The organism is Enterobacter cloacae complex sp., from assembly GCF_900322725.1.
Classification (GTDB): domain Bacteria; phylum Pseudomonadota; class Gammaproteobacteria; order Enterobacterales; family Enterobacteriaceae; genus Enterobacter; species Enterobacter quasihormaechei.
Map to the genome: position 1 here is coordinate 4625785 of NZ_LT991957.1, position 56512 is coordinate 4682296.

General features: G+C 56.7%; 54 protein-coding genes and 1 pseudogene (1 of these 55 cut by a window edge). 17 read left to right on the top strand and 38 right to left on the bottom strand.

Annotation, left to right across the window (positions count from 1 at the left end; all coding sequences use genetic code 11):
* Positions 1 to 27: 27 nt before the first annotated feature.
* From tssG to DBR02_RS22750, 23 genes are all read right to left on the bottom strand, one after another.
* On the bottom strand, positions 28 to 1071 hold the full coding sequence (gene tssG / locus DBR02_RS22650; protein ID WP_107535522.1) for a type VI secretion system baseplate subunit TssG: 1044 nt from the start codon (positions 1069 to 1071) through the stop codon (positions 28 to 30).
* Entirely contained in the window at positions 1068 to 2939 is a 1872-nt protein-coding gene (tssF, locus tag DBR02_RS22655) for a type VI secretion system baseplate subunit TssF (RefSeq protein ID WP_107535523.1), read from the bottom strand. The genes tssG and tssF overlap by 4 nt, the downstream gene beginning before the upstream one ends.
* Before the next feature lie 2 nt (positions 2940 to 2941).
* Entirely contained in the window at positions 2942 to 3505 is a 564-nt protein-coding gene (gene tssE, locus DBR02_RS22660) for a type VI secretion system baseplate subunit TssE (RefSeq protein ID WP_015570336.1), read from the bottom strand.
* On the bottom strand, positions 3498 to 4310 hold the full coding sequence (locus DBR02_RS22665; protein ID WP_107535524.1) for a type VI secretion system accessory protein TagJ: 813 nt from the start codon (positions 4308 to 4310) through the stop codon (positions 3498 to 3500). Before DBR02_RS22665 ends, tssE begins: the two co-directional genes overlap by 8 nt.
* Before the next feature lie 9 nt (positions 4311 to 4319).
* Entirely contained in the window at positions 4320 to 5306 is a 987-nt protein-coding gene (locus DBR02_RS22670; protein WP_107535525.1) for a hypothetical protein, read from the bottom strand.
* Between the two features lie 16 nt (positions 5307 to 5322).
* Positions 5323 to 6120 carry a PP2C family protein-serine/threonine phosphatase gene (locus DBR02_RS22675; protein WP_063449579.1) on the bottom strand — a complete coding sequence of 266 codons (798 nt, stop codon included), beginning with the start codon at positions 6118 to 6120 and terminating at the stop codon, positions 5323 to 5325.
* Positions 6117 to 7901 carry a type VI secretion system-associated FHA domain protein TagH gene (gene tagH, locus DBR02_RS22680; protein WP_107535526.1) on the bottom strand — a complete coding sequence of 595 codons (1785 nt, stop codon included), beginning with the start codon at positions 7899 to 7901 and terminating at the stop codon, positions 6117 to 6119. Before tagH ends, DBR02_RS22675 begins: the two co-directional genes overlap by 4 nt.
* Positions 7902 to 8011: 110 nt before the next feature.
* Positions 8012 to 8410 carry a hypothetical protein gene (locus DBR02_RS26645; RefSeq protein ID WP_129741713.1) on the bottom strand — a complete coding sequence of 133 codons (399 nt, stop codon included), beginning with the start codon at positions 8408 to 8410 and terminating at the stop codon, positions 8012 to 8014.
* A gap of 86 nt (positions 8411 to 8496) precedes the next feature.
* Complete coding sequence (locus DBR02_RS22685) at positions 8497 to 8919, bottom strand: hypothetical protein (RefSeq protein WP_107535527.1); 423 nt, start codon at positions 8917 to 8919, stop codon at positions 8497 to 8499.
* Between the two features lie 4 nt (positions 8920 to 8923).
* Positions 8924 to 9316, bottom strand: a complete 393-nt coding sequence (locus tag DBR02_RS22690; RefSeq protein WP_107535528.1) for a hypothetical protein — start codon at positions 9314 to 9316, stop codon at positions 8924 to 8926.
* Complete coding sequence (locus DBR02_RS22695) at positions 9317 to 10333, bottom strand: hypothetical protein (protein WP_107535529.1); 1017 nt, start codon at positions 10331 to 10333, stop codon at positions 9317 to 9319. It lies immediately after the preceding gene.
* A gap of 129 nt (positions 10334 to 10462) precedes the next feature.
* Positions 10463 to 10672: a hypothetical protein gene (locus DBR02_RS26650; protein WP_129741712.1), complete on the bottom strand. Its 210-nt coding sequence runs from the start codon at positions 10670 to 10672 to the stop codon at positions 10463 to 10465.
* Positions 10673 to 10932: 260 nt separating this feature from the next.
* Positions 10933 to 11415, bottom strand: a complete 483-nt coding sequence (locus DBR02_RS22700) for an Hcp family type VI secretion system effector (RefSeq protein ID WP_014884229.1) — start codon at positions 11413 to 11415, stop codon at positions 10933 to 10935.
* 177 nt (positions 11416 to 11592) lie between these two features.
* Positions 11593 to 11985, bottom strand: coding sequence for a T6SS amidase immunity protein Tai4 family protein (locus DBR02_RS22705; protein ID WP_369750646.1), 393 nt, complete (start codon positions 11983 to 11985; stop codon positions 11593 to 11595).
* A 368-nt stretch (positions 11986 to 12353) separates the two neighbouring features.
* Positions 12354 to 13853 carry a type VI secretion system contractile sheath large subunit gene (gene tssC, locus DBR02_RS22710; protein WP_063868514.1) on the bottom strand — a complete coding sequence of 500 codons (1500 nt, stop codon included), beginning with the start codon at positions 13851 to 13853 and terminating at the stop codon, positions 12354 to 12356.
* 3 nt (positions 13854 to 13856) lie between these two features.
* The gene (gene tssB / locus DBR02_RS22715; RefSeq protein ID WP_022648413.1) at positions 13857 to 14381 is read right to left on the bottom strand and encodes a type VI secretion system contractile sheath small subunit; all 525 of its coding nucleotides are present in this window, start codon (positions 14379 to 14381) and stop codon (positions 13857 to 13859) included.
* A gap of 75 nt (positions 14382 to 14456) precedes the next feature.
* Positions 14457 to 15473 (bottom strand): type VI secretion system protein TssA, encoded by a 1017-nt coding sequence (gene tssA, locus DBR02_RS22720; RefSeq protein ID WP_107535531.1) that lies wholly within the window; start codon positions 15471 to 15473, stop codon positions 14457 to 14459.
* Positions 15474 to 15484: 11 nt separating this feature from the next.
* Positions 15485 to 16201, bottom strand: coding sequence for a type VI secretion system-associated protein TagF (gene tagF, locus DBR02_RS22725; RefSeq protein ID WP_063868513.1), 717 nt, complete (start codon positions 16199 to 16201; stop codon positions 15485 to 15487).
* 16 nt (positions 16202 to 16217) lie between these two features.
* Positions 16218 to 19838: a type VI secretion system membrane subunit TssM gene (gene tssM, locus DBR02_RS22730; RefSeq protein WP_107535532.1), complete on the bottom strand. Its 3621-nt coding sequence runs from the start codon at positions 19836 to 19838 to the stop codon at positions 16218 to 16220.
* Between the two features lie 2 nt (positions 19839 to 19840).
* The gene (locus tag DBR02_RS22735; protein ID WP_107535533.1) at positions 19841 to 21079 is read right to left on the bottom strand and encodes a DotU family type VI secretion system protein; all 1239 of its coding nucleotides are present in this window, start codon (positions 21077 to 21079) and stop codon (positions 19841 to 19843) included.
* Between the two features lie 17 nt (positions 21080 to 21096).
* Entirely contained in the window at positions 21097 to 22440 is a 1344-nt protein-coding gene (gene tssK / locus DBR02_RS22740; RefSeq protein ID WP_107535534.1) for a type VI secretion system baseplate subunit TssK, read from the bottom strand.
* 28 nt (positions 22441 to 22468) lie between these two features.
* Positions 22469 to 22972, bottom strand: coding sequence for a type VI secretion system lipoprotein TssJ (gene tssJ, locus DBR02_RS22745; protein WP_063868509.1), 504 nt, complete (start codon positions 22970 to 22972; stop codon positions 22469 to 22471).
* Between the two features lie 23 nt (positions 22973 to 22995).
* Positions 22996 to 23490 (bottom strand): hypothetical protein, encoded by a 495-nt coding sequence (locus DBR02_RS22750; RefSeq protein WP_107535535.1) that lies wholly within the window; start codon positions 23488 to 23490, stop codon positions 22996 to 22998.
* A 798-nt stretch (positions 23491 to 24288) separates the two neighbouring features.
* Here DBR02_RS22750 and DBR02_RS22755 point away from each other — a divergent pair.
* The 3 genes from DBR02_RS22755 to DBR02_RS22765 all read left to right on the top strand — a co-directional run bounded on the left by DBR02_RS22755 (position 24289) and on the right by DBR02_RS22765 (position 28273).
* Positions 24289 to 25269 (top strand): GlxA family transcriptional regulator, encoded by a 981-nt coding sequence (locus DBR02_RS22755; RefSeq protein ID WP_063868507.1) that lies wholly within the window; start codon positions 24289 to 24291, stop codon positions 25267 to 25269.
* Positions 25270 to 25347: 78 nt separating this feature from the next.
* Positions 25348 to 26358 carry a type I glyceraldehyde-3-phosphate dehydrogenase gene (gene gap, locus DBR02_RS22760; RefSeq protein ID WP_107535536.1) on the top strand — a complete coding sequence of 337 codons (1011 nt, stop codon included), beginning with the start codon at positions 25348 to 25350 and terminating at the stop codon, positions 26356 to 26358.
* Between the two features lie 232 nt (positions 26359 to 26590).
* Positions 26591 to 28273, top strand: a complete 1683-nt coding sequence (locus tag DBR02_RS22765) for an alpha,alpha-trehalase (protein WP_107535537.1) — start codon at positions 26591 to 26593, stop codon at positions 28271 to 28273.
* A gap of 84 nt (positions 28274 to 28357) precedes the next feature.
* On the opposite strand, the gene DBR02_RS22770 is transcribed toward DBR02_RS22765, so the two are convergent.
* Positions 28358 to 30460 carry a TonB-dependent siderophore receptor gene (locus DBR02_RS22770; protein ID WP_107535538.1) on the bottom strand — a complete coding sequence of 701 codons (2103 nt, stop codon included), beginning with the start codon at positions 30458 to 30460 and terminating at the stop codon, positions 28358 to 28360.
* 159 nt (positions 30461 to 30619) lie between these two features.
* Between DBR02_RS22770 and ycgR the strand changes: the two genes are divergently transcribed.
* A complete protein-coding gene (gene ycgR, locus DBR02_RS22775; protein WP_063868503.1) occupies positions 30620 to 31351 on the top strand; it encodes a flagellar brake protein YcgR in 732 nt (243 codons plus the stop codon).
* A 37-nt stretch (positions 31352 to 31388) separates the two neighbouring features.
* Here ycgR and emtA read toward each other — a convergent pair whose 3' ends face one another.
* On the bottom strand, positions 31389 to 32000 hold the full coding sequence (emtA, locus tag DBR02_RS22780) for a membrane-bound lytic murein transglycosylase EmtA (RefSeq protein ID WP_063449596.1): 612 nt from the start codon (positions 31998 to 32000) through the stop codon (positions 31389 to 31391).
* 107 nt (positions 32001 to 32107) lie between these two features.
* Between emtA and ldcA the strand changes: the two genes are divergently transcribed.
* Together ldcA and DBR02_RS22790 are read left to right on the top strand one after the other, a co-directional pair.
* On the top strand, positions 32108 to 33022 hold the full coding sequence (ldcA, locus tag DBR02_RS22785) for a muramoyltetrapeptide carboxypeptidase (RefSeq protein WP_107535539.1): 915 nt from the start codon (positions 32108 to 32110) through the stop codon (positions 33020 to 33022).
* Positions 33023 to 33119: 97 nt separating this feature from the next.
* Positions 33120 to 34853: a potassium/proton antiporter gene (locus DBR02_RS22790; protein WP_107535540.1), complete on the top strand. Its 1734-nt coding sequence runs from the start codon at positions 33120 to 33122 to the stop codon at positions 34851 to 34853.
* On the opposite strand, the pseudogene DBR02_RS27265 reads toward DBR02_RS22790, so the two are convergent.
* From DBR02_RS27265 to DBR02_RS22800, 3 genes and pseudogenes are all read right to left on the bottom strand, one after another.
* Positions 34788 to 34940 (bottom strand): annotated as a pseudogene (locus tag DBR02_RS27265) (hypothetical protein); the annotation flags it as partial. The gene DBR02_RS22790 and the pseudogene DBR02_RS27265 overlap by 66 nt on opposite strands.
* Before the next feature lie 9 nt (positions 34941 to 34949).
* The gene (gene dadX, locus DBR02_RS22795; RefSeq protein WP_063449599.1) at positions 34950 to 36020 is read right to left on the bottom strand and encodes a catabolic alanine racemase DadX; all 1071 of its coding nucleotides are present in this window, start codon (positions 36018 to 36020) and stop codon (positions 34950 to 34952) included.
* 9 nt (positions 36021 to 36029) lie between these two features.
* The gene (locus tag DBR02_RS22800) at positions 36030 to 37328 is read right to left on the bottom strand and encodes a D-amino acid dehydrogenase (RefSeq protein ID WP_107535541.1); all 1299 of its coding nucleotides are present in this window, start codon (positions 37326 to 37328) and stop codon (positions 36030 to 36032) included.
* Between the two features lie 321 nt (positions 37329 to 37649).
* Between DBR02_RS22800 and DBR02_RS22805 the strand changes: the two genes are divergently transcribed.
* Both DBR02_RS22805 and DBR02_RS22810 read left to right on the top strand, forming a co-directional pair.
* Positions 37650 to 39182 (top strand): SpoVR family protein, encoded by a 1533-nt coding sequence (locus tag DBR02_RS22805; RefSeq protein WP_063449601.1) that lies wholly within the window; start codon positions 37650 to 37652, stop codon positions 39180 to 39182.
* 108 nt (positions 39183 to 39290) lie between these two features.
* The gene (locus DBR02_RS22810; protein WP_107533827.1) at positions 39291 to 40448 is read left to right on the top strand and encodes a DDE-type integrase/transposase/recombinase; all 1158 of its coding nucleotides are present in this window, start codon (positions 39291 to 39293) and stop codon (positions 40446 to 40448) included.
* A gap of 146 nt (positions 40449 to 40594) precedes the next feature.
* On the opposite strand, the gene fadR is transcribed toward DBR02_RS22810, so the two are convergent.
* Positions 40595 to 41314 (bottom strand): fatty acid metabolism transcriptional regulator FadR, encoded by a 720-nt coding sequence (fadR, locus tag DBR02_RS22820; RefSeq protein ID WP_003859951.1) that lies wholly within the window; start codon positions 41312 to 41314, stop codon positions 40595 to 40597.
* A gap of 202 nt (positions 41315 to 41516) precedes the next feature.
* Between fadR and nhaB the strand changes: the two genes are divergently transcribed.
* Complete coding sequence (nhaB, locus tag DBR02_RS22825) at positions 41517 to 43055, top strand: Na(+)/H(+) antiporter NhaB (RefSeq protein ID WP_107535542.1); 1539 nt, start codon at positions 41517 to 41519, stop codon at positions 43053 to 43055.
* A gap of 46 nt (positions 43056 to 43101) precedes the next feature.
* Positions 43102 to 43632 (top strand): disulfide bond formation protein DsbB, encoded by a 531-nt coding sequence (gene dsbB / locus DBR02_RS22830; RefSeq protein WP_063868496.1) that lies wholly within the window; start codon positions 43102 to 43104, stop codon positions 43630 to 43632.
* A gap of 115 nt (positions 43633 to 43747) precedes the next feature.
* On the opposite strand, the gene DBR02_RS22835 is transcribed toward dsbB, so the two are convergent.
* The 3 genes from DBR02_RS22835 to DBR02_RS22845 form a co-directional block, all read right to left on the bottom strand.
* Positions 43748 to 44188, bottom strand: coding sequence for a YcgN family cysteine cluster protein (locus DBR02_RS22835; protein ID WP_063449604.1), 441 nt, complete (start codon positions 44186 to 44188; stop codon positions 43748 to 43750).
* 93 nt (positions 44189 to 44281) lie between these two features.
* Positions 44282 to 44941, bottom strand: coding sequence for a fumarylacetoacetate hydrolase family protein (locus DBR02_RS22840; protein WP_063449605.1), 660 nt, complete (start codon positions 44939 to 44941; stop codon positions 44282 to 44284).
* Positions 44942 to 44988: 47 nt separating this feature from the next.
* Positions 44989 to 45264, bottom strand: a complete 276-nt coding sequence (locus DBR02_RS22845) for a YcgL domain-containing protein (protein ID WP_063449606.1) — start codon at positions 45262 to 45264, stop codon at positions 44989 to 44991.
* A 123-nt stretch (positions 45265 to 45387) separates the two neighbouring features.
* Between DBR02_RS22845 and minC the strand changes: the two genes are divergently transcribed.
* From minC to minE, 3 genes are read left to right on the top strand one after another with little or no spacing between them, the layout of a single operon-like run.
* Positions 45388 to 46095, top strand: a complete 708-nt coding sequence (gene minC, locus DBR02_RS22850; RefSeq protein WP_063868495.1) for a septum site-determining protein MinC — start codon at positions 45388 to 45390, stop codon at positions 46093 to 46095.
* Between the two features lie 22 nt (positions 46096 to 46117).
* Positions 46118 to 46930, top strand: coding sequence for a septum site-determining protein MinD (gene minD / locus DBR02_RS22855; protein WP_063449608.1), 813 nt, complete (start codon positions 46118 to 46120; stop codon positions 46928 to 46930).
* 3 nt (positions 46931 to 46933) lie between these two features.
* Positions 46934 to 47200, top strand: a complete 267-nt coding sequence (minE, locus tag DBR02_RS22860) for a cell division topological specificity factor MinE (RefSeq protein WP_003859937.1) — start codon at positions 46934 to 46936, stop codon at positions 47198 to 47200.
* Between the two features lie 93 nt (positions 47201 to 47293).
* Here minE and rnd read toward each other — a convergent pair whose 3' ends face one another.
* The 5 genes from rnd to DBR02_RS22885 form a co-directional block, all read right to left on the bottom strand.
* Positions 47294 to 48409, bottom strand: a complete 1116-nt coding sequence (rnd, locus tag DBR02_RS22865; RefSeq protein ID WP_129741660.1) for a ribonuclease D — start codon at positions 48407 to 48409, stop codon at positions 47294 to 47296.
* 83 nt (positions 48410 to 48492) lie between these two features.
* Positions 48493 to 50178, bottom strand: a complete 1686-nt coding sequence (gene fadD / locus DBR02_RS22870) for a long-chain-fatty-acid--CoA ligase FadD (RefSeq protein WP_129741659.1) — start codon at positions 50176 to 50178, stop codon at positions 48493 to 48495.
* A gap of 203 nt (positions 50179 to 50381) precedes the next feature.
* Complete coding sequence (locus DBR02_RS22875) at positions 50382 to 50963, bottom strand: Slp family lipoprotein (RefSeq protein WP_063449611.1); 582 nt, start codon at positions 50961 to 50963, stop codon at positions 50382 to 50384.
* Between the two features lie 37 nt (positions 50964 to 51000).
* Positions 51001 to 51696 (bottom strand): tRNA (adenosine(37)-N6)-threonylcarbamoyltransferase complex dimerization subunit type 1 TsaB, encoded by a 696-nt coding sequence (tsaB, locus tag DBR02_RS22880; RefSeq protein ID WP_107535544.1) that lies wholly within the window; start codon positions 51694 to 51696, stop codon positions 51001 to 51003.
* Between the two features lie 66 nt (positions 51697 to 51762).
* Entirely contained in the window at positions 51763 to 53673 is a 1911-nt protein-coding gene (locus tag DBR02_RS22885; protein ID WP_023303884.1) for an ATP-dependent DNA helicase, read from the bottom strand.
* Between the two features lie 133 nt (positions 53674 to 53806).
* On the opposite strand from DBR02_RS22885, the gene DBR02_RS22890 reads away from it, so the two are divergent.
* Positions 53807 to 54151, top strand: a complete 345-nt coding sequence (locus DBR02_RS22890) for a RidA family protein (protein ID WP_003859927.1) — start codon at positions 53807 to 53809, stop codon at positions 54149 to 54151.
* Positions 54152 to 54156: 5 nt separating this feature from the next.
* On the opposite strand, the gene DBR02_RS22895 is transcribed toward DBR02_RS22890, so the two are convergent.
* Complete coding sequence (locus DBR02_RS22895; RefSeq protein WP_003859925.1) at positions 54157 to 54339, bottom strand: YoaH family protein; 183 nt, start codon at positions 54337 to 54339, stop codon at positions 54157 to 54159.
* A gap of 61 nt (positions 54340 to 54400) precedes the next feature.
* On the opposite strand from DBR02_RS22895, the gene pabB reads away from it, so the two are divergent.
* The 3 genes from pabB to sdaA all read left to right on the top strand — a co-directional run.
* Positions 54401 to 55735: an aminodeoxychorismate synthase component 1 gene (pabB, locus tag DBR02_RS22900; RefSeq protein WP_107535545.1), complete on the top strand. Its 1335-nt coding sequence runs from the start codon at positions 54401 to 54403 to the stop codon at positions 55733 to 55735.
* Positions 55732 to 56310 (top strand): CoA pyrophosphatase, encoded by a 579-nt coding sequence (locus DBR02_RS22905; RefSeq protein WP_063868489.1) that lies wholly within the window; start codon positions 55732 to 55734, stop codon positions 56308 to 56310. Before pabB ends, DBR02_RS22905 begins: the two co-directional genes overlap by 4 nt.
* Before the next feature lie 184 nt (positions 56311 to 56494).
* Positions 56495 to 56512, top strand: partial view of an L-serine ammonia-lyase gene (gene sdaA, locus DBR02_RS22910; RefSeq protein WP_047354210.1) — the 5' end (the start) only. 1347 nt of this gene lie beyond the right edge of the window; only the first 18 of its 1365 coding nucleotides appear in the window; its start codon is at positions 56495 to 56497; its stop codon lies beyond the right edge, outside the window.

The following is a 56512-nucleotide window of genomic DNA, read 5'->3' on the forward strand; positions in this document are numbered from 1 at the left end:
TTAACAATGATTCGGTATACGGAAGGATTATCGCTCTGCGCGATACACCAGATCGCCACGCGGAACAGGCTGAGGCTGTAGGCCCAGCCAGGTGTTGTACCCTAATCGCCCGGCACTGCCGAGCGTGGCGCCCTGCACCGCATCGGCGCGCAGGATCACCCGTGTTTCCCATTCAAATTCCACCCCGGCATACTGTCGCACCCAGTCGCGCAGCTCGGTGACCCACCCTTCGCCCGGCAGAAAATGGTTGTACTCGTCTGCGCTTAAGGGGCCAATCTCCAGCCGAAACTTATGCTGCACGTCGCGTACCGCAATGCCGAGGAAGGCGGATTCCCCCATGCGCGGCAGGCGCCGCCCCTCACCCAGCTGTGCCTGCTCCCGCGTTGAGAGCGGCATCCACTGCGGGACGTTGGCCACCAGCCTGACCGGAACGTTGAAATAGTTGCGCAGGATCTTCTCCAGCCCTTCCGGATCACGCCCGTGGCGGGTCAGGTGCCCGGCGTGGGTAAAGCGGGCATGCGCGCTCAGGCTGCCTTTCGACATCTGACCGGGCTGGCCCATGCCAATCAGCGACGCCAGATACCCTTCGAAGCGCTTGTTGTCGTCGCGATCCAGTGAAACGGCAGGCTGCGCGTCCGCCCAGGCGCGGTAGAACAGCAGCGTCAGGCGGTGGTGAAAGAGGTCGGCAAACGCGCTGAGGCTGTGATCCTGATGATGATGAATACGCTCGCGGGCATACTCGGTCATGTGTACCGGCAGCGGGCCATTAGGACCAAACAGGCCGAAGCTCAGAATAGAAACCTCATGCAGCCCGTTCTCTTCCCGCTGCCGCACCTCGGCAACCGTTGACGGCGCAAAGCCCATCGAAGGCTGCTGACCAATACGCAGCAGCTCAAATTTCGGCAGCGGCGCGCGTCCCAGCGGATAACGTTCACCGCCCTGGGCATCAATGCGTCTTAACAGCTGGAACAGATCGTAGCGCCACGGCGTCTCGCGCACCCCGCGCCAGAAAGCATCGGGCAGCGGCGTCAGGCGATGCACGCGCAGCGTTGCAGGGGCAACCTCGCTCATACCAGCGCCCTTTTACCCATGCGCGGCGCCCAGTAGCCGATTTCGCCGCGCTGCTGGCTCTTGAGCGTGAATTCCGTAAAACTGTTTATGGAGACCAGGCGGGCAAAAAGGCGCTCCAGCACGCTGCCGAATAGCCACGGGCTGGCGCCGGAAAAGGCGCGTTCATCCACGGTCAGGGTGATGCCGATCCCGCGGGCGAACACCACCGGGCCCGGCTCCGGCACGCGGCGGTGAACCGGCTCCAGCACGCAGTGGCGAACGCCATCCACCTGACGGGCAACCGGCGTCTCTGCCAGGTTGGCATACAGGCCTAACAGCTGACGCAGCGCGGCGGCGCCCTCTTCGTTTTCACTGTCCATCAGGCTGAGGTAATTCATTTGCAGCTGGCTGATGAGTCGCCAGGTGCTGAACCCTTCCGCCAGCGCCGGACGCGGCGGCGTCGGGCCTTTGCGCAGGGTTAACGCCTTCACCGGCATGGAGTCGGCCATAATAAACTGCCCGAGCTCCTGCTGGAGCATCAGCGGCAGGTCGCGGCTGGTGCACAGCACCTCGGCGGAAATGTAGCGCAGGTTCTCCTGCCACGGCGCGTGCTGCGCATCCACCAGCGAGACAAAGACCTCCGAGCCGATATAGCCCGTGCGGGTGCCATAGCGCAGCGCGTGTTCCGAGAGAACGCGCTGCTCGCGGCGCAGGGAAAAGTAGGCGCCGTAGTTACCCGCGTCGCCGCTCCAGGTACTCCAGAACGGTCGAAACGTCTGGTCGTCCCGCTGCCCGTCGGCGCTGGCGTAGATTTTTTTCACGGCATAAATTTCATAATCCAGCGGTCGGATGTTATCCACCACCAGATGGTATTCATGCTGGCCTTCGTTCAGCTTCTGTCGTGCAGCCACTTTCGGGAACAGGTTGATCACCGGCGTGCAGTGCAGCGCCAGGTGGCTGGCGTCCACTACGCGTTCCAGCTGATCGTCGCTCTTGTCGAGCAGAATAAAGATATCAAACGCCTTTTCGTCTTCGCAGCGCTGGATCAGCTTGCCCAGCCCGCTCAGGCTGATGAAGCGAAAGCGTGCCGGGAACGCAAAGTACTCCTGCAACAGGCGATAGCCGTCAAAGTTGCGCAGATCGTCCGGGAGCAGCGCCTGGTCCGCATCAAAGCCCTCCTGACGCAGGGCGTCAGACGACAATAGCTGGCGCTGGGGCTGCTTGCTGACCGTCTGGCAGACAATGCCCGCGTGGTGCTCCATGACCAGCTCCAGCAGCTTCAGCGCCTCGATGTCCGGGCCGCTTAAGAAGAACTCCAGGCGGTCGAAATCCAGGTGTCCAAGGTGCTGCGGGCCATCGCAGGCAATGCGGATCCGCAAGGCGCTGCTGATCCCCCGCTGGCTCAGGCCGAGCTGGGCCAGCGGCAGATCGGCGGGCACGCCGCCGAGCTCGATTCTGTCGATTTTTAGCGGCAGCAGGTTCACCTCGTGCGCCGTGGTATAGCTGCACGTGACGCCGGTTTTTTTCAGCGCCAGGCTGTCCATCATGGTGCCGCGCGGCACAATGAAGCCTTTGCTCAGGTCGCCGCGGCTGCTGTCGGGCTGAATTTCAGCGATCGCCATCGACGGCGTGGGCGCCAGATAATTCGGCGCAATCATCTCCAGCATGCGCTGTGAAAAGCGCGGGAACTCGGCGTCCATCTTCATCTGCACGCGGGAGGTCAGAAAGGCAAAACCTTCAATCAGCCGTTCGATGTACGGGTCCGCCACTTCGATGCCGCGCATGCCAAGCCGCCCCGCCACCTTCGGGTAGCGTTCGGCGAACTCCGCGCCCATCTCGCGCAGATAGGCCAGTTCACGGTTGTAATATTCGAGCAGTTTGCTTTCCATAATTACCCCGCATCCTTCAGTTCAAAATGGCCGTTTTCAAGGTCGACGTCGGTGCGAAAGAGAAACTCCAGCGGATACGGCACGCACCACAGGCGACCTTTGATTTCGATAGACAGCACGTTGTGCAGATCTAACGACGAGGTATCGGACACGCAGCGAACCTGAAGCCCCTGCGGGAGGATCCGCGGTTCAAAGTTAATAATCGCTTCGGTGAGCTTACGCTGAATGTCGTGCCATTCGATATCGGACATTCTTTTCCCCGCCAGCGGCGCAACGCCAAAGTTGACGACGGAACGGCTCACCTGCGTCAGCCCGCTTAAGTCGCTGGAGGCATCGTGGTTGATGGTATTAAACAACCACTGTAAATCCCGCAGAACGTTGCGACGCAGCGCGGCGTGGGTGATCAGATTGCTGTTGGCGGACTCGCGTTTTTTTTCCGGATCGTTATCCGTCAGGCGATCCAGCAGCGAGGGCTGCATCTTGTCGCGTGCCCCCACTTTCTCCTGCCTGCTGCGGGCCTGCCAGCCGCTGCGCAGCAGATCGCCTTCGCCAGCGGGATTACTCATCCGCACCATCCGCAGCAAACGTCACCAGGCTCAGGGTGAGCAGCGGGCTTTCGCTTTGCTCGCTCAGCCAGGCTTTCTGCCCCATGCCTTCATACAGGACACCGTCGTCGTCGAGCGGGAGCCACTCGGTAGTGCGCCCCAGCTTAACGCTATCGGAAGCGCCGTCAGCAAACGGATAACGCGCCGGGATCTGACAGACCTGCTCGGTACCGTCCGTGAGGCGGACCAGCGCATGACGCCATACCAGATCGGTCACGCTGGCCGGAGCCTGGAAACGGATCGTGTCGATGGCGCAGAACGGCACCCAGAAATAGCGGCCATTGACCAGAGTTTCACACACTGGACCCAGACGGGCATCGCCGTCCATCAGCCATTCGAAGGGCTGGTTTTCTTCATTCTCCAGCGTGACCTGTCCACGGCTTGCCGGGGCTTGTTCGAGTGCCGCCAGACGCAGCGTTTGCGCATGCTCGCTGCTTTCCGTCAGCGCCTGGGCTAACGTCGTCAGCCACGGCCACTGCGCCTCGGGCATCGCCGGACGCGCCTCTCCTGCAAACACGCGGGCCCGCTGCTGTTCGCCCTGAATGGCCTGCTCCAGCAGCGTCACGGTCGGTTTTGCCTGCGGCTTCAGCGCCAGCCAGCTTTTCAGCTGGGTCAGGGCGCGCGCCCAGTTGCCGCTGAGGACCAGAAACTGCACAAACGCGGCGCGCAGATCGGCATCCGCCGGGCGGGCTTTTATATCGGCTTCCAGGCGAAGCAGCGCGTCGTTAATCGACTCACCCGCCAGGCGTTGATAAAGCGTATTCATGGCCACTCCTTAATTCGCCGCGCGCCAGGCGCCTATTGCCGGATCGCGCAGCTGCGGGCGCAGCGTGTCGATCAGAACAACGTTCAGCTCAGCGCCCGGTGCAACCCATGCGCTCCAGATCTTCTTGACCTCGGCGATACGCGCCTGAAGTCGGGCGTCGTCGCTGGCGATCTCGCGCGTGATTTCCACCGCCACCGTGCCGTTGCTCTTCCAGCCGTTCAGGGTGCTGTCGTACGGCAGGATCATCCAGCTCTGGTCGCTGTTCTGGGTGCTGAAGACCATGCGCTCTTTGTTGACGGAGGTGATCAGCGCGTTTTCAGGATCGACCGCGTTGTTCAGCCCCATCACCGGGAAGCCGTGAATGTAGGTGACCGGAATCGCTTTCTGCGTCCCGTTACGGTTTTGCGTCACCACCGTGTGGCCGCTGAGCCAGCTGCCGTTACCGCAGCGGGTGGTGTCGGAGTCAGGAATAAACAGCGCCGGCGCGGAGGAACCGCCCTCCCAGAAGGTGCGCAGGTGGCAGCCGTCCTGAAGGGTAAACTCCTGCCATGGGGTACGGTCTGCCGCTACGGTGTGCGTCTCCGGATTCTGGTCAGGCGGCAGCAGCGCGCCCGGGGTGGTGGTTGCTGCCACCGCCGTTTCCTGCTGCTTTACCACCAGCGTCCAGTCCTGCGCTTTAGCCGCCGTGCCACGGGCAAGCGTCGTCCCCTGCGGATCGTTCAGCGTCCAGTTGAGGGTATTCAGCTTGCTGCACTGATGCTCCAGCAGCGAGCCAAGGCGCGGCACGAAGTTTTCCAGCACCGAAACCTCTTTCTTACCGTTCGCCACGATGCGCAGCGCCACGTCCGACTTACACCAGCTTTGCGGCGTATTGTCTTTAATGTTGTCGATCCAGATATCCAGCTTCTGCGCAGGAGACTGCACGATGCGGAAGTTTTCAGCCTGTGCGGTGGTCGCCACCGTCAGAAGAGCCAAACCCGATAGCCAAAGTTTCATATCAATCCTTGTGTGTCTAATCAGTTCCGCAGGGAAGAAATTGTGCTGCGTCAGAGAGCGTATGCAGCAAAGTGGTGTCCTGAGGGTTGCCCATCCACACCGCCACGGCGGTGTAGTTATCCTGAGCATTGCCCTCCTGTTCGCCATTCTTTTGAATGATTTGGTTCATTAGGGTCAGCCACTCCTGTGGCGTATTGACCATGTGCAGCGACTGCTTCATCTGCTCTTCGCTGACGCCGTGCCAGAAACCGTCGGTGCAGAGTAAAAATGCATCGCCGTCTTCAACCTGCACCACATCGCTGTAGCTCGCTTCCGGTCCGCCATTCTCAATACCCAGCGCCAGATACAGCAGGTTGCTGTTGAGGTCATCGGTCTGATGTCCGGCATCCTTCATCTGCTGGACGAGGCTGTGATCGGTGGTGACGTGCCACAGCCAGCCGCGACGAAACAGGTACAGGCGGCTGTCACCGGCGTGCGCCCAGTAGGCCAGACGGTAATCCCTGTCGATAAACAGGCTGACCAGCGTGGTGCCCATCCGGCGATAGTCCTGCACCGCCTGTTGTTCGCTGAGGATGGTACGGTTCGCCGTTTGGACGTAGTCACGAATATGCTGCGCATTCAGGTGCTTGTCGCCATCAAAGCGGGAAATAATGCTGTTGCGGGCCAGCTCAGCGGCCACCTCGCCGCCCGGCAGGCCCGCGATGCCGTCGCAGACGACAAAGCAGGCTGAACGTTCCCCGATGGTTTCTCCCGTCTGATCCTGGTTGCTGGCGCGCGTCCCCTGGCGGGAGAGAGAAGCCGTTGCGATATTCATTTTTCTTCGGATCCGCTTTGTGAGTCTTTGTACTGATTGACCTCCATGTCATAGGCATGGAGGAAGGCTTCGCCAAACAGGGTATGGAAGTCGTCCTCGATCTCGCCCGCCGTCTCGCCATAGCTGCGAACGAAATAATCCCACAGCGCGGCTTTACGGCTGCCCGGCAGCGCCAGGCGCGACGTCATCCCGTTCTGCTTCGCCTGCTCTTCCAGCTGTTCCGGGTTAAAGGATTGCAGCATAGCGGCGATAATGGCGCGGATACCGGAGATCATCCCCAGCTGGTGCGCCTGAAGATCGATCAGTGCATCACGTACCGATTTGGTCGGCGGCATAAAGCCCGGCATCGGCGTGCCGAACATCTGTATCAGGACCGTTTTACCGGTCGGCAGCAGCTTGAACGGGTTGTTGGCATCGTCGAGCACCATGGTCATATCGGCCTTCACCCCGCGCTTGAGGATGGACCGCGAGGAGAGCAGCGCCACGGTCCCCTGCGAGAACATGCCCAGGATCAGGCCCAGCTGACGCATGTTTTCGCGGTCAAACTGCGGCACCGGCTGCATTTCGCTCAGGCCCATGCCTTCCAGCAGCGCCTCCAGCAGTTCGCCCTGAAGCACCTCGCCCCGCTCGCCGGTCTGTGCAGCAGCCGCGGGGGATGCGGCGTTTTTAACCGGGTCGATGCGCAGGCGGCCCTTAGGCGCCTGGGCGTGACTGCGCGCTACGGCCTGCGGCGTTGGCATGGTGAAGCCGGCGTAATCGGGACGCGCGGGCTCTTCTTCTTCCGCGCGCGGCGCGTCCTGCGGTTCAGTCGGTTCCGGATCGAACAGCGGCGAACCGGCAAGCGCATCCTCTTCCGGTGCGGGCTGAGGTTCAGGCTTTGGCTCCGGCTTATCAGCCGCGATTTCATCCGGATGGGTTAACGGCGCGCCGCCCATCAGGCCGAGCGGGTCGTCGTGACGCGCGGCAGGCGCACTGGCCGTCCCGCCAAACAGGGCTAACGGATCGAGTTCATCCGCGGCCTCTTCCTTTGGCTGGGCAGGTTTGCTTTCGTCCGGCTGCACCAGCGTTGAAGGGGTGACATCGTCAAAGATGCTCTCCTGTTTGAACAACGCGTCATCGCTGAACAGCGAGTCCGGATCCACGTTTTTACGTTCAAGTGCCGGATCGGTGTCGTTGAACATCGCCAGCGGATCTTCGGCATTCCTCTCCGGAGCCGCGGGCTGGGAGAACGGGTCGTGGGACGCGGCGGGCTGTGGTTTCGCCCGGTTGCTGGAGATGCTGTCGGAGATGGAGAACTCCTGCATCAGGCTGTCCCAGATTTCCGACGGCACGGCCGTAGGTTCAGCTTTTCCGCGAGGCGCGGCGCTGGCCGGTTTTGGTTGCGGCGCCACTGCCGGTGCAGGTGTTGCCGCTGGACGCGCCTGCTGCATGCTGGCCGCCATGCGGCTCACGGGCTGGGTATCGTGAATAAGTTCGCTGACTTCGATGCGATAATCATCAATACCGAGAATATCCCCATCCTGAAGCTCAACCTGACGCCCACGCTCCAGCGGAATATCATTCAATACCACGCGGGTGACGCTGCCACGGTTCGTGACGCGACATTCGCCGCTGGCGTCGACGTGAACGATAGCCTGCAAACGCGAGATAGTGCGATCGTTGTCCGGCAGCACCAGATTGTTATCCGTACCGCGCCCAATGGTGCCGCCCGGGGCATAAAAATCACAGCTACTTTGCGGCGGCTGATGACCGGGTTTCGTAGAAATAATCGTGAATCGCATGGCGTATTCCTGCTGGTATGATTAGCGCTCAAACGCTGCCGCTCTCGGGGGTGAGAACGGCGGGGTTTGGGGGTTAAGCCTACAAAATCAATCATAGAGACAATGAAAAATTATATCTCATTAATACTCGCCAAAATTAAAAGCAGTATAAAAATAGCCATCGTGAATTTAATTTTTTTGTCATATGAATAAACCCAGGTTAGTTCAAAGCCAGACAAAACATCATGACATGCATGAGACTGAAGCCTTCGAGAATCAGTTAACTTAACGCTCTTCCCCCGTAATAACCTTGATAAAATTGTGACGCGGAAACCGAAGCCCCAGACCCCCAACTTTTCCCAAACTTGATAATCTCCCTCTCTTAATAAACCTGCTTGCGTTAATGAATTATATATTCCCGAAACTTCACTTGAGTGCTTTCGATAATCAATATAAAAACTAACCGTCAGGATTAAGAACAAGGCAAAAAGAAAAAATACAAAAATGGAGAAAACATTATTAACAATCACATTACTCTCTATTGAGTAAAATCAGCGTTCAAATGCTGACACTCTCGCATCGATACCAACATTTGGTTACAAAAGGTTGATAAAAGCTATTTAATGGCATACTGAAAAATAATACCTACAACAAGCCACATCGTAAAAACCGTTGCCTGAATGATATAAAGTCGGTGCAGTTTTAACATCCAGCCAATTCGCTCCCCCGGTAAAGACTGAACAAATTGATAGGCTTCACCCTTAACTTTTCTGCCCTTGGTGAACTTTATCTTCACGCCTTTGCGAAGTCGAACAAACCAGATTATTTTTTGATAATTTGCCAGTGAACCAAAAAACGATGCATAATTTGTCATCAGGTCGATATCATAGCCTTTTTGGCGATATTCAGAGAGAAGCTGCTTATAATCTGACTCGTGTTTTTTAAAAAACCGAGAACTGTAAACATCCATGATTACAACGTTAATAAATAAAAGCACAAGAAACAATAACGTTATATTTGCCAGGCATAAAGATGACATGCTTTTAGTGTCCTGTAGCAATCAATAAGAACAATAGAAGCATTAAAAAGACAACAAAAAGTGTCATCCTGTAAAACATTTTTATCCATGAGAAATCGTATATTGATGATACTAATGCTTCTGCCTCCGGAGGAAGATTTTTTTTGCTATTTTGCCTTGTGGCTTTTCCAGCCAAAATCCTTTTCATAAGGAACACACGATGCGCAAATCCGGGAAGACCAAGTTGTTCATAAAAAAGATAATCGTTTACATCTAAATATTGCTTGTCACTCAAAATATGAAATGATTTTGATAGCTCACGGGAATATTTACGATAAAAATAAAAATAAAAACACAAAGAGGCAAACAGTCCTAAAAAAACTAATAAAAGAAGTATTAAACGCAAATCTCCATACATTTATTCGTCCCCAGAAAAAATCAAGTTACTAATCCCTTCACCCAATTCAGCCCCTCCTTTAGTACCCATCCAGGCTCCCGCAGAAGTAGCGCCTAGTCCTACAACAATTCCACACACAAGGGCACCAGTACCCATCGTAGGTATTCCCATTGCACCGCAAAGAGCGCCAGTTCCTAAAGACGCAGCCCAGGCTCCTCCCGCAGCACCAAGCGTACCTCCACCAAACTTACTATATTCAGTAACAGCAACTTTTCCACATTCATCTTCACGATCGACAGTACAGGCTTTATAAACATCATTAGAAGTATTTAAAAAAGAGAACCCTAATGAGATCCAGCCCCCTGCTTTCATAATACTAGCCGCGCGAGAAGAGCGTACAATATAATCTGAATATCCAGGGATCGCGCCGACACCAACTGTACTCCATTCATGAACGATAGAGCGGCTTGATAAGTTCAATGCTTTTTTAATATTTTCGTAGGTTTGTATCTTAAGTGTTAGCTTGCTTAGGTTATTTAATAAAGGTTTTAGCTGAGAGAATAACGCCCTTCTTTCCATATAAAACTGCTGACCAATTAAAGAACCTTGGGATATAAACTGATTCTGATAAGTCCTCTCAATCTTAATGAGTATATTTTCAATTTGCCTGAAATATTTCTCACCTAAATCACCAGCATTCCCAGCTAGTTTATCACCTAAGGAAGTCAATGCAGAAATATTGTCATAATTAGCGTGGAGATACTCTGCAACCGAAGTGTTTAATGATGCCAGCGCATGGTTAATTTTCTGTTTTGCTCTGGAAAGAATACTCAGTTGCGATGACTGATTCGTGTTGTCTGGGTCAGCCACGATGAGTAACTGCCCTGGTTTCAACCAAGGTGTGTCATTATTTATTTGCATAAAGTATCTAGCGGCTTCGCTATTGATATTATTAAACAATAATCGGGCTTGATAATCCAAAGTTCCAGGATGTTGGACCACACAGTAGCCCGGGCTAACGGTTGAACGATGTGTCATATTTAAACCCTTTAATCAACGCACATAGTTGTCCAGAGTTTGCAGTGGTGAATTGTTTAATTATTTCATAATTAAATAAACATTCAAACGCCGATGTACCCTCGAAATCACCGAGGTTTGAAAATAATATCATTCACTTGCCGTTAAAAGTAACTCGCTACTTATACCTTTCTTTAATATTAACTGTGCAGCATATCGAATAGCAGTTTTTTCATTGACAATCTTCAATACAATATCATACTCACTTTTGCGCCAGTCAACCTCATTCAGACGAATACACTCCTCTGTAATCATGATACGCATTGTTGGATGTTGGTCAGGAGAATTAATAACTTCCATTGATTACCAACGCGTTTCATTACAGATGGTGCGTAAACTTATAAAGGCCCATTAAAATTTGTATCCTGCCTGATATCAAAACAAGGGATTTTGTTTTTTTAACGTAACAGAAAGTTTCTTATACTGTGCAGGTGGTAAAATGCAAGCACTACAGGCTAATGCGATTGATATTACGCTTAACTCTCTAATCATCATTCACCTGCAACATATTTGGAATCAATCATCATGACCGGGGAGGTTCCCCGGTCATGGATGAACAATTACGCTTCTTTGTTTTCTTTGATGTTCCAGCCAGCGCTGCTTTCAGCACCTTTACCACCGGCAGTGGTCTGCTCCCAGTACTGCTGTTTCACTTTCGCAGCCTGGAATGCATAGGTCACGCCAACGGTATCGCCATTGTCTGCACCGGTGTACTGAACGGAAGTCACGAGAACGTCTTCCAGGGTGATGCGGGTGTATTCAACCTGCTGACCACCCGCTTTGCAGACCGACAGTTCAACTTTGGTCAGGTGCTTACCGCTTGCGCAGTGTTTCAGGATTGCTGTAGTGGATTTGTCGATCAGAGCGTTAACGTGCAGATCGTTAAAGTTAACCTTACCGGCACCACCGCCACCACCCACACTCATATTACCTGGCTGGGACGCGCCCCAGGAGAAGGAGGTAATGTCAGTCCAGCCGGTGTGGTTAGAATCTTTAGATTCGCCCGTAACACCCTCGACCTTTAGAAACATATCAATAGCCATAATATCTACTCTTCGTGGATGAACAATATTGCTTTCGAAAAAGCCCTTATATGGCAAACAGGAAAGCATGGGGCTGAATAAAACCGTCCATATTTTACCTCTGCCTCATATCAAACGACACATGTCATTTGACAGTCTTACATTCCCCCTGAATGAAAGGAAAGAATGTGAAGTCTTTTACTCTTGTGGATTATCCTGAATCCAGGTGCGGTCAGGATTTCCGATGATTAACTGAGGAGCAAGTTCGTTAAGTTCGTCGCTGTGATAAAGTCGTAAACAGTTTAAGGTTACGCCTTTGATATCGGGTTTTCGCTCTGAATGAAATCCGTTAATTTGATTTATATATTTCCCAATGAGGACATTCACTTTATCCGTGCCATTTTCGGCATCAAAAGGAATCCATTCAATGAATGCACTCGCACTGCGAGCCGCATCAGCAGAAAACTTACTGCCTTTATCTGCCACCTGCGCAAGGCAGCGCGCCAGAACTAAATCTTTTAAAACCTGCCGGTATGTTTGCTGATGATAAAAATCAGGATAGCTATTTCCGGCATTTACATAAGAAGTCATAAACACGAGGAGATAACCCAAATATTTCATCTGATATCCTTTTCTATATAATCAGTTACACACTGACCAGCATGAAGAACTAATATTTCTCTTTCCGCTTCTCTGCAACAACGTATATACCTATCGCTAATACATTAAGCCCAGCACATAAAGATCCATGCATTGCGATTTGCCGGACATCGTCCGGCCAGTTAAATATAAACAGATAGTAGCCAGATACTGTCACAAATAGCATGAATGAAATAATGAGCAACGTATAACTGATTAAATAGTTGATGAATTTTCTTGTTATCGTTTTTAAAGGTAAATTCATTAGCTATCTCGAATTAACAGTAAAGCTGCCGGCCCTTGCGGGCCGGCAATCGTCATTACGCATCTTTCGTCTTCAGCGACGGCAGTTTGGATACCAGACGCAGGGAAACGGTCAGACCTTCCAGCTGGTAGTGCGGGCGCAGGAAGAACTTCGCGGCGTAGTAGCCCGGGTTGTCTTCGATTTCCTGCACCTGCACTTCCGCAGCCGCCAGCGGTTTACGGGACTTGGTCTCCTGGGAGGAGTTCGCCGGGTCGCCGTCGACGTAGTTCATTACCCAGTCGTTTAGCCAGCGCTCCATCTCTTCGCGCTCGCGGAATGAGCCGATTTTGTCGCGCACGATGCACTTCAGGTAGTGGGCAAAGCGGCAGCAGGCAAACAGGTAAGGCAGACGGGAGGCCAGACGCGCGTTCGCGGTGGCGTCCGGATCGTGGTACTCGGCTGGTTTTTGCAGGGACTGCGCCCCGATGAAGGCGGCAAAGTCGGAGTTTTTACGATGCACCAGCGGCATAAAGCCGTTTTTCGCCAGCTCGGCTTCGCGACGGTCGCTGATGGCGATCTCGGTCGGACACTTCATGTCCACGCCGCCGTCATCGCTCGGGAAGGTATGGCACGGCAGGTTTTCCACCGCCCCGCCGGACTCCACGCCGCGAATCGAGGTACACCAGCCGTACTCTTTGAAGGAGCGGTTGATGTTGGCGGCCATCGCATAGGCCGCGTTCGCCCACGAATAGCTGTTGTGGTTCGCGCCGTCGGTCTGCTCTTCAAAATCGAAGCTGTCCACCGGGTTGGTGCGAATGCCGTACGGCAGACGCGACAGGAAGCGCGGCATCACCAGCCCCAGATAGCGGGCATCTTCGGATTCACGCAGGGAACGCCAGGCGGCGTACTCGGTGTTCTGGAAGATCTTGGTCAGATCGCGCGGGTTAGCCAGCTCCTGCCAGGATTCCATCTGCATCACGCCCGGCGCGGTGCCGGTGATGAACGGACAGTGGGCCGCAGAGCCGATGCGCGCCATCTCGCCCAGCAGCTCAACGTCCTGCGGGCTGTGGTCGAAGTAGTAGTCCCCGACGATGCAGCCAAACGGCTCGCCGCCAAACTGGCCGTACTCCTGCTCGTAGATTTTTTTGAAAATCGGGCTCTGGTCCCAGCCCACGCCCTTGTAGCGCTTCAGGGTGCGGCCCAGCTCCTGCTTGGAGATGCTCATAAAGCGGATCTTCAGCATCTCGTCGGTTTCGGTGTTGTTGACCAGGTAGCTCAGGCCGCGCCAGGCGCTTTCCAGCTTCTGGAACTCATCGTGGTGAATGATCTGGTTCACCTGCTGCGAGAGCTGCTCGTCGATACCGGCAATCAGGTTCTGAATGGTGCGGTAGGTGTCGTTAGAGAAGGTGACGGTATTTTCCAGCGCCTGCTGCGCCAGGGTTTTTACCGCGCTTTCGACGGCGGAGCGCGCCTGGTCGGTTTTCGGACGAAACTCTTTGTTCAGCAGCGCGCTGAACTCGTCCTGGCTGAACGCCTGACCCGCCTGCTGATCGTGTTGTTGAGTCTGGTTGCTCATCGATTATTCCTCGCTACCTTTCGCACTTTCGTCATTTTTTGGCATCTGGCTCAGGGATTTGAGCAGCGTCGGATCCTGAAGGATTTTTGCAATCAGCTCTTCCGCGCCGTTTTTGCCGTCCATGTAGGTCAGCAGGTTAGAGAGCTGCGTGCGCGCCTCCAGCAGCTTGTTCAGCGGCTCAACTTTGCGGGCCACCGCGTCCGGCAGGAAGTCGTCCATGCTGTCGAAGGTCAGATCGACGTTGAGCTTACCTTCGCCGGTCAGGGTGTTATCTACCTGGAACGCCACGCGCGGCTTCAGCGCCTTCATGCGTTCGTCGAAGTTATCGATGTCGATTTCCAGGAATTTACGCTCGTCGACGGCTGGCAGGTTTTCCACCGGCTTGCCAACCAGATCGGCCATAACGCCCATCACAAACGGCAGCTGAATTTTGCGTTCTGCACCGTAGATCTCTACGTCGTACTCGATCTGCACGCGGGGAGCACGGTTGCGTGCGATGAATTTCTGTCCACTGTTACTCATTGCCATGATGTTCTCCATCAAAGATGCGCGGTGAAGGTGAAACGGCAGACTCCATGCCTGTCGTCATAATGCCAGGACGCGTCATTCGCGGCGTCCAAAGATGTTTTCCAGTTGGTTAACGCCGTCCGGCGCCAGGTCGCGAATAATGTCCATAAAGTTGAGTTCAGACAGCCGCTGCACCCGTTCAATCATCAGCGGTGCGGGATGGCTTGGTTCGTACTGAGAAAAATACTGCTTCGCTTTTTCCAGCATCAGCTGCGCGTCGGCGCGGCTGGTCACCTGCACGCTGCGCCAGTCCGTCACCTGCTGGACGGGCTGGGCGGCCACCTGCTGTGGCTCGGCGTGCGGTTCAGCCTGCGCGTCACGGTTTGGCAGCAGCTTGCTGATATCGGTCACCTGACAGGCGCTGGAAACCAGCCCGACGGTTTTCAGCAGCTGTTCCATCTCCGGCACGCCGCTTTCACCGAGATAGCCGGTAAGCAGTTCGCGGATAGCCAGCAGGCGCTCGTTGATCACGATAACCGCCGCGGTGCCGGGCTGGTCGCCGCGCGCCAGCTCGTCAATCAGCCTCGGGCGACCGCCGGGGTAGTCCGGGCATTCGGTTTTGCTGCCGTCGAGCAGCGCCTGCGCATCACGCAGCGAAATTTCATCGCCGTTTGAGCGCAGCAGCGAGGCGTTGCGCACCGCGACGGTGAGCTCGGATTTATCGCTCAGCCCTGCCAGAGCGTTAATGCGATAGAACGGGTCGGTTTCGCCATACTCTTCCAGCAGCGGATAGAGCGGCTCCCAGTAGCGCGCGATCGCCTCCTGCACCAGCAACAGCCCGTCCGCGTAGCCCGCAAGACCGCGACGGCGGGTCCAGGCGTGGGTTAACGCCAGCATCACGCGAAGATCTTTGGTGCGGGTCAGCAGGCCGGTGGCGAGCTTTTCAACGGTGTTCCAGTCTGCGGGCTCTGCCGGGATGATGGTGTCGCCAAACTGCTGCTCGGCTTTGCCCTGGCTTGCCTGGTTCATCGCCTGGAAATCGGCGTCGTACTCCAGGTTTTCACCGCAGGGGTTGTCGGGGCTTATCGGCGCGAGAAATTCATCGATATTCATAAGGTCCCTGCTTACTCAAACATAGGCGGGTAAAGCCCGTGACGACCCGGTCGGGCGCCGCCTGCCGGATCGAACAGCAGCGTAAAGAGCTGCCCGGTAAAGTTTCCGCTGTGCACGTGGGTGTAGAGCGGGTAGCCGTCGCAGCGGTTCGTCCACCAGTAGCTGGTCTGGCGCAGCGGATCGAAACACTCCGCCGCTTGCGGCCAGCCCAGGGTGTTCTGACCATCGTCGTCATAGCCAATCACGTCGAGAATGTCGGAACGCTTTTGCGGCTCTACCGGCTGCGGCGCCGGGATGGTCATCAGCATGTCATCCAGCTGGGAAGCAGAATAGCTGTTACGCACCGCGTGCAGTCCCAGACGCCCCAGCTGCTGGTACCAGCTTTCGGCCTGCCCGAGCAGGCGGGACGACCACTCGGCCGGCGTAAAGCTTAGCTGAATACAGACCGGATAGTGGCGGCCCACGCTGTCACGGCCCGGCAGCAAGCAGCCCATCTGAATCATCTGGCTGCCGAGCATCGGCGGGACGACAAAATTCCACACCGGGGCTTTAGAAAACGGGCGCTCGCCGCTGCGCTGCTCTTCCTGCTGCCAGGCCAGCAGGCCGACCTGGAACCAGTGCGACCACTGGCGTTGCAGGGTATCCGGAAAGCGACGCTGCAAAAAATCTCCGGCGCTGGGTAATTTGCCATACCAGCTGTAGCGGTTCATCGCAGGGGTATTCGTCATACGGCTGTCCTTGCGGTTATGGGCATGAAAAACGGGGAAGCTGGAACGGGTTGCGGATGCTGTTCGGCGCAAACTCCAGCGTGACCTGATGTCCGTCGACGTTGAAGGTGGCCTGACGGCTCAGGCTACCCGCGCCAGGGCTGGTGCGCGCCTTGTCGAAAAAGCGGTTGAGCGCCCATGAACCGTTGGTCACCAGCGTTGCGGTGCTGCCGTTTGCCAGACCGAGCTGCATACGCACCTGGTTCGTCCCGCCCGGCCCCGGCCAGTTCATGATTTGCACCGCCTGCGGACCGTGGCTGTAGCGCAGCAGCTGACCGTCCACGTCCAGCGTGAGGTTCAGAATAGTATTATCCATCCGCACGGTGCGCACCGTGACCTTAAAGGATGGCGTGGTAGCGCCGTTGGCAAAGAAAGCATCGCGGATGGACTGCGCCTGCTGGAACGGACGCAGCAGCCCTTCGCTGCCCGGCAGCGTTTTGCCGTCGATGCCCGGCATAAAACGCCAGTTCGCCTGGGTGGTGTCCACCTTGTTGGTCAGGTTGTCGCGAAAGAAGGTGTCCATCAGCCCGGTGCCCGGCGCGAACATGCGGGCAAGATCGTCCGGCGTCACTTCGGTGCTGGCGCTACGCACCAGCGGGTAACGCCCGGCAATAGCCTGACGGCAGAACCCGCCCACTTCCACGTTGATGCGCTTACGCACGTTCTCCAGATCGCGACGCTGGGTATCGCTGCTGGCGCCCACGGCCATATTGCTGAACATGGTTTGCAGCCCGCCCGGCAGACGGCCCGCGCTGGCTTGCAGGCGGCTGATGGCATCGCCGCCCGGCGCGGGCATACCGCTGTTTGCTGCATCCTGAACGGCAGTCAGGTAGCGATAAAGCTCGTCAACCTGTTTGAGAAAATCATCAAAGACGATGGTTTTGCCGCCCTTCTCCAGCGGCTGCGCCAGCTCAATCATCGGCGCATAGTGGTCGGTCACCAGTTGCTCGGGCGCCTGCGTTACGACCGCGCCCTGCGTTGGAGCGTTGTCACCGTTGCTGAACAGCGCTTCCAGCGTACGGGTGGCGCGGTTGCTTTGCTCTTCCGCTTTCTGCGCATCCTCCGGCGCAGGCGCAGTGCGCGACAGCGTCAGCACCTTGCTCAGGTTGAGCACCAGGCGGCGCAGCGGCGAGTTGGTGCCTGAAAGCAGGCGCGCGGTGTTGATGCGCTGGGAAAGATCGGCGCTGTTATTGAGCTGAATGTCCGCGAGAAAGCGATCCCAGTTGACGATGAAGTCGCGCATGTAGAGCTGACGCACGGCGTTGTCGATCTGCTGTTTATCTTCCTGAGCGGTGGTCGCCCCCAGAACCCAGGCATCATCTTCGTGCAGGGCGGTGGTCACGCTGTCGATCTGGTCGTTAAAACTTTTCCAGTAGCCGTCCGGCGTATAGAGCCCCGGCACGCCCTCACTCACCGGCTTGCCGCTTTTACGCGAAAACACCAGCTCGCTCTGCGGGCCGCCGAGATCTGAAAGCGAAACCGGCTTCAGGTTTTCATCATGCTCCAGCAGACGCTTCAGGCGTCCGTACACGCGGGTGGAGAGCGGCTGCTGGTTGATAAGCGCCCTCTCGCGGGCCACCAGATCCTCATCCTGGGCATACGGTGAAGCCTGAATTTTAGGTTCCAGCAGCTGCGTCAGGTGCCACTCCAGCTCCTGAAGCTCCGCCTGCGTCACGTTCTGCGGCAGGTTGCGTTGCAGGTTGAGCATCACCCACGAGTGCAGGAATTTGCCGTCGTAATGCTTCGGCTGGTAAAGCATCTGATAGGCCTTCAGCGCCTCATAGCTGTACTCCACGTCGCTGCCGTTGTCGTTGCGCAGCCAGGTGGTTATGTGCATCGCCACGGCGGGCAGCAGCATCTGATCCAGCGCTTTCTGATACAGCGATTGCGAGGCATCGCTGACGTCATCTCCGCGATAAAGCCCCATGCGACGTGAAACCGGCGGATCGTTAACGTCAAAGGCCTCGCTTTTCGGCAGATCCACCAGGCTGTTAAGCAGCGGCAGAAGCGCAAACAGATCGCGCTGAGGCTGGTTTTGCAGCGCCTTGCTCTGCTGCTCCAGCCCCGGGACTTTTGCATCCACCTCTTCCAGATAGGCTTTATTTTTGGCGTAGCTGGTCAGCCACAGGGCACCCAGGATCACCAGCAGGGCCAGCAGCGCCGCATAGCCGGACCACATCACGGCGCGGTTGCGCAGTTCCCACCAGCGGTTTTCGCCGGCGATGCCCGCCTCCTGGAAAATGACGTTTTGCAGCAGGTTCTTAATGAAGAAACTCTGACCTTTCGCCCCCGGGATCGGCGCTTCTTTACTCACCGAGTCCCAGCGGTCGCTTTCGCCCCCTTCTGGTAGCGAGAGCGCGCGGTTCAGCTCGCCCATCACGCGGTCAAACGGCATGCCTTCCTGGGTGCCGCTGGCGAAGTAGATACCGCGCGGAGAAAATTCAGTTTCGAAATTTGAGCGCGCAAAGACCGTGCTCAGGTAGTCCGCCAGCAGCGGGCGCAGCGCGGCGAACTCCTGCGGGAAGAGATAAGCTTCCGCACGGGCTTTTGCATCGTGCTCTTTCAGCATGGTTTCCGGCAGGCCGGCATCCAGACGCTGTTGCAGCAGGGAAAACTCCTGCTGGAAGTTGCCCATCAGGTCGTAATCGGCGTGTTTGGTCTGCTCCCACGGCAGGGTAAAGCCCCAGATCTGATCGCGCTGGGCTTTGTCGTAATCCGCAAACCAGGCGCGGAAGCCTTTAAGCAGGTCCGCCTTGGTGACCATCACGTACACCGGGAAGCGAATGCCCAGCTGTTCGTGCAGCTCGGAGAGACGCTGGCGCAGGTTCACCGCCTGCTGGCGGGAGGCCTCCGCGGACTGCGAAAGCAGGTCGGAAATGCTGATGGTGATAATCACGCCGTTGATGGGCTGGCGGCGGCGGTATTTACGCAGCAGGTTGATAAATTCCAGCCACTCGCCGGCATCCTGAACCTGCTCGCTCTCCTGAGTGGTGTAACGCCCCGCAGTATCCAGCAGCACCGCCTCATTGGTGAACCACCAGTCGCAGTTGCGCGTGCCGCCAATGCCGCGCAGCGCGGTTTTACCGAAGCGGTCCGCCAGCGGGAATTGCAGCCCGGAGTTGGCCAGCGCGGTGGTTTTACCGGAACCCGGTGCGCCAATAATGACGTACCACGGCAGTTGATAGAGGTACTGGGTGCTGAAGCGCTGCGTCCACTGCGCGCCGTGCCCCGCTTTGCTGAAGTGGGCTTTTTTCAGCATCTGGGCGGCTTCGTCGAAACGCCCGGCAAGGATCTGCTCCTCGCTGTTCAGACGTTTCTGCGGATCGGCCGCTTCCGGGCTGGTGGTATTTTCGTTAAGCTTGTCCATCAGCTTGCGGTTCAGCCAGGCGTTATACAGCCGGGGCAGAATGTGGCTCTGGGCCCAAATCAGGTAGACCACCGCAATGCTGATGACGCGGTTCTGCTCGGATTCAAGAGGCCGGGTATCCACGATGGACAACAGCGGGCCAATCATCCAGATCACCGCCGCGAGCGCCGTTACGCCCAGGAAGCTCCACAGAATGCGATTGGTCAGTATAGAAAGTAGAGTAGTCAGCATCCTTAGTTTCCTTGCGGCAATCCGTTCAGCTCGGCCTGGGTATTGTCAGGCGACACCAGCAGCGTAATCTCCACGCGGCGGTTACGGGCGCGATTCTCAGGCGTCGTGTTAGGCGCTACCGGGTTGATCTCGCCCCGCCCTTCGGCTTTGACGCGCTCAGGCTGGGACAGGCTGCCCTGTAGCTGTTTTTGCACCGAGCGGGCGCGCTCAAGCGAGAGTTCATAGTTGGAGGCGAAGCGGGCGCTGCGGATCGGCACGTTGTCGCTGTACCCCACCACCAGAATTTTGCCGCTGACGTTATTCATCGCCTGGGCGATGCGGTCAATAACCGGCTCATAGCGATCGCGCACCACGGTTGAGGCCGAGGCAAACAGTCCGTCCCCTTTCAGGATCACCACGCTGCGATCCGCCTCATCCTTCACGGCCACCAGACCGGCCTCAATTTCCGGTTTCAGGAAACCGCGCAGGTTCAGCACCGCCGGCATCTGACGCGCAGGCTGCTGGATAGTGCTTTCCGGCAGCTGGGACTGGTAAATCTTCGCCAGCACCGGGCTGGTGTTATCGCCCAGGCGCCAGTTGAGGACGATATAGAACAAGCAGGCGATAAAGCCCACCAGCGCCACGCACGCCCAGAGAGGAATCATTGGCCGCCAGAGCTTACGCAGCACGGGGCGATCTTCCGGATGCGGGGAAAGCGGCGGCGGGTAGCTGCCGCGCACGCCGCGGATCATTTGCCACAGACGCTGTTTGATGGTTTCAAGCTGGGTGCGGCCATTGTCCAGCACGCGGTAGCGCCCTTCAAAGCCGAGCAGCAGACAGTAGTTGATCATCTCCAGCAGCAGAATGTGTTCACGCGGATTCTGAGACAGACGCGCCAGCAGCTGGAAAAACTTCTCGCCGCCCCAGGTTTCGTTATGAAACGTCACCAGCAGGCCGTTGCTTGACCAGACGCCGCTGCTTCCCCAGGGGGTCAGGGCGGCGGCTTCGTCCAGCGCCGTGCAGAGGCAGTAGCGCGCGCCGACAATCACTTCATACGGTAAGCCCGCCTGCTGGCACCGCACTTCGAATCGGCGAATTTCGTCGATCAGGCGCTGGCGCAGCCCGACCTGATCGTCGTGGGAAACCGAATGACGGATTTGCGGAATCGCATTGAGCAGCGGATTGGCGGCCGCCACCAGCTGATTATTCCCACTGGCTCCGGTAAACACGGCATCGCTGCCGGTATCCTGTCGTTCCTGCATATTAAGCGCTCGCTTTATTATTCTGTCGGGCTACGGATGGCCCAGAACTCCATATCGAGACCCGGGAATTCCCCTGCGAGATGCAGCGCGAATGCCCCGGACTTGTCCATCTCGTGCCACAGCTCGCTGCCCCTCTCGAGCTCGAAATAGCTGTAGCCCGCATGCCACGGGATCTGCGGCGGTGCGACGGGCATGGCCCGCAGCATGATGCCCGGCAGCTGAAGCTGAACCAGATCGCGAATTTTTGAGACAGGCGCAACCTTCATCTGGGCAGGGAAATGGGTTTGCAGGTGTTCGCCCGGGACGTTGGCTTTTACCGCCAGCACGAAGCCAAACTCGCGAACCATGCTGGTCTCCGGCACGGTGGCGATGTTCAGTCCGTGAGAGCGTTCGTGCAGCGGCAGCTGAATGGCATGATCTTCCATGACCAGCGACAGCCCCTGACGCAGCATCAGCATCAGTTTGCTGAAGCAAGCGGCGAGATCGTCATGGTCGTATACCGGCAGAATGCTCTCTGCGGTACGCTGCGGCGTCCAGGTGGCGAGTTCCGTGGCAAACGGCAGCCAGCTGCGCCAGAGCGCTTCCGGGTGAAGCAGCGGCAGCGTTTTTAAATGCGAGACGTCGCCCAGGTGGCGGTTGATCAGCGAGAGAAGCGTGAACTCGACCATCTCGGACGTATTGAAACGCCCCGGCTGGCGCAGACGGCCACCAATCTGCTGGCTACGCTGCACCAGCAAGCCGTGCAGATCGTTGATCATGCCGTACAGCTGCGGGCTGTTATTGGCGTTCAGCATGGGCGGGATGTAACTGTTATCCAGCCGCACGTGGTTGTCGTTGCGCTTTTCGGTGACGAACGCCACGCCGATTGCGGTCCACTCTGCCGTCAGATCTTTCTCCAGCATCAAGGTCAGACGAAGGCGACCAAACTGGACCGTGGCCTCCCCGACCGACATGGCGTTATCGTCTTCCACCTCTTGCTCAAAGGTAATAAAACGCGCCAGAGAAGCGTGCTCTTCGCTGAAAATCACCTCTTCACGGCCACCGCGACGAACCGGCAGCGCAAGCACCACTTTTTCATTGGTGAGGTTATCAGGGATTTTTAGCGGGGCCGGACCGTTGCGATCGCTGCGAACCTGGAAAAACGTGCCGTCAGGCAGCAAACCGCTACAGTAGCTCAGGGCAATGCAGCCCTGGCGAAGCATCGCTTCGTCCAGCTCAAGGTCGAGAAAGCCCCAGAGGTACGATCGCTGCAATGCTCCCCATTCCCGAACGTGGTTGAGGAGGTAACGTTCTGTCCGCTGAAAATGGTGGGGACGCAGGAACATGCCCTCTGTCCAGACGACCTTTTCTGCTTTCGTCATGATGATCTCTTTCCTGTTATGAAGGGCGTTACTGGCTGATGACCCGGATACCGTTTACGTCAAGGAAGACGCTGGCCTGGAGTTCATCTGCGGACCATTTCCAGAACTGGTAAATCGCGTTTTCGCCGGGAACAGGCAAAGGGAGTGAGACACGCCATTTTTTGCCGTCCAGCGCCTGGTATTCCGCCATCACGCCGATATAGCGCGCGTCCGGCGAGCTTTGACCGCTCAGGGTTTTCGAAAGCTGGCCCGGCATCAGGAAGAACACATCGCTGTTCAGCAGATTCGCGCCAAGCGTGGCTGACGCGTTGTTCTGTAAGGAGTAGAAATCGCTGGACATGAAATCCGCATCGGATTTCAGCAGCATCACTCTGACCTTAAGCGGCGCAGAATCATTGATTTGAGGATGAGCCTGAAACTGTAGATTGTAGCGGGAGGGGTCGCTGTGTGAAGACGACGTACAACCACCGATCAGCGCGAAAATCAACGCAAAAAATGGGAACCACATCCGATGAAAATTTTTATTATTCATAAAAATATGCTCGTGAAACCCGTTTAGTTCAGGATCCAGGTACCGTTCGCGCTGTCTTTGCAGGCTTTGCTGTTGCCATCGACATCGACGCAGGTGGTTTTCTTGCGCGCTTTAGGGCGCTGCGCCTGTTTACGCACGGTGGCTTCGTACTGGTCAGCCTTGATCACGGCACGCATCGGCACGTAACCAATCAGCTGTTCACTCCCTTCATCGGCCAGCGCCATCCAGAAATGTTCAACCTGCCCCAGCACAACGTAAGTTTTACCGGTCTCAAGCGTGCGGATCACCTTTCCGCCGTAGTCAGGGCGGCTCATCAGGGATGCCGGGTACATGGCACGATACGGTTCATTCACCTGAGTGAACTCCGCCGGCGGGGTAACAGCGTGACGGTGCGTCAGCGTGACGCCATTAACCTGGCTCGTCACGATCGTATCATCGGTGATCGCTGGTTTCTGCGGCGCCTTACAGCCCGCCACCGCCATAACAAACAGAAGTGATAACAATACGCGCAGTTTCATATGCTTTTCCGTAGCGATATTTAGAGGATGAAGAGAGGGGATAAAATTTGACTTAGGTGCTATTGTTAAAATAGTCAGGATATTTTCAGCATGTAACTATTTTAGGGCATAGCTACCGCACGAGCCCTACAGAAATAGGCTCAGCGTGTTCCTGACATATTTTGACAAACGGTAGACAAGTTTACATGAGCTTGCCATCAATTCAATATTTCCCGTCTGCTTAATGGCGTATAACGATCCGCCCAATGCATTATAGGATTAATCTCATTAAAAATGCGCACTTAGCTTAAATCTGCTTTTTCTTAGGCAGGGAATGCGCATATCTTATTGAAAATTAATAATTAAATACCCAAAAGAGAACCACTATCATTAACGTAAGCCACCTATTATCGCCACTACCATAATTAGTAGAATTTCATTTTTTCTGTGCGCTGTGGGATATATTTAGGATATTTACATTGTTGCATTTCAAAGATAAGTTTTATTCTTAACGAGTGCCCGCATTAACTAAGGCAGAGGGAAATAACGCCAGTATATTAATTTCGCGTGCCGAAATAACTTTTGAGAATTTAGCCTTCGGGGTTATTTTTTGTGCCTTAATAATTAAGTCTGGCTACATCTTTTTGTTCTTTTAATGTTCAACAGGAAGCATTTAACCCCACAATCAGGGGTATTGACGGTAAACCTAGCGCTAAAAGTTTTACCATTGCTACATATTTTTTTTACTTCCTGCCAACATCCTCCTGGCCATTCATCCCGCCGCTTGACTTATTTTGTGATAAAGGTACTTTTCAGGACATGAAGAAGATCCTGATTATCGTTCCTGACGGCGGCATGCTGTTTGAAGCCGCCGGTATCGCCGACATTCTGATGCAGGCCAACCGGCTGCACCCGGACGGCCTTGCGCAGCCCCGCTACCGCATCATTATTGCCACCACCCAGCCTCATCTGGTGATCCACGGCCAGTCCGGTTTAAACCTGCTGGCGGACTATCGCCTGCCGGAGCTGGATCCGCGCGAGCCGCTGGACACTATCATCATTACCGGGCGCGGCATAAATGAGCAGGAGAGCACCGCCGTGGTGGACTGGCTGCACCTTGCCGCGCCGCATGCGCGACGCGTTGCCTCTGTTTGCGGCGGAGCGCTGCTGCTGGCACAGGCCGGACTGCTTGATGGGCGCCGGGCAACGACCCACTGGCGGCTGCTGGAGACGCTGAAAACGCTCTATCCTGCGGTCAACGTTGAGGGTGGCCCGCTCTATGTTCAGGATGGTCCCGTCTGGACGTCCGGCGGCGTCAGCTCCGGGTTTGACTTGACGCTGGCGCTGGTGGAGGACGATTACGGCTTCACCCTCGCCCGCAACGTGGCGCAGGATATGGTGATGTACCTGCGTCGGCCCGGCGGCCAGCTACAGTTCAGCCGCTATAATCTGGAGCAGTCCGGCGCGACCGGACCCGTAAGCGAGCTGCAAAGCTGGATCCTGCAAAACCTTACCGCAGATTTGTGCGTCGAAAAGCTGGCTGAACGGGTCGCGATGAGCCCGCGCAATTTTACCCGCGTGTTCACGCGCGATGTCGGTGTACCACCGGCGCGTTATGTCACTGAAGCGCGCCTGGCCGCCGCCCGCCAGCTTCTGGAGCAGACCCAGCATCCGCTTGAGGTCATTGCCGAAAAAAGCGGGTTTGGTTCCAGCATTAACCTGCGTCGGGTGTTTGAAAAGCAGCTTCATCTCACGCCGGGCGAATACCGCCAGCGCTTCCACTGCCGCAAAATGGCGTAATCTGATCCTTTTTTGTCATTTACGCCATCCGACCTGACGCCTACAGTCAATTCAGACAACACAGATAAGGAGTGCATCATGGTTAAGGTCGGTATTAACGGTTTCGGCCGTATCGGACGTAATGTTCTGCGCGCGGCGCTGGGCAACCCGGATCTCCAGATTGTGGCCATAAACGATCTGACGGACAGCAAAACCCTCGCCCATCTGCTGAAATATGACTCTCTGCTCGGCACGCTGCCGGTGCCTGTTGAAGCGGCGGACGGCGCGCTACAGGTTGACGGGCAACGCATCACCGTATTCAGTGAACGCGACCCGGCAAGTATTCCCTGGAAAGACGCTGGCGTTGAGGTGGTAATAGAAGCGACCGGGTTCTTTACCGAACGTGAAAAAGCGGCGGTGCATATCACGAGCGGCGGCGCAAAACGCGTCATTATTTCCGCGCCGGCTAAAAATGACGACCTCACGGTGGTGATGGGCGTGAACCACACGCTGTACGATCCGGCTCAGCATTTCGTGGTCAGTAACGGGAGCTGCACCACTAACGGGCTGGCGCCGGCGGCGCAGGTGCTGCACCAGCAGTTCGGCATTGAGCACGGGCTGATGAACACCACCCATGCGTACACCAACAGCCAGGCGCTGCATGACCAGCCGGAAAAAGATCTGCGCGGCGCGCGCGCGGCAGCATTATCGATTGTGCCTTACTCCAGCGGCGCGGCAAAAGCGCTCGGGAAAGTGATCCCCGAGCTGGACGGCAAGCTTACCGGGTATTCCCTGCGCGTGCCGGTTCCGGTGGTGTCGATTGTCGACCTGACGGTAACGCTGAGCCGCAATGTGACCGCCGAAGAGGTGAATGACGCCTTTCGTCAGGCTGCCGCCAGCGGGCCGCTGAAAGACATTCTGGGCTACAGCGATGAACCGCTGGTCTCCAGTGATTATCAGGGCGACCCGCGCTCATCCATTATCGACGGGCTATCAACGCTGGTGATTGGCGGGAATATGGTGAAGATCCTGTCGTGGTACGACAACGAATGGGGCTTCTCGAACCGTCTGGTGGATCTGGCGGTGCTGATGGATAAGAAAGGGTTGTAAGGCTTAAGCCGGGTGGCCTGAAGCCTACCCGGCTTGTCAGTCACCGTTTCATTTCGTTAATGCTCAAAGCCTCAGGAATCGATCTGATCCCGGTGCGGTGAAAGCGCGCCCGAATTGTCTGGTTATGCGAAAAATGGGATATTCAACACGCTAAGTTAACGATATTCGTCTAAGGTTTTCAGGTAATTGACAACAGCGGTCACGCTGCTCAGTGAAGACAGGAGACGAACTGATGATAAGACCTCGCGCACGACGCCCCGCTTTTTTGCCCCTTGCGCTGGCAGGCGCACTACTCGGTGTTACCGCATTTGGTTATGCTGAAGACCAGCCAACGAGCCAGCAACGCTCACCGGATATTCTCCTTGGCCCTCTCTTTAATGACGTACAGAGCGCCAAACTGTTCCCGGATCAGAAAACCTTCGCGGATGCCGTACCCAAAAGCGACCCGCTGATGATCCTGGCGGATTACCGGATGCAGCATACCCAGTCCGGTTTTGACCTGCGCCACTTCGTGGAGATGAACTTTATCCTGCCGAAGGAAGGTGAGAAATACGTTCCTCCGGAAGGTCAAAGCCTGCGCGAACACATCGACGGTCTGTGGCCTGTACTGACCCGCACCACAGACAAAGCGAACAAATGGGACTCCCTCCTGCCCCTGGCAAAACCCTATGTCGTGCCGGGAGGACGCTTCCGCGAAGTCTATTACTGGGACAGCTATTTCACCATGCTGGGGCTGGCCGAGAGCGGGCACTGGGACAAAATCAGCGACATGGTGGACAATTTCGCTTACGAGCTTGATACCTGGGGCCATATCCCTAACGGCAACCGCAGCTACTACCTGAGCCGCTCTCAGCCGCCGTTCTTCTCGCTGATGGTGGAACTGCTCGCCACGCATGACAGCGACGCGTTAAAGAAATACCGTCCGCAGATGGAGAAAGAGTATGCCTACTGGATGGAGGGGGCAGAGGGACTTCAGCCCGGCCAGGCGAACAAACGCGTGGTGAAGCTGGACGATGGCGCCCTTCTCAACCGCTACTGGGACGATCGGGACACGCCGCGACCTGAATCCTGGCTGGATGACGTGACGACCGCCAAAAACAACCCTAACCGTCCGGCCACGGAGATTTACCGCGATCTGCGCTCTGCCGCCGCCTCGGGCTGGGATTTCAGCTCCCGCTGGATGGACGACCCGCAGAAGCTGGATACCATCCGCACCACCAGCATCGTGCCGGTGGATCTGAATGCGCTGATGTTTAAGATGGAGAAACTGCTGGCCCGCGCCAGCCAGGAAGACGGCGATAGCGCCAGCGCAAGCAAATACGACGCGCTGGCCTCCGCGCGCCAGAAAGCCATGGAAAGCCACCTGTGGAACGATAAAGAGGGCTGGTACGCGGATTACGATCTGAAAACGAAGAAAGTCCGTAATCAGCTTACGGCTGCGGCCCTCTTCCCGCTTTACGTGAAGGCCGCGTCACAGGAACGCGCCAATAAGGTGGCCGCAGCCGCGTCGTCGCGCCTGTTGAAACCGGGCGGTATCTCTACCACCACCATCAACAGCGGGCAGCAGTGGGATGCGCCGAACGGCTGGGCGCCGTTGCAGTGGGTAGCGGTGGAAGGGTTACAAAACTACGGTCAGCAAAAAGTGGCGATGGACGTAACCTGGCGTTTCCTGAAAAACGTTCAGCATACCTACGATCGCGAGAAGAAGCTGGTTGAGAAGTATGACGTCTCTTCGACCGGTACCGGCGGTGGCGGCGGCGAGTATCCGTTGCAGGACGGTTTCGGCTGGAGTAACGGCGTGACGCTCAGAATGCTGGACATGGTCTGCCCGAAAGAGAAGCCGTGCGACAGCGTACCGGAGAATCAGCCTGCGGCGAACGATGATGTCGCGCCTGCAAAACAGGCGGCGCAGTAGCGCCCCTCACCCTAACCCTCTCCCCAAAGGGGCGAGGGGAAGGTCCGTGCAATAAAGTGGCCCGGTAGCGTTACCGGGCTTTTTTCAGAAGCTGTAGCTTGCCCCAACCTGGAAGGTCCGGTCGCGGCCTATCCAGCAATTGGTCGCGTCATAGCAGGTGAGCGTTTCTTTGTTTGTGACGTTCTGCGCGCTCGCCTTCAGCGTGAGTCCCTCCAGCGCTGGCGCCAGTTCGCCCATGCGGTAAGAAGCCGCCAGATCGTACTGCGTAGTCCCGCCCAGCTTGCCTGCGTCGTTGCCCGGCGAGATTTCCATCGGCCCGGTGTAGCGCGCGCCGGCCCCCAGCGTTACCCCTCTCAGCGGCGTGCTGTCAAAGGTGTAATCCCCCCAAAGGTTTAAGGCGTTCTCAGGGACCTGCGTTGGCCGTTTGCCCTGATATTTGTCATCTTCGGTGTTAATGGCGTGGGTGTAGGCGTAGTTGGCAATCAGCGTCAGGTTATCCGTTGGACGACTGATGGCTGAGATCTCCGCGCCCTTAGATTCCACTTCCCCGGTCTGGCGGTAGTTCAGGAAGCCCGGATCGCTGGTCACCACATTTTTCTGACGAATGTTAAACACCGAGGCGGTGAAGGTGGTTGCGTATTCCGCCAGCAGGTATTTCACCCCACCCTCCACCTGCTTGCTGGTGGTGGGCTTAACGTCTTTCGCGGTCAGCGTACCCTGCGGCGATACCGGGGCGAACCCTTCCGAGTAGCTGATAAACGGCGAGAGCCCGTTATCGAAGGCATAAAGCGCGCCCAGTCGTTTGGTGAGGCGATCCTGCGATACCCAGGCTTTGTCACCGTTTTGCAGATAGTTGGTGGTGACCGAACGGTAGTCATCATAGCGCAGGCTGGCCAGCAGGTTCAGCCCGCCGAACTCCACCTGATCCTGCACGTAATAGCCGTTCTGCTGATAGCTCAGCCGGTTTTTCTGCGCGGTATAAAGCCCCAGCGCACCGCTATCGATCTGCCCGCGATCTGGATTGCGCATATCAATACCCGGCGTGGACGAGGCGTAACGGTAGTGGAAGTGAGAGTTCAGCTTCTGATAGTCAAAGCCCGCCAGCAGATGATGCTTCCAGTCTCCCAGCGCGACGGTGCGGGTGACCTGGTTATCAATGTTGAAGCTCCGCAAATCTTCATCCGTGGTGTAGGCAAAGCGGTTAAGCTGGTAGACCTCACTGCCCGTCCCGGTGGAATAGACGCTGCGCTGGTGGGTGTCCACATCAAAATAGCGCGCTTTCTGGTTAAAGCCCCAGCCGCTGTCAAACTCATGTTCAAAGCTGTAGCCCAGCATCCACTGGCGTTGCTTAAAGCCGCTCCACTCATCGCCGGCGTAATCACGACGATCGGCGTATTTCGAACGCAGATAGCTTAGCGGCATCGGGTCAGACGGGGTCAGGCTCGGCGTATTTTGCGCCAGCGCGTCAATGGTCAGGCGCGTTTTGCTGTCCGGCTGCCAGGTCACGGAGGGGGCAACCAGATAGTTTTCATAGCGCGTGGTATGCGCCTGTTCGTCACTTTCCGTCGCTTTGCCCAGCAGGCGATAGTGCCAGTCGCTGGTCGCGATCTGCCCCGTGGAGTCCAGATACCCCTCTTTCAGACTGCGGTTGCCGGTATTAAAGCCCAGCTCCGTTTTCGCCGCTTTCTGCGGCTTTTTACTCTGGATATTGACCAGCCCGCCCGGGGAGCCGCCGCCATAAAGCACGGATGATGGCCCTTTCAGGATATCGACGCTCTCAATCAACAGCGGATCGATTCGCGCTTTGGTGTTACCCGTGACGTTATAAGGAAGTTGCAGGCCGTTGTAGAACTCCTGCTCAACGTTGAACCCGCGAATTTTATATTCGCTCATGTAAGAGGTGCTGCCTCGCACCTCCGTGGAAACACCCGGCGCATAGCGCAGGATCTCGTTTACCGAACCGGCGTGCCGCTGCTCGATCTCTTTAGCGGCGATGGTGTTGATCACCTGCGGCGTTTTACTTTCCGCAACGGCTGATTTCGTGGCGCTGTTGGTCCAGCCGGGAAGCGCATCGCCCTGCTCTGTTCCTGTCACCACGATGGTGGATTCTTCTGCGAAAGCCTGTGTCTGCAATGCCAGCGTAACGGCGCCTGCCAACGCGCATAACGCCAAACGTGAAGTATGCATAGTGTCGTCTTGTTATTAGATGATATTGGGAACGCCAATTATTATCATTTCCATTAGCAAAGCAATATGCGCGGAGAAAACAGATCGTTTGTCTTAAGTTTCATGCGAGCGTGCCGATAACCCAGAGACAGTCTGTCATCTATCGAGGAGCCATCTGGCGTGAGTAGCTACAGTGAGCAGTTCCTGAAACAAAATCCGCTGGCTGTATTAGGGGTGTTACGCGACCTGAAAAAAGGTGAGGTGCCGCTGCGCATCAACTGGACAACCCGTCAGTTTATCAGCAAGATCCTGGACGTGACGGCAGAGCACCTGATTGTGGATCTGGGTAGCCAGAGCGATGAAAACCGTGCCGCGCTACAGGCAGAAAATCTTTCGGTAATGGCCGAAACGCACGGAGCAAAAGTTGAGTTTGTGCTGCCTCGCCTCACCGCGATCGCCTACCAGGGTTTGCCAGCGTTTATCGCGCCGTTGCCTGAAAATCTCTGGTTCGTGCAGCGCCGTGAGTTTTTTCGCATCAGCGCCCCGCTTCACCCGGCCTACTTCTGTAAGGCAAAAATGCCGGACAAAAAAGAGATCCGCTTTCGCCTGTTCGATTTATCGCTGGGCGGCATGGGTGCGTTAATGGATACGCCGAAGCCGGAAGGGCTGGTGGAAGGTATGCGTTTTAGCCAGATCGAGCTGGATATGGGCGGATGGGGACGCTTCTGGTTTGATGCTCAGCTGATTGCCATCAGCGAGCGCAAGGTGGTGGACGGCAAAAACGAGACCATTACGACGCCACGCCTGAGCTTTCGTTTCCTGAATGTCGGGCCAGGCGCCGAGCGCGAACTCCAGCGCATCATCTTTTCACTGGAGCGTGAAGCGCGTGAACGCGCGAATAAAGTGCTCTGAAAGGCGTCGGGCAGCGTGCCGCCGCCCGACAAAGGGATTACATAGCGTCCATCGCTTTCTGTACTTTCCAGATATAGCGTGGCGCCTGTGCTGACGGATGGTTCTTCACAACGTGTTCGAAGAATTCATCTTTATCCATATCGTTAATCTCTTCTATCGCTTCTTTGCGATCGGAGGAGAAGGTTCTCAGCAGCGCGCCGGCCCCGTTAACGTACGACACCACCAGCGCGTATTGCATCACCTCCGGATCCTCAATTCCCTTCAGAATGCCGTGCTCAAGAATGCTCAGGTAGGCGGTTCCCATAGAGATATTACGTTCCGGGTTTTTCAGCTCGCTGGTGGAGGGTTGTCCCTTCCAGCCCATATAGCGATAGACCTCCCTTCCCGCCGTCGAGGCTTTTAGCTGCATCAGCCCCACCGCATTCGATTTACTCACCAGCGTTGGGTTGCCGCCGGATTCCACCGCAATAATTGCCGTGATCAGACGCGGGCTCACGCCCCAGGCCTTCCCGGCTTGTTCGCTGATCGGCATCCACTGCATGGCCCGCTTCACCGGCACGTCAGGGTTCCAGGGGGGATTTTGATAATCATGTTTTGAACTACAGCCAGCGAGCAACACAATCAAAAAAGCAAACCATCTCAATTTCACGTCATCTATCCTTATAGCCGGTCATCGCGGTACGTCGCCCCTTGAAGCAGGCGGCGTTTAAGCGGCATGATATAGACAATTAGTTTCTCATTCAGCAAGGAATTGCCATGCCTCAGTTTCATCTCATCGCACCGTCGGGCTACTGCATCAACCAGGAAGCGGCACAGCGGGGCGTTCAGCGCCTGCTGGAAATGGGCCATCAGGTAGAAAATCAGACAATTATCCCCCGCCGCATGCAGCGTTTTGCCGGTACGGAAGCGCAGAGACTGAGCGATATCAACAGCCTGGCGACGCTGGAAGGCGAAAACAACGTTGTGCTGGCCGTGCGCGGCGGATATGGTGCGAGCCGGCTGCTGGAGAGTATCGACTGGGCCGGGCTGGCAGCACGCCAGCAGCAGGATCCGCTGCTGATCTGCGGCCACAGCGATTTCACGGCGATCCAGCTCGGCCTGCTGGCACTGCATAACGTCATTACCTTTAGCGGCCCGATGCTGGCCGGTAACTTTGGCGCGCCGGAGCTGGATGCTTTTACCGAGGAACATTTCTGGCGCGCCCTGCAAAACCCGACTTTTACCGTTGAGTGGCAAGGCAATGGACCGCACTGGGAATGTGAAGGACAGCTATGGGGCGGAAACCTCGCGATGCTGGTGTCGCTAATTGGCACACCGTGGCTGCCGCAGATTGAGGACGGCATACTGGTGCTGGAAGATATCAACGAACACCCATTCCGCGTCGAACGCATGCTGTTGCAGCTGTATCACGCCGGGATCCTGGATCGGCAGTCGGCCATTGTGCTGGGTAGTTTTAGCGGATCGGCCCCCAACGATTACGATGCGGGCTACTCCCTCGAGACGATGATTGATTTCATTCGTTCCCGGCTGGACGTTCCGGTGATTGCCGGGCTGGACTTCGGCCATGAGCAGCAAACCGTCACGCTGCCGCTGGGCGCCCGGGCGCGCCTGACGCACGATCATTCAGGCAGTCGGTTAACAATCAGCGGTCATCCGGTCTTAAAGGCATAAAAAAGCCGTTATTCCCCCTCAATAAAACGCTGTTATCGTTGTTAATATGTTAGGGTTTTAATAACAGCGTTCACATTGAGGTGGGAGTAAGACGACATTGGGTGCCACAGCGATAATCAGCCTTTTCATTCTCGGTTCCATCCTGGTAACCTTCAGCATTTTATTAAGTTCATTTTCATCGCGCCTTGGCATACCTATTCTTGTCATTTTCCTGGCTATCGGCATGCTGGCGGGAGTCGACGGGATCGGCGGTATCCCCTTCGATAACTACCCTTTCGCCTATATGGTGAGTAACCTCGCGCTGGCGGTGATCCTGCTGGACGGCGGCATGCGCACCCAGGCAAGTTCGTTTCGCGTGGCCTTGGGCCCGGCGCTGTCGCTGGCGACCGTCGGGGTGCTGATCACCTCGGGGCTGACCGGCATGATGGCGGCCTGGCTGTTTAACCTCGATATGATGGAAGGCCTGCTGATTGGCGCGATCGTCGGCTCGACCGATGCGGCAGCGGTTTTCTCCCTGCTCGGCGGCAAAGGGCTGAACGAACGCGTTGGCTCAACGCTTGAGATTGAATCCGGCAGTAACGATCCGATGGCGGTGTTTCTGACCATCACCCTGATTGAGATGATCCAGCAGCACGAAACCGGCCTGAGCTGGATGTTTGCCTGGCACATCCTCCAGCAGTTTGGCCTCGGCATTATCATTGGCCTTGGCGGCGGTTATCTCTTACAGCATACGATCAACCGTATTACGCTCCCCTCCGGCCTTTACCCGCTGCTCGCCCTGAGCGGCGGCATTCTGATTTTTGCCGTCACCACCGCGCTGGACGGCAGCGGTATTCTGGCGGTTTACCTCTGCGGGTTCCTGCTGGGCAACCGGCCGATTCGTAACCGTTATGCGATTCTGCAAAACTTCGACGGGCTGGCCTGGCTGGCGCAGATCGCTATGTTCCTGGTGCTGGGCCTGCTGGTGACGCCTTCCGACCTGCTGCCCATCGTCATACCGGCGCTGCTTTTATCGGCCTGGATGATTTTCATCGCCCGTCCGCTGTCGGTGTTTGCCGGCCTGCTGCCGTTCCGCGGGTTTAACCTGCGCGAGCGGGTGTTTATCAGTTGGGTGGGGCTGCGCGGCGCGGTGCCGATTATTCTGGCGGTATTCCCGATGATGGCCGGGCTGGATAACGCCCGCCTGTTCTTCAACGTCGCCTTTTTCGTAGTGCTGGTGTCGCTGCTGTTCCAGGGGACGTCCCTGGGCTGGGCGGCGAAAAAGGCCAAAGTGGTGGTGCCGCCCGTCGGCTGGCCAGTCTCCCGCGTAGGGCTGGATCTTCACCCTGAGAATCCGTGGGAACAGTTTGTCTATCAACTGAGCGCCGATAAGTGGTGCGTGGGCGCTTCCCTGCGCGATCTGCACATGCCGGCTGAAACGCGCATTGCCGCTCTGTTCAGGGACAACGCCCTGCTCCACCCGACCGGCAGCACGCGGCTGCGTGAGAACGATATCCTCTGCGTGATTGGCCGCGAGCGCGACCTGCCTGCCCTCGGCAAGCTGTTCAGCCAGTCGCCGCCGGTGGCGCTGGATCAGCGTTTCTTTGGCGATTTTATTCTGGAAGCCAGCGCCCGTTTTGCGGACGTGGCGCTGATTTACGGCCTGGAAGATGGCCTTGAGAATCGCGATAACCAGCAAACGCTGGGCGAGATCATTCAGCGACTATTAGGCGCTGCGCCGGTTGTGGGTGACCAGGTGGAGTTTGCCGGGATGATCTGGACGGTGGCCGAAAAAGAAGATAACGCGGTGCGCAAAGTCGGCGTAAGGCCGATGGAGGAGGATGCGGAGTAGCTGTTTTTTGCCGGGTGGCGGCTTCGCCTTACCCGGCCTACAACACCCTCGAACGAAGGCCGGGTAAGCGTTAGCGCCACCCGGCACACGAACACGTTACACCGTCACAACAGGCACTCTTGGCGCCAGCGCGCACATCAGTTCATACCCAACGGTGCCCGCCGCAGCGGCCACGTCGTCAATTTTGACCTCGTTGCCCCACAGCTCTACCGGCGAGCCGATACCCGCCTGGGGACACGGCGTTAAATCAATGGCCAGCATATCCATTGAAACGGTACCTACCGTGCCCGTGCGTACGCCATCGACCCATACCGGCGTGCCGCTCGGGGCGATGCGCGGATAACCGTCTGCATAACCACCTGCTACAATACCAATACGCTGTTCGCCCGACGCCCGGAAGCGGCTGCCATAGCCCACCGTATCGCCCGCTTTCAGCGTCTGCACGCCAATGATTTCACTGCGCAGGGTCATCACCGGCTTCAGGCCGCTGTTGGCGATATCCTGCCACTGGCCGGAAGGCGACGCGCCGTACAGCACGATCCCCGGACGCACCCAGCTGTAGTGCGCCTCAGGATGCCAGAGCGTAGCCGCTGAGTTCGACAGCGAACGCGGGCAGTCCAGCCCTTCTGCCGCCTGCTCAATGCGTACCATGGCATCGGCAATGCCGTCCGGCTTTTCCGCATCGGCGAAGTGCGCCATCAGCGTCATCTCACCGACGTTTTTCAGCGCACGCAGCTGCTGCCAGACCGTGTGAACCCGCTCGGGCTGGAAGCCCAGACGGTTCATGCCGCTGTTCACTTTGAGATAGATATCCAGCGGGGCATGCAGCTTCGCGTCCTGAATGGCCTTGATCTGCCAGTTACTGTGCACGCTGGTCGTCAGTCGGTACTTGTCCAGCAGCGGCAGATCTTCTGCATGGAAGAATCCTTCCAGCAGCAGAATCGGCCCTTTCCAGCCGCGCTCGCGCAGCAGGATGGCCTCTTCCAGGTTGAGCAAGGCAAAACCGTCGGTGGCGCCGAGCGCACTCCAGATACGATCGATACCATGACCGTAGGCGTTAGCCTTCACCACCGACCAGACACGAGAACCCGGCGCAGCACGGCGAACAATTTGCAGGTTATCCTTCAGCGCCTGCAAATCCAGCTGGGCCAGAATTGGACGGGACATGACAACTCCTTAATTATGCGCGCCGTGCAGGTGCTGGGGGCGCGAGGGGGTAAACCCTGATTGATAGCGTGCGGCGCTCAAATCGTCAAACGGTATAGCCGGGGTGCGACCGGAGATCAGGTCGCTCAGCAGCTGGCCCGAACCGCAGGCCATGGTCCAGCCAAGCGTACCGTGTCCGGTGTTGGTCCACAGATTTTTGTACGGCGTACGGCCAACAATCGGCGTGCCGTCTGGGGTCATCGGGCGCAGGCCCGTCCAGAACGTCGCCCGCTCAATAAAGCCACCGCGCGGGAAGAGATCCCCGACGACCATCTCCAGCGTTTCACGACGCGGTTTGAGCAGCTCGGTATTGAAGCCCACGATCTCCGCCATGCCGCCGACGCGGATCCGGTTATCGAAGCGGGTGATGGCGATTTTGTAGGTTTCATCAAGAATGGTAGAGACCGGCGCGCCGCTGTCCTCTTTCACCGGGATAGTCAAAGAGTAGCCTTTCAGCGGATAAACCGGGATATCCAGAATGCCTTTCAGCATCGCGGTAGAGAAGGAGCCAAACGCCATCACGTAGGCATCGGCTTTGATCACCTCTTCCCCACACTTCACGCCGTAAATCTTCTCCCCTTCTGACAGCAGCTTGTCGACAGAGGTGTTGAAGCGGAACGTCACTCCCGCCTGCTCGCACATGCGCGCCAGACGCTGGGTGAACAGCTGGCAGTCGCCGGTTTCATCGTTCGGTAAACGCAGGCCGCCCGTGAGCTTGTGCGCCACCTCGGCAAGCGCCGGCTCCACCTGCGCCAGCTGGCTGGCTTCCAGCAGCTGATACGGTACGCCAGCATCTTCCAGCACGGCGATATCGCGGGTAGCGTTTTCGTACTGTTGCTCGGTGCGGAACAACTGAAGCGTACCGCCCTGGCGCCCTTCATATTCAATGCCCGTCGAGGCGCGCAGCGCCTTCAGGCAGTCGCGGCTGTATTCCGCCAGGCGAACCATGCGCCCTTTGTTTTCCATGTAGTGGCGGGTGTCACAGTTGCGCAGCATCTGCCACATCCACTTCAGCTGGAAGGGCGAACCGTCCAGGCTGATCGCCAGCGGCGCGTGTCGCTGGAACATCCATTTAATCGCCTTCAGCGGCACGCCGGGGGCCGCCCACGGGGCAGCATAGCCCGGGGAAATTTGCCCCGCATTCGCCGCACTGGTTTCCAGAGCCGGACCGGATTCGCGATCGATAACGGTAACCTCATGTCCTGCCTGACTTAAATACCAGGCGCTGGTTACGCCAACGACACCACTTCCCAGTATGACAACACGCATAGCCACTCCATTATGAGCAAAAGAACAATCATCTAATTACAGATTGATAACCTAGTTGAAAATATTATTCAACATATGACTTTTTTATGGTGACTTAACTCACATATCCCGCTGTATCAGGGGATAACGCTTATTTGGGATCTCCTGCTGCGCGTTATTTTTAACCAGTATAAAATTCTGCGACCTCCGTTTTTTTTGCCGTATCGAAAACGGGAAATCGCAAAGAAAAAATTTCTGCGCCCCGCGTATTTGAATGGGGTGATCTATGCTTGAAAGGAGGCTCTCCAGTCAGAGAGAGCGACCGACAACGAGGGCGCGCTAATGGCTACAATAGATTCCATGTCCAGGGACAGTACCCGTCTGAGCGATGGACCCGACTGGACCTTCGAGTTGCTGGATGTCTACCTGGCGGAGATCGACCGGGTTGCCAAACTCTATCGTCTGGATACCTACCCCCATCAGATTGAAGTCATCACCTCTGAACAAATGATGGACGCTTACTCCAGCGTCGGGATGCCGATAAACTATCCGCACTGGTCGTTTGGCAAAAAGTTCATTGAGACAGAGCGGCTGTATAAGCACGGGCAGCAGGGGCTGGCGTATGAAATCGTCATTAACTCTAACCCGTGTATCGCCTATCTGATGGAGGAGAACACCATTACCATGCAGGCGCTGGTGATGGCGCACGCCTGCTACGGTCATAACTCGTTCTTCAAAAATAACTATCTGTTCCGCAGCTGGACGGACGCCAGCTCCATCGTTGATTACCTCATCTTCGCCCGTAACTACATTACCGACTGCGAAGAGCGCTACGGCGTGGACGAAGTGGAGAAGCTACTGGACTCCTGCCACGCGCTGATGAATTACGGCGTTGACCGCTATAAGCGCCCGCAGAAAATCTCCTTGCAGGAGGAGAAAGCCCGGCAGAAGAGCCGCGAGGAGTATCTGCAAAGCCAGGTGAATATGCTGTGGCGTACCCTGCCGAAACGTGAGGAGGAGAAAACCGTCGCCGAGGCGCGTCGCTATCCTTCCGAGCCGCAGGAAAACCTGCTCTACTTTATGGAGAAAAACGCCCCGCTGCTGGAGCCGTGGCAGCGTGAGATCCTGCGCATCGTGCGCAAGGTGAGCCAGTATTTCTATCCGCAGAAGCAGACCCAGGTCATGAACGAAGGCTGGGCGACCTTCTGGCACTACACCATTCTGAACCACCTCTATGACGAGGGAAAAGTCTCTGAACGGTTTATGATGGAGTTTCTGCACAGCCACACCAACGTGGTGTTCCAGCCGGCGTACAACAGCCCGTGGTACAGCGGCATTAACCCTTACGCGCTCGGCTTTGCCATGTTCCAGGATATCAAGCGTATCTGCCAGTCGCCCACCGAAGAGGACAAATACTGGTTCCCGGATATTGCGGGCTCCGACTGGCTGGAAACGCTGCACTTCGCGATGCGTGATTTTAAGGATGAGAGCTTTATCAGCCAGTTCATGTCGCCGAAGATCATGCGTGATTTCCGCTTCTTTACGGTACTGGATGATGACCGCAACAACTACCTGGAGATCTCGGCGATCCATAACGAGGAAGGCTATCGGGAGATCCGCTCGCGTCTGTCGTCCCAGTACAATCTAAGCAACCTTGAACCGAACATTCAGGTGTGGAACGTGGATCTGCGCGGCGACCGCTCTCTGACGCTGCGCTATATCCCGCACAACCGCGCGCCGCTGGATAAAGGGCGTAAGGAAGTGCTGAAGCACGTGCATCGCCTGTGGGGGTTTGACGTATTGCTGGAGCAGCAGAACGAAGACGGCAGCGTGGAACTGCTGGACCGGTGCCCGGCGCGGATGAATACGCTGTAGTGGGGTTTTTTGCCCGGTGGCGCTACGGTATGAACCGGAAACATGGGTAACACTTTAGACCGGATACATGGGTAACAGTTATAACTGGCATAGAAGAGGAGACTCGCTATGCCCTGGACTGAGACCCGACCTATGCAACGCCTTGATTTTATCCGTGCCTGCCATGCAGGTACGGACTCCTTCTCCGCTCTTTGCCGTCTTTTTGGCATCAGCCGTAAAACAGGCTATAAATGGCTTCAGCGGTTTGACCCTTCTGACCTGTCATCTCTCTCTGACCGGTCGCGTGCGCCACGCTCCCACTCCCGGACGGTTCCCGATTATATCGTCGGACACCTGACTGCCCTGCGTCAAAAACACCCTGACTGGGGCCCCAAAAAACTGCGGATGTGGCTCCTCAACCATCATGTCGATTTTACCGTACCTGCTGCCAGCACTGTCGGCGATATCCTCAAGCGTGAAGGCCTGGTTCCGGATAAAAAGCGAAAACGCAGAACCCCGGGCAATCGCCAGCCCCTGACCATCATCAGTGAAAACAATCAGGTCTGGAGCGCTGATTTTAAAGGTAAGTTCAGGCTGCTGAGCAGAGAGTACTGCCATCCCTTCACCCTGACCGACAATCACAGCCGGTATCTTCTGAGCTGCCGGGGAACGGACCGGGAGAGTGAGCCCTTCGTCAGACAGTGCCTGACAGATGCGTTCCTGGAATACGGTCTGCCGGAAGTGCTCAGAACCGATAACGGTCAGCCCTTCGCGGGAACAGGAATAGCCGGATTAAGTCGCCTTGCCGTCTGGCTAATCAAGCTGGGCATCAGGCCGGAGCGTATCAGAAAGGGTCATCCGGAAGAAAATGGCCGCCATGAGCGAATGCACCGTTCCCTGAAAAGTGCAGTGAAACAGGGCAACACCTTCATGACGATGGAAGAACAACAGCGGTGGTTCAGTGATTACCGGGAAGAATTTAACTACGAAAGGCCGCATGAAGCCCTGGCGGGTGCAACGCCCGGAACGGTATGGCATCCCTCGAACCGGCACTGGGATGGCAGTGTTCCTGACTATGCTTATCCGGAAGGAGGTAAGGTCTACAGGGTGAAATCGAGGGGGACACTCTATATGGGGAAAAAGGGGACGGTGTTCCTGAGTGAAGCGCTGACGGATGAGTACATCATGCTGGAAGAACAAGATGATGGCCTTGAGGCCATCATCTTTAACGGAATAACGCTTGCGTACTATGACCGGAAAACCCAGAGTGTGCTCCGGATAGACTAAAATGTGTTACCTATGTTCCCGGTCTGATCTGTCACCTATGTATCCGGTCATACACTACGCTTACCGGGCCTACGGGACCTGTAGGCCGGGTCAGGCGAAGCCGCCACCCGGCGAAAAAAAACCTCTCAATCGAGAGGTTTTTTCTTTTATCGGCCCTGAATCGCCAGATCGCCCGGCAGCGTTTTCTGCATTCGGTGCCAGATTTCACCGGAGTCGTGACCGTAACGACGCACCGTTTCATAAACCTGGTCGTGCAGCCCCTCGGTGCAGAGTTTGCTCAGCTTATGGTAGAAGCCGAGCGCCAGGCTGCGGGCTTCAGGGTTAGCAAAGTAGTGACGACCAATGCGCGTATATAACCCTTTCATCCCATTCAGGATCAGACCGTAAACCGGATTGCCGGAGGCAAACGCCAGACCGCGGAACACGTTGTAGTCCAGGGTTGCAAAGGCATCCGCATGGTCCTCCACCTCATTGGCGGTGGCGAGCACCTTCAGCGCATCTTCAGGGTGCTGACGAAACGCGGTGCGGATGAAAATAGTAGCGATGTTGGTGCGCACCGAAAGCAGATTATCAATCAGCTGCGGTACGCTTTCGTGGTCGAGACGCGCCAGCGTTTCCAGAATATTCAGCCCGGACGTTTCCCAGAAGTTGTTCACTTTAGTGGGTTTGCCATGCTGTATCGTCAACCAGCCATCGCGCGCCAGACGCTGGAGCACTTCTCGCAGCGTGGTACGGGTGACGCCAATCAGTTCAGAGAGTTCGCGTTCAGCAGGTAGAATTGATCCCGCAGGGAAACGATTATTCCAGATGCTTTCAATGATGTACTCTTCCGCGAAACCCGCCGGGCTCTGCGCCTTAATGACCATAGTGAGATTTCCATTACACAGCTTTAGCAAATTGCACTCATCATACCAGAGGCGGACTGAGGCAGATAGCGCAGCCGAGACAGAAAAGAGGGATCGCCGTTTCATTTTTATGAAATTTACAAAATGGCGTTAACGCCCTCACCGACGCCATTTTTGCGTATACTGATGTCTTGTCTTATTTGACGGGGAAAGGACGTCTGTCGTGGAAATTTCGTTTGGGCGCGCGCTGTGGCGCAACTTTTTAGGTCAGTCACCTGACTGGTACAAACTCACTTTACTGGTATTCCTGGTCGTTAATCCCGTTATCTTCTTGCTGAATCCCTTTGTTGCCGGATGGCTGTTGGTCGCCGAGTTTATCTTTACCCTGGCGATGGCGCTGAAGTGTTATCCGCTATTGCCCGGCGGGCTGCTGGCACTGGAGGCCGTGGCCACGGGAATGACCAGCGCGGAGCACGTTAAAAACGAGATTGCGTCGAATCTTGAAGTCCTGCTGCTGCTGATCTTCATGGTGGCCGGGATCTACTTTATGAAGCAGCTCCTGCTGTTTATCTTTACCCGTTTGCTGCTGAGCATTCCGTCGAAAACGCTTCTCTCGCTGGCGTTTTGCCTCGCCGCGGCTTTCCTTTCAGCCTTCCTGGACGCGCTGACGGTGGTGGCGGTAGTGATCAGCGTCGCCGTCGGTTTTTACGGAATTTACCACCGGGTGGCCTCGTCTCGTCCCGGCGATAACTTGCAGGACGACAGCCACGTTGAGGCGCACCACCGCGACGTGCTGGAACAGTTCCGCGCGTTTCTGCGCTGCCTGATGATGCACGCGGGCGTGGGTACGGCGCTGGGCGGCGTGATGACCATGGTCGGGGAGCCGCAAAACCTGATCATCGCTAAAGCGGCCGGGTGGCATTTTGGCGAATTTTTCCTGCGCATGGCGCCGGTCAGCGTGCCCGTGCTGGTCTGTGGATTAGCGACCTGCGTGCTGGTCGAGAAATTTAACCTCTTTGGGTATGGCGCGACGTTGCCCGATCAGGTCCGCCATGAGCTGCAAAAGTTTGACGAGCAGAGCCGCAAACAGCGTACGCGTCAGGAGACGCTGCGCCTGATTGCACAGGGTTTTATTGGCGTGTGGCTTATCGCTGCGCTGGCCTTGCACCTTGCCGAAGTGGGGCTCATTGGCCTGTCGGTGATTATTCTGGCAACCAGCCTGAGCGGCGTAACGGACGAACATGCTATCGGTAAAGCCTTTACCGAAGCGCTGCCGTTTACCGCCCTGCTGGCGGTATTTTTTGCCGTCGTGGCGGTGATTATTGACCAACATCTGTTCGCGCCCATTATCGCTTTTGTGCTTCAGGCTACGCCAGATTCGCAGCTTACGCTGTTCTATTTGTTTAACGGCCTGTTGTCTTCCATCTCCGATAACGTCTTCGTCGGGACGGTATACATTAATGAGGCCAAAGCCGCGATGGAGCAAGGCATTGTCAGCAGTGAACAGTTTGAGCTGCTGGCGGTGGCGATCAACACCGGAACCAACCTGCCCTCGGTGGCAACCCCGAACGGTCAGGCGGCATTCCTCTTCCTGCTGACCTCGGCGCTGGCGCCGCTCATACGGCTTTCTTATGGAAGAATGGTCTGGATGGCGCTGCCGTATACGCTGGTGCTTACCCTGGTTGGTTTGCTGTGCATCAAAATTACTCTCGTTCCCTGTACGCAATGGTTGTTACAAGCAGGTATACTTGCGGCGCATTAAAATTCGTTTACACTGCGCTGTCTAAGCATGTTCCAGGGAAATGATTATGTTGCGATTTTTGAACCAGTGCTCACGCGGTCGCGGAGCGTGGTTGTTGATGGCCCTGACCGCCTTTGCGCTGGAAATGGTCGCGCTGTGGTTTCAGCATGTGATGGGGCTGAAACCTTGCGTACTGTGTATTTATGAGCGTTGTGCGCTGTTCGGCATTATGGGCGCGGGTCTGGTCGGTGCAATTGCACCCAAAACACCGTTACGCTATGCGGCGATTGCCATCTGGCTGTACAGCGCCTGGAAAGGGATTGCGCTTTCCTGGGAGCACACCCAGATGCAGCTTCATCCGTCACCGTTTATGACCTGCGATTTTGCGGCCCGCTTCCCGGGCTGGCTGCCGCTGGATAAGTGGCTGCCGCAGGTGTTCGTTGCCTCCGGTGACTGCTCCGTACGCCAGTGGGAGTTTCTGACGCTGGAGATGCCGCAATGGCTGGTGGGCATTTTCGTCGCCTACTTCGTGGTGGCGCTGCTGGTGCTGATTGCCCAGCCGTTCAGACCGAAAAAACGCGATCTTTTTGGGCGTTAATGTGCCCGGCGGCGCTTCGCTTGCGCGAGCCTACGGTTTAGTAGGTCGGGTAAGCGCAGCGCCACCCGCCACAACAGCGCACAATAAAAAACCCGCCTCGGCGGGTTTTTTATTATCAGCGGTTGGGATGATTCATGATGTGGTCTTCCCAGTCCCGCACCTCTGACTCTTTCACCGCAATATGGCGCACGGAAATACGTTCGCCGTGCATTGCCGCTTTCGACCCCGTCAGCAGGGGATGCCACGCAGGCAAATCCTTTCCTTCCGCCAGCAGGCGATACGCGCAGGTATGCGGTAGCCACTCAAAGGTCGGCAGGTTTTCACGGGTTAACTTGATGCAGTCCGGCTCATATTCGAAACGGCGCTCGTAGTTGCGGCACTGGCAGGTTTTGATGTTTAACTGCTTGCACGCTACGTTGGTGAAATAGATTTCGTCCGAATCTTCATCCATCAGCTTATGCAGGCAGCACTGCCCGCAGCCGTCACACAACGATTCCCACTCCGCGTCGGTCATGTCGTCGAGCGTTTTGCTTTGCCAGAAAGGAATATCGTTCATCGGGATGTCCACACGTCAAAATAGAGCGCACCTTATAACGAGTCTGGCACGTTGATGCAAGTTTTGCCGCCCTTTTCAGGCGGCAAGGTGCTTTTACAGCACGCGGGTTTTTAGCGACAGGCCGTTAAAACTGACGTCCAGCTCGTCGCCAGCGTGCAGCGGGCCCACGCCTTCCGGGGTGCCGGTCAGGATCACATCGCCGGGTTTCAGGGTGAAGAAGCGGCTCATGTAGGCAATTAGCGGAACGATCTTATGGATCATATCGGCGGTCGAGCCCTGCTGGCGGATCTCGCCGTTGACCTTCAGGCTGAGCGGTGTATTCTGCGGATCGTCGGTAAATTCACTCACCGGAACGAAACCGGAAATCGGGCATGAATTATCAAAACCCTTGGCTTTTTCCCACGGCTGCCCCGCTTTCTTCATTTTGCCCTGAACGTCGCGTAGCGTCAGGTCAAGCGCAACACCGTAACCCGCAATCGCTTTCTCTACGTGCTCTTCGGTGGCCTGACGCAGCGTGGCGCCGATCAGCACCGCCAGCTCCACTTCATGATGCACCGAGCCCAGTCCCTGCGGCAGAGCCAGCGGCTGACGAATATCGCATAGTGCAGTTTCTGGCTTAATAAACAGAACCGGCTCTTCCGGCACGGCGCTCCCCATCTCCTGAATGTGTTTTGCATAGTTGCTGCCTACGCAGACCACTTTGCTGACGGGATAATCCAGTAATGCACCTTGCCAGTTATGATGTTGATACATGCTCGACCCCTAATCGGTTGATGGGTTGTTCCCGGCGTGACCCGGGCTTATTTCTTTCCGCTCATCTCAAGATGCTGTTTTAATAAATTCTCCGGCGGTGGCGGAAGCTGTAAATAATAGCCCTGTTCGGTCAACGCCTTTTTGACTTTTTCCAGATCGGCGTTCACCAGCTTCTTGCGGCCGTCCAGCGGCAGCAGCATCGCCAGCTGCGGTCGGCCAAAACTTTTCATTAATTCCTCAGGCACGCGGGAAAAATCGTCTTTCTTTTCGACATAAAGGTAGGTCTGGTCGCGGCTCGTACTTCTGTAGATCACACAAAACATGTTTTTACTCTGAATTAACGGGTGGTTGCTTGCCTCAATATACTCCTGACTATAACATGCCTGATACTCTTCGGAATATCGCGGCGATGTGCTGCGGTTAATAGCAAATTGAGTAAGGCCAGGATGTCAAATACGCCCATCGAGCTTAAAGGCAGTAGCTTCACCTTATCAGTGGTTCATTTGCATGATGCAAAACCCGAGGTTATTCGTCAGGCGTTAGAAGACAAAATCGCGCAGGCTCCCGCTTTTCTTAAGCATGCTCCTGTCGTCGTCAACGTAAGCGACCTTGAGGGTCCGGTTAACTGGAAGCGACTCCAGCAGGCCGTCACCTCTACGGGCTTACGCATCGTGGGTATTAGCGGCTGCAAAGACGCTGAACTGAAAGCCGAAATTGACCGCGCAGGTTTGCCTTTGCTGAACGAAGGCAAAGAAAAGGCCCCACGTGCAGCGCCTGCACCCGTTCCCGCTCCCCCGCCTCCGGCGCAAAATGTAACCCCGGTCACAAAAACGCGATTGATTGATCTGCCGGTTCGTTCCGGTCAGCGCATTTATGCGCCAAACTGTGATCTGATTGTTACAAGCCACGTCAGCGCGGGCGCGGAACTGATTGCGGATGGCAATATTCACGTTTACGGTATGATGCGAGGGCGTGCGCTTGCGGGCGCCAGCGGCGATCGAGAAGCACAAATTTTTTGTACTCACCTGACGGCAGAACTGGTGTCTATCGCAGGTGAATATTGGCTGAGCGACAAAATCCCAGCCGAATTTTATGGCAAAGCGGCCCGTCTGCAACTGGCAGACAACGCTTTGACCGTTCAACCGTTAAATTGATCCCTTTTAACAAGGAATTTCTATGGCACGCATTATTGTTGTGACTTCGGGTAAAGGAGGCGTTGGCAAGACCACCTCCAGCGCGGCCATCGCTACTGGTTTGGCCCAGAAGGGAAAGAAAACCGTCGTAATCGACTTTGATATCGGTCTGCGTAACCTGGACCTGATCATGGGCTGCGAGCGTCGCGTGGTGTATGACTTCGTCAACGTCATTCAGGGCGATGCCACGCTTAACCAGGCGCTGATTAAAGACAAGCGCACCGAGAACCTCTACATCCTCCCGGCCTCCCAGACCCGTGACAAAGACGCGCTGACCCGTGAAGGCGTGGAAAAGGTGCTCGACGAACTGAAAAAGATGGAGTTCGACTTCGTGGTCTGCGACTCCCCTGCCGGTATCGAAACCGGCGCGCTGATGGCGCTCTACTTCGCGGATGAAGCCATCATCACCACCAACCCGGAAGTCTCGTCAGTACGCGACTCCGACCGTATTCTCGGCATTCTGGCGTCGAAATCTCGTCGTGCGGAAAATGGCCAGGAGCCGATCAAAGAGCACCTTCTGCTGACCCGCTACAATCCGGGCCGCGTAAATAAAGGTGACATGCTGAGCATGGAAGACGTGCTGGAAATCCTGCGCATCAAACTGGTTGGCGTGATCCCGGAAGATCAGTCCGTACTGCGCGCCTCTAACCAGGGCGAGCCGGTGATTCTGGATACACAGGCAGACGCGGGTAAAGCGTATGCGGATACCGTTGATCGTCTGCTGGGAGAAGAACGTCCTTTCCGCTTCATTGAAGAAGAGAAGAAAGGTTTCCTCAAACGCCTGTTCGGAGGATAAGTTATGGCATTACTGGACTTTTTTCTCTCGCGGAAAAAAAGCACCGCCAACATCGCAAAAGAACGTCTGCAAATTATCGTTGCGGAGCGTCGTCGTAGCGACGCCGAACCGCACTACCTGCCGCAGTTGCGCAAAGACATTCTGGAAGTGATCTGCAAGTACGTGCAGATTGACCCGGAAATGGTCACCGTTCAGCTGGAGCAAAAAGACGGGGATATTTCGATTCTGGAGCTGAACGTGACGCTTCCGGAAGCGGAAGAGTCGCGTTAAACCGTTTGCGGTTCGTCGTATCGTAGGCCGGGCAAGCATCGCGCCGCCCGGCAATTTCCCCGGTGGCGCTGCGCTTACCGGGGTTATACTTGTTTAGCGCGGATACCCTTCCAGCAAGGTGTTCAGGCGTTCTGCCATCAGTTCCCCCCGCCATCCGGCGACCAGTTCCGGTAAACCATGTTGCGGTTTCAACTTCCAGTGCCAGTTCAGCAGCTGGTTAATCTGACGACGTGAAGCCAGCAGCTCCGCGCTCAGCTTGCTTTCGCTCGCCACCGTCTGCACCAGCGCTTTGATATCTTTGAATGCCTTGCGGTAGCCCGGCATATCCATCAGGTTAAGCAGCGGCTCTGGCAGCGCGTCGTCCGGCACCTGCTGGGCTTTTTCCACCAGCGCCAGCAGCGTTTTACCGTGGAAGCGGATCTCGCTCCCGGAAAGGCCAATGCTGTCCAGCTCGCCAAGGCTGCCCGGCATATAGCGCGCCACCGCCCACAGGTGCTCTTCGCGCACCACAAAGTTAACCGCCAGGTCGCGCTCGCGCGCTTTACGCAGGCGCCAGTCCGCCAGCAGTTGCAGGCAGGCCAGCTGACGCGTGCGCAGCTGCCAGGCGTTGGTGATATCACGCCAGGCGTCTTTCGGGTCGACCACTTCCTGGCGACGCTGCTGCGTCATGCGACACTCGTCCAGCGCGGCAGACAGCCAGCCTGACGCCTCCGCCTCTTTCATCAGCTGGCCGGCAATCGGCAGCAGGTAGAAGACGTCCGCCGCGGCATATTCAAGCTGACGCGCGGTCAGCGGGCGCGCGAGCCAGTCCGTGCGCGATTCGCTCTTATCCAGCGTCAGGCCGGTGTACTCTTCCACCATCGCGGCGAAACCCCAGGAGAGCGGGCGACCGCTGAACGCCGCGAGGATCTGGGTATCAATCAGCGGTTCCGGCATGATGCCAAAGGTATTGAGGAACACTTCCAGATCTTCACTGCCGGCGTGCAGATATTTGGTCACGGCGGTATCGAGCAACAGCGCGCGCATCGGCGCCCAGTCGGTGATGCCAAGGGGGTCAATCAACGACACGTGCTTGCCGTCATACATCTGGATCAGGCCCAGCTGCGGGTAGTACGTGCGGGTGCGGACAAATTCCGTATCCAGGGCGATAGCGGGAAAATCACGCGTCACCTCGCACAGCGAAGCCAGCTCGTCGTTGGTAGTGATCATCTGGTAATTCAAATCGGACTCTCTTTTGTTTGCGCCCATAAAAAACGCCGGCTTAACCGGCGTCTGGGCGATTAACGTGAAGCTCAGGCCTTATTGTCCACTTTGGCACGGGCTTCGTCACGTAATTCTCGTCGTAATATCTTTCCGACGTTGGATTTCGGCAGCTCATCGCGGAATTCCACCAGCTTCGGCACTTTATAGCCCGTCAGCTGCCGGCGACAAAACGTTATCAGCGCTTCCTCGGTAAGAGAAGGATCTTTCCTGACCACAAATATCTTCACCGCTTCCCCGCTGCTGCCGGAGGGAACGCCCACCGCTGCCACTTCCAGCACGCCGCTGTGCTGCATCACCACGTCTTCGATTTCGTTCGGATAGACGTTGAAACCGGAAACGAGGATCATGTCTTTCTTGCGATCGACGATGCGCAGGAAGCCTTCGTCGTCCATCACAGCGATGTCGCCGGTGTACAGCCAGCCGTCTTTGATGATCTCGTCCGTGGCATCCGGGCGTTGCCAGTAGCCCAGCATCACCTGCGGCCCTCTTACGCACAGCTCGCCCGGCTCGCCGTGAGGCACTTCGTTACCCTCATCGTCCACCAGTTTAGCTTCCGTTGACGGCACCGGCAGGCCGATACTGCCGCTGTGGTAGTCGATGTCATGCGGGTTAACGCTGACCAGCGGGGCGCACTCCGTCAGGCCATAGCCTTCCAGCAGATACTGCCCGGTGAGTTTGACCCAACGCTCGGCAACCGCCTGCTGAACCGGCATCCCGCCGCCCGCAGAGAGGTGCAGCGTGGAGAAATCCAGCTGCTGAAACTCTTTATTGTTGAGCAGAGCGTTAAACAGTGTGTTCACGCCGGTCATGGCGGTGAACGGGTATTTCGCCAGCTCTTTGACCAGCCCCGGAATGTCGCGCGGGTTAGTAATCAGAACGTTCTGGCCGCCCAGCTCGATGAACAGCAGGCAGTTCATGGTCAGCGCAAAAATGTGATACAGCGGAAGCGCGGTGATCACCAGTTCTTTGCCCGGGTGCAGCAGCGGCCCGTAAGTGGCGTTAACCTGTTCCAGGTTCGCCAGCATGTTGCGGTGGGTCAGCATCGCCCCTTTCGCCACGCCGGTGGTGCCGCCCGTGTATTGCAGGAAGGCCAGGTCCTCTGAGACCACTTCAGGCTTGACGTACTGCATGCGATAGCCCGCATGCAGCGCGCGGCGGAAGGAGATGGCATCCGGCAGATGGTATTTCGGCACCAGGCGCTTAACGTATTTAACGACAAAGTTGACCAGCGTACCTTTCGCGGTAGAGAGCTGGTCGCCCATGCGCGTCAGAATGACGTGCTTAACCTGGGTTCTTTCAACGACTTTTTCCAGCGTGTGGGCAAAGTTGGAGACAATCACAATCGCCGCCGCACCGCTGTCATTCAGCTGATGTTCCAGCTCGCGCGGGGTATAAAGCGGGTTGACGTTAACAACGATCATCCCTGCCCTGAGGATCCCGAACAGCGCCACCGGATATTGCAGCAGGTTTGGCATCATCAGCGCGACGCGATCCCCTTTCTGCAACCCCAGCCCCTCCTGCAAATAGGCTGCAAACGCCCGGCTGCGCTCCTCCAGCTTACGGAAGGTCATCACTTCGCCCATGTTCACAAATGCGGGCTGGTCGGCGTAGCGCCGTACCGAGTGTTCAAATAATTCAATCAGGGATTGATAACGGTCAGGATTGATCTCCGCAGGGACATCCGCGGGATAACGGTTAAGCCAAACCTTTTTCAATGCATCACCTCTGAAATGAGTATTCGTCGTCATCACAGCCCCGATAATAAACAGTTTGTTAACATTATATTAACTCAGCGTACCAGTTTATTAATTGTTCAGATTACAGGTTGCGAAGCGCGTCACTCTTTTTTTTCGTTTTAAGCGTAAAAAAACAGAGACAGCGGCTGAGCCGCTGTCTCTTTACTATAAATAACAGGAAGTTACTCAGTTACGATGGTTTGTACCTGTGCAGGACCGGGGTTATACCAGCCCCAGCCACCGTAGCCGTAACGGTACGGATGAGGGCCCCACATCCACGGATCGATAGGCTGTGGCGGCATCACCACCTGCTGGGCGATACGCCAGCGCTTGTAGCCGTTAACCTGCATGGTCATGAATTTGTACGGCGTATTGCCGATTTTACCTGCTACCGAACCGGTAATCGGCCCGACGACGGTCACCAGCTGTCCGCGGAAATCAACCGGATCGAGGAAGCCGCTGACGTCAGCGTAGATCCGCCCGCGCGAGGCTTCACCCAGAATCGGCCGCGCGCCGTCGTCCAGCGGAACGGTGGCGATTTCCAGACGGGTTTTACCCTGCTGATTAACGACCTCAACTACCTTGCCGCCAAACCGCGCTTCCTGCCCGACATAGAGCTCCGGGGCGTTCATCACGCGTACCAGATCCTGCTGTGGCGTCGGGCTGGTGCCCTTGATCGCATCAGGAACGGTGACGCAACCGCTCAGTGCTATGGCAACAACGCCTGCCATAAGAAGGCGTACAACTTTAGTCTGAACCGCCATGATGCGACTCCTTTTTCTCAGTTCCTGTTACTGAGATTCATTCGCGGCCTGGAAGTTTCTTCCACGCGACGGTGTTTCGTAAATAAACGGGTTCAGCGTGCTCAACCGCCACGGTTTTACCTGCGTCAAGCAGCTGACGGGCAATCGGCAGCATATCTTCTGCGGCGGGCAGGAGCATGTTGCCGTCCACCAGCGTAATACCGGTTTCCTTCGCCATCTCAGGCCATGCCGGCCAGCCGGTTCCCACCGTCGCCCACTCGCCGGAGAGCTGCTTCAGGCGCTCAGTCACGGCTTCGGGCTTGAGCACCGCCTCGGTCTCTTCGCCGTGCCAGACGCCGTTTTCATCACGGGTATATTCCGCCCAGTACACTTCCCCCATACGGGCGTCGATGGCAGCCAGCACGCGGGTAGCGCCGGTCATACGCCAGGCGCCCTGCGCCATCGTGGCAAGCGTTGAGACGCCGATCATCGGCAGGTCGGCGCCCAGCGCCAGCCCCTGCGCAATGCCAATCCCGATACGCACGCCCGTAAAGCTGCCCGGGCCACGGCCATAGGCCAGCGCGTCGAGGTCGGTCAGGGCGGCGTTGCCCTCGGTCAAAATGGTTTTTACCAGGGGAAGAATACGCTGGGTATGCTCCCGGGGGCACTCTTCGAAATGGGCAAAGGTCTTACCGTCGTTCCACAGGGCAACGGAACACGCCTCTGTTGCGGTATCAATAGCCAGAATTCGCATTGGTCGTCGCGCTCTCGCAAGGGTCAGTCACAAAATGGCGCGCATCTTAACACACTCCGGCGAGAATTACTCCGCCGTTGGGTTCGCCAGGAAGCGGACCGCGCGTTTAATATCCCGCGTGCGCGGCGCGGGCGGAAGGCTGGCGAGGAAGGTCGCGCCGTAGGGGCGCATCACCAGGCGATTATCGCAGATCACCAGCACGCCGCGGTCGGTGACGTCGCGGATCAGTCGCCCTACTCCCTGCTTAAGCGTAATGACCGCATCCGGAAGCTGGACGTCATCGAACGGATCACCCCCGCGCAGACGGCAATCCTCCATGCGCGCTTTCAGGAGCGGATCGTCCGGGGATGTGAACGGCAGCTTATCGATAATCACCAGCGAGAGCGTATCGCCGCGCACGTCCACCCCTTCCCAGAAGCTGCTGGTCGCCACCAGCAGGGCATTACCGGCGCTGACAAACTGCTGGAGCAGCTGGCCTTTACTGGTTTCCCCCTGTAACAGCACCGGCAGCGTCATGGTGGCGCGGAACTGCTCGGCCAAATCGCGCATCATGGCGTGGGATGTACACAGCATGAAACAACGCCCGTTGTTGGCCTCAATCATCGGCTTCAGCATGGCAGCCAGATGGCGCGCGGCCCCCGGCTGGTTAGGCAGCGGCAGATTGCGCGGCACGCACAGCAGCGCCTGTTTTTCGTAGTCGAACGGGCTCGGCAGAAGCAGAGATTCAGCCTGCTCAATGCCAAGGCGCTCGGTAAAGTGATGCAGATCGTCATTCACCGACAGCGTGGCCGAGGTAAAGACCCAGGTGCCGGGCTTTTGCGCCATCACCTCTTTGAATTTATCGGCAACGGTCAGCGGCGTCAGCGCCAGGGTGAAGTGGCGGGAGGTGCATTCGTACCAGTAGCTGTACCCCGGCTGGTTGATCTCTTTCAGCCGTTTCAGCCGCCCGCGATAGAGCGTGGCGCGTTCAAAGGCAGCGTCTAACAGGGCGGAACGGCCCAGTGACAGCTTCGCCACGTCGTAGCAGAGCTCAAGGGCATCATCGAGCAGCAGCAGCGCGCGCTGGATATTTTTGTCTGCCAGCAGTTCACGCAGGTTGCCGCGATAGCCCGGCTCGCCAAGCTGTAAGCGGAAATCCTGCGCGCATTGTGCCAGGCGGTCCGCGCACTTCTGCAACTGCTGGGTATCTTTGAGTTCGGTGCGATAGGCAATGGTGATATCTTTCGCCAGATCCTGAAGCTGACGGCTGGAGAGCGACTGGCCAAAATACTGGCTGGCGATGTCCGGAAGCTGATGGGCTTCATCGAAGATCATCACCTCCGCCTCCGGGATCAGCTCGCCAAATCCACTGTCCTTGACCACCATATCCGCAAGAAACAGGTGATGGTTCACCACCACCACGTCGGCATCCATCGCTGTTTTACGCGCTTTCACCACAAAACAGTCTTTATACAGCGGGCAGTCGCTGCCGAGGCAGTTGTCGTTGGTGCTGGTCACCAGCGGCCAGGCCGGGGAGTCTTCCGGCACGCTCGCGCAGGTGCTGATGTCCCCCTCCTCCGTCTGGTTGGCCCAGGCGCGCAGGACGATCACATCACTCAGGGTTTGTACCGGCAGATCTCCGCCGGCCAGCGCCTGCTGTTCAAGACGCTCCAGGCACAGGTAGTTTGAGCGCCCTTTCAGCAGGGCCAGACGCCCTTTGTATTTCAGCGCTTTCGCCACCGTGGGCAAGTCGCGGCTGTAGAGCTGGTCCTGGAGCGCTTTCGACCCCGTAGAGATGATCACCTTCTTTTTCGCCCGCAGCGCAGGGGCGAGGTAAGCATAGGTTTTCCCCGTACCGGTTCCGGCCTCCACGACCAGCGGCTGCGCTTTGTCGATAGCGTGCGCGACGGCATGCGCCATCTGACGCTGGGGTTCACGCGGTTTAAAACCGGGAATAGCCTGTGCTAACTGACCCTCTGGGGAAAAATCGTCTGCCACGGTGTTCTCTCACTGTATTTTTGCACAGGGATTATGTCAGCCCCTTCTCTCCGGTGCCACCCCAAATAGTGACGACGGCGGAACATTATGGCAGTCTTGCCGCCTGACGACGAAAGATAACGAGGATACGTTTATGACAATTACGCGCATTGATGCCGAAGCCCGCTGGTCTGATGTGGTGATCCATAACCAGACGCTGTACTACACCGGTGTCCCTGCCAATCTGGACGCTGACGCCTTCGAGCAGACGGCGAACACCCTGGCGCAAATTGATGCTGTGCTGGAAAAACAGGGCAGCGATAAATCCCGCATTCTGGATGCGACGATTTTTCTGGCGAATAAAGACGATTTCGCGGCGATGAACAAAGCCTGGGATGCGTGGGTCGTGGCGGGTCACGCGCCTGTACGCTGCACCGTACAGGCCACGCTGATGAAACCGGAATACAAAGTTGAGATCAAGATTATCGCGGCAGTGTAAGCCAGTTATTCTTCATCTTCATCCTCAAAACGCGCCACGATACGCTCACCGGTATGGGTGGCGCGAAGTTCTTCCGCGACCTGGGAAATCGCCTGTCCGCTGCTCATCCCCTGGGACATCAGCTCCTGAATACGTTCAACGGCTTTCTGCTGTTGGTCATGGCTGAGAGAAGGTAAACCTGCAAACATCGTTAACTCCTGCTAAATTATTCGCGCTAATTATTTCACGCTGCCCGGTAGTATGCCATACATGAACATGCGCTTCCCCACTGTTATTACCTTGCCCTGGCGTACGGACGCCGCCGAGTTCTGGTTTGCCCGTCTGAGCCATCTTCCTTTCGCCATGCTGCTGCACTCAGGCCATGCGGATCACCCTTACAGCCGTTTTGATATTCTGGTGGCCGATCCGGTGAAAACGCTGACGACCGATGAGCTGTCGCCAACGGACGATCCGCTGCTGCGGCTTCAGCAGGAGATAAACGCGCTGGGCTTATCCGCCACGCCGAACCCGGACCTTCCTTTCCAGGGAGGCGCGCTGGGGCTGTTTGGTTACGATCTGGGTCGTCGATTCGAAAAGCTGCCCGAGTTAGCGCAGGCGGATATTGCCCTGCCGGATATGGCGGTGGGGCTGTATGACTGGGCGCTGATCGTGGATCACCGTAAACAGACGGTCTCCCTGCTGAGCCACCGTGACGTGCAGGCGCGTCTGGCCTGGCTTGAGGCGCAACGGCCCGCCGTAACGGATCAGTTTATGCTGACCTCCGGCTGGCGCTCAAACATGAGCGCGATGGAATACGCGGAAAAATTCTCACGCGTGCAGGCGTATCTGCAAAGCGGCGACTGCTATCAGGTGAACCTGGCCCAGCGCTTCCAGGCAGCATACCGGGGGGATGAATGGCAGGCGTTTATCCGCCTCAATGCCAGCAACAAGGCGCCGTTCAGCGCGTTTATACGCCTGGAGCGCGGCGCGATCCTCAGCCTTTCGCCCGAGCGTTTTATCCATCTGGCGGAAGGGACGATTCAGACCCGGCCGATCAAGGGCACCCTGCCGCGCCTTGCCGATCCGGATGCAGACCGTCAGCAGGCGGAGAAGCTGGCTGCCTCGCCCAAAGATCGTGCCGAAAACCTGATGATTGTCGATCTGATGCGCAATGACATTGGCCGCGTCGCCGAGCCGGGCAGCGTGCGCGTACCGGAGCTGTTTATCGTGGAGCCTTTCCCGGCGGTGCATCATCTGGTCAGCACCATTACCGCCCGTCTGCCGTCCTCGCGCACCGCCTGCGATCTGCTCCGCGCCGCGTTTCCGGGGGGCTCCATCACCGGCGCGCCAAAGGTGCGCGCGATGGAGATTATCGACGAACTGGAACCCCATCGACGCAACGCCTGGTGCGGCAGCATCGGCTATGTGAGCCTGTGCGGAACCATGGACACCAGCATCACCATTCGCACGCTCACCGCCTGCGACGGGAATCTTTACTGCTCCGCAGGCGGTGGCATTGTGGCCGACAGCCAGGCCGGGGCGGAATATCAGGAAACGTTTGATAAAGTGAATCGTATCCTGAAACAACTGGAGAACTCACGGTGAAGAAAGAAAACCTGACGCTGGATGATTTTTTGTCGCGCTTTCAGCTTCTGCGGCCCCAGGTTAACCGCGCCACGCTGAATCAACGTCAGGCGGCGGTGCTGATCCCGGTAGTGCGTCGTGAACAGCCGGGTCTGTTGCTTACCCAGCGCGCACCGCATATGCGAAAACACGCCGGTCAGGTTGCGTTTCCCGGCGGCGCGGTGGACAGCACCGATGCTTCCCTGATTGCCGCCGCGCTGCGCGAGGCGCACGAGGAAGTGGCGATCCCCCCGGAAGCGGTGGAGGTGATCGGCGTGCTGCCGCCGGTCGACAGCGTCACCGGTTTTCAGGTCACGCCGGTGGTCGGCATTATTCCGCCCGATCTTCAATATCACGCCAGCGTCGATGAAGTTTCAGCTGTGTTCGAAATGCCGCTTGAAGAGGCCCTTCGTCTGGGTCGCTATCACCCGCTGGATATTCACCGTCGCGGGCACGATCATCGGGTCTGGCTATCGTGGTATCAGCATTATTTTGTCTGGGGCATGACGGCAGGCATTATTCGTGAACTGGCGCTGCAAATCGGCCTGAAGCCTTGACTATACTTTACATTCCACCCTTTTCTGGCAGGTTTGCGATCGGCGTCGCGCTATTAGCAAAACCATCGTTAACCATTAGTTTAATTCATGTGAATAGTTAAGCCGAGGTTGGTGTTCCCTCTTACACTATGCGCAGTTATAACATCGTTACTGGAACCCCAGTAACCCTGTCAGGAGTGTGAAAGTGATTAGTATATTCGAC

What these genes read in the sequence shown, in the direction of transcription:
- tssK (WP_107535534.1), bottom strand. Translation starts at nt 22,440, where the DNA reads ATGACGAAAGCAGAAAAGGTCGTCTGGACAGAGGGCATGTTCCTGCGT.
- DBR02_RS22735 (WP_107535533.1), bottom strand. Translation starts at nt 21,079, where the DNA reads ATGCAGGAACGACAGGATACCGGCAGCGATGCCGTGTTTACCGGAGCC.
- tsaB (WP_107535544.1), bottom strand. Translation starts at nt 51,696, where the DNA reads ATGCGAATTCTGGCTATTGATACCGCAACAGAGGCGTGTTCCGTTGCC.
- DBR02_RS22690 (WP_107535528.1), bottom strand. Translation starts at nt 9,316, where the DNA reads ATGTATGGAGATTTGCGTTTAATACTTCTTTTATTAGTTTTTTTAGGA.
- DBR02_RS26650 (WP_129741712.1), bottom strand. Translation starts at nt 10,672, where the DNA reads ATGGAAGTTATTAATTCTCCTGACCAACATCCAACAATGCGTATCATG.
- tssG (WP_107535522.1), bottom strand. Translation starts at nt 1,071, where the DNA reads ATGAGCGAGGTTGCCCCTGCAACGCTGCGCGTGCATCGCCTGACGCCG.
- DBR02_RS22750 (WP_107535535.1), bottom strand. Translation starts at nt 23,490, where the DNA reads ATGAAACTGCGCGTATTGTTATCACTTCTGTTTGTTATGGCGGTGGCG.
- tssA (WP_107535531.1), bottom strand. Translation starts at nt 15,473, where the DNA reads ATGAATATCGATGAATTTCTCGCGCCGATAAGCCCCGACAACCCCTGC.
- DBR02_RS22695 (WP_107535529.1), bottom strand. Translation starts at nt 10,333, where the DNA reads ATGACACATCGTTCAACCGTTAGCCCGGGCTACTGTGTGGTCCAACAT.
- rnd (WP_129741660.1), bottom strand. Translation starts at nt 48,409, where the DNA reads ATGATCACTACCAACGACGAGCTGGCTTCGCTGTGCGAGGTGACGCGT.
- dsbB (WP_063868496.1), top strand. Translation starts at nt 43,102, where the DNA reads ATGTTGCGATTTTTGAACCAGTGCTCACGCGGTCGCGGAGCGTGGTTG.
- tagH (WP_107535526.1), bottom strand. Translation starts at nt 7,901, where the DNA reads ATGCGATTCACGATTATTTCTACGAAACCCGGTCATCAGCCGCCGCAA.
- DBR02_RS22685 (WP_107535527.1), bottom strand. Translation starts at nt 8,919, where the DNA reads ATGTCATCTTTATGCCTGGCAAATATAACGTTATTGTTTCTTGTGCTT.
- DBR02_RS22840 (WP_063449605.1), bottom strand. Translation starts at nt 44,941, where the DNA reads ATGTATCAACATCATAACTGGCAAGGTGCATTACTGGATTATCCCGTC.
- minE (WP_003859937.1), top strand. Translation starts at nt 46,934, where the DNA reads ATGGCATTACTGGACTTTTTTCTCTCGCGGAAAAAAAGCACCGCCAAC.
- DBR02_RS22675 (WP_063449579.1), bottom strand. Translation starts at nt 6,120, where the DNA reads ATGAATATCGCAACGGCTTCTCTCTCCCGCCAGGGGACGCGCGCCAGC.
- DBR02_RS22895 (WP_003859925.1), bottom strand. Translation starts at nt 54,339, where the DNA reads ATGTTTGCAGGTTTACCTTCTCTCAGCCATGACCAACAGCAGAAAGCC.
- DBR02_RS22845 (WP_063449606.1), bottom strand. Translation starts at nt 45,264, where the DNA reads ATGTTTTGTGTGATCTACAGAAGTACGAGCCGCGACCAGACCTACCTT.
- DBR02_RS22700 (WP_014884229.1), bottom strand. Translation starts at nt 11,415, where the DNA reads ATGGCTATTGATATGTTTCTAAAGGTCGAGGGTGTTACGGGCGAATCT.
- minC (WP_063868495.1), top strand. Translation starts at nt 45,388, where the DNA reads ATGTCAAATACGCCCATCGAGCTTAAAGGCAGTAGCTTCACCTTATCA.
- DBR02_RS22810 (WP_107533827.1), top strand. Translation starts at nt 39,291, where the DNA reads ATGCCCTGGACTGAGACCCGACCTATGCAACGCCTTGATTTTATCCGT.
- DBR02_RS22705 (WP_369750646.1), bottom strand. Translation starts at nt 11,985, where the DNA reads ATGACTTCTTATGTAAATGCCGGAAATAGCTATCCTGATTTTTATCAT.
- DBR02_RS22805 (WP_063449601.1), top strand. Translation starts at nt 37,650, where the DNA reads ATGGCTACAATAGATTCCATGTCCAGGGACAGTACCCGTCTGAGCGAT.
- DBR02_RS22765 (WP_107535537.1), top strand. Translation starts at nt 26,591, where the DNA reads ATGATAAGACCTCGCGCACGACGCCCCGCTTTTTTGCCCCTTGCGCTG.
- pabB (WP_107535545.1), top strand. Translation starts at nt 54,401, where the DNA reads ATGAACATGCGCTTCCCCACTGTTATTACCTTGCCCTGGCGTACGGAC.
- DBR02_RS22800 (WP_107535541.1), bottom strand. Translation starts at nt 37,328, where the DNA reads ATGCGTGTTGTCATACTGGGAAGTGGTGTCGTTGGCGTAACCAGCGCC.
- DBR02_RS22875 (WP_063449611.1), bottom strand. Translation starts at nt 50,963, where the DNA reads ATGGCGGTTCAGACTAAAGTTGTACGCCTTCTTATGGCAGGCGTTGTT.
- DBR02_RS22770 (WP_107535538.1), bottom strand. Translation starts at nt 30,460, where the DNA reads ATGCATACTTCACGTTTGGCGTTATGCGCGTTGGCAGGCGCCGTTACG.
- tssE (WP_015570336.1), bottom strand. Translation starts at nt 3,505, where the DNA reads ATGAGTAATCCCGCTGGCGAAGGCGATCTGCTGCGCAGCGGCTGGCAG.
- tssF (WP_107535523.1), bottom strand. Translation starts at nt 2,939, where the DNA reads ATGGAAAGCAAACTGCTCGAATATTACAACCGTGAACTGGCCTATCTG.
- DBR02_RS22835 (WP_063449604.1), bottom strand. Translation starts at nt 44,188, where the DNA reads ATGAACGATATTCCTTTCTGGCAAAGCAAAACGCTCGACGACATGACC.
- tssJ (WP_063868509.1), bottom strand. Translation starts at nt 22,972, where the DNA reads ATGAATAATAAAAATTTTCATCGGATGTGGTTCCCATTTTTTGCGTTG.
- DBR02_RS22670 (WP_107535525.1), bottom strand. Translation starts at nt 5,306, where the DNA reads ATGAAACTTTGGCTATCGGGTTTGGCTCTTCTGACGGTGGCGACCACC.
- tssC (WP_063868514.1), bottom strand. Translation starts at nt 13,853, where the DNA reads ATGAGCAACCAGACTCAACAACACGATCAGCAGGCGGGTCAGGCGTTC.
- dadX (WP_063449599.1), bottom strand. Translation starts at nt 36,020, where the DNA reads ATGTCCCGTCCAATTCTGGCCCAGCTGGATTTGCAGGCGCTGAAGGAT.
- minD (WP_063449608.1), top strand. Translation starts at nt 46,118, where the DNA reads ATGGCACGCATTATTGTTGTGACTTCGGGTAAAGGAGGCGTTGGCAAG.
- tssB (WP_022648413.1), bottom strand. Translation starts at nt 14,381, where the DNA reads ATGGCAATGAGTAACAGTGGACAGAAATTCATCGCACGCAACCGTGCT.
- gap (WP_107535536.1), top strand. Translation starts at nt 25,348, where the DNA reads ATGGTTAAGGTCGGTATTAACGGTTTCGGCCGTATCGGACGTAATGTT.
- fadR (WP_003859951.1), bottom strand. Translation starts at nt 41,314, where the DNA reads ATGGTCATTAAGGCGCAGAGCCCGGCGGGTTTCGCGGAAGAGTACATC.
- tssM (WP_107535532.1), bottom strand. Translation starts at nt 19,838, where the DNA reads ATGCTGACTACTCTACTTTCTATACTGACCAATCGCATTCTGTGGAGC.
- tagF (WP_063868513.1), bottom strand. Translation starts at nt 16,201, where the DNA reads ATGACGAATACCCCTGCGATGAACCGCTACAGCTGGTATGGCAAATTA.
- DBR02_RS22755 (WP_063868507.1), top strand. Translation starts at nt 24,289, where the DNA reads ATGAAGAAGATCCTGATTATCGTTCCTGACGGCGGCATGCTGTTTGAA.
- ldcA (WP_107535539.1), top strand. Translation starts at nt 32,108, where the DNA reads ATGCCTCAGTTTCATCTCATCGCACCGTCGGGCTACTGCATCAACCAG.
- DBR02_RS22665 (WP_107535524.1), bottom strand. Translation starts at nt 4,310, where the DNA reads ATGAATACGCTTTATCAACGCCTGGCGGGTGAGTCGATTAACGACGCG.
- DBR02_RS22890 (WP_003859927.1), top strand. Translation starts at nt 53,807, where the DNA reads ATGACAATTACGCGCATTGATGCCGAAGCCCGCTGGTCTGATGTGGTG.